This window comes from Alterinioella sp. B-7, from assembly GCF_056857775.1.
Window position 1 is genome coordinate 1 of sequence record NZ_JBSXNT010000016.1, and the last position, 56,197, is coordinate 56,197.

General features: G+C 62.5%; 57 protein-coding genes and 2 pseudogenes (1 of these 59 cut by a window edge). 29 read left to right on the plus strand and 30 right to left on the minus strand.

Annotation, left to right across the window (positions count from 1 at the left end; genetic code table 11):
• Nucleotides 1-113 precede the first annotated feature (113 nt).
• The 17 genes from AC13C7_RS01130 (at nt 114) to AC13C7_RS01210 (ending at nt 15,934) form a co-directional block, all read left to right on the plus strand.
• Nucleotides 114-1,055 (plus strand): restriction endonuclease subunit S, encoded by a 942-nt coding sequence (locus AC13C7_RS01130; protein WP_482866337.1) that lies wholly within the window; start codon nt 114-116, stop codon nt 1,053-1,055.
• A complete protein-coding gene (locus AC13C7_RS01135) occupies nt 1,052-1,981 on the plus strand; it encodes a DUF5655 domain-containing protein (protein ID WP_482866338.1) in 930 nt (309 codons plus the stop codon). The genes AC13C7_RS01130 and AC13C7_RS01135 overlap by 4 nt, the downstream gene beginning before the upstream one ends.
• A gap of 9 nt (nt 1,982-1,990) precedes the next feature.
• Nucleotides 1,991-2,506: a hypothetical protein gene (locus AC13C7_RS01140; protein WP_482866339.1), complete on the plus strand. Its 516-nt coding sequence runs from the start codon at nt 1,991-1,993 to the stop codon at nt 2,504-2,506.
• A complete protein-coding gene (locus tag AC13C7_RS01145) occupies nt 2,499-3,476 on the plus strand; it encodes a GIY-YIG nuclease family protein (protein WP_482866340.1) in 978 nt (325 codons plus the stop codon). Before AC13C7_RS01140 ends, AC13C7_RS01145 begins: the two co-directional genes overlap by 8 nt.
• A 14-nt stretch (nt 3,477-3,490) precedes the next feature.
• Nucleotides 3,491-5,182 (plus strand): AAA family ATPase, encoded by a 1,692-nt coding sequence (locus AC13C7_RS01150; RefSeq protein WP_482866341.1) that lies wholly within the window; start codon nt 3,491-3,493, stop codon nt 5,180-5,182.
• A complete protein-coding gene (locus tag AC13C7_RS01155) occupies nt 5,182-6,114 on the plus strand; it encodes a hypothetical protein (RefSeq protein WP_482866342.1) in 933 nt (310 codons plus the stop codon). Before AC13C7_RS01150 ends, AC13C7_RS01155 begins: the two co-directional genes overlap by 1 nt.
• A gap of 351 nt (nt 6,115-6,465) precedes the next feature.
• Nucleotides 6,466-7,401 carry a P-type conjugative transfer ATPase TrbB gene (gene trbB, locus AC13C7_RS01160; RefSeq protein ID WP_482866343.1) on the plus strand — a complete coding sequence of 312 codons (936 nt, stop codon included), beginning with the start codon at nt 6,466-6,468 and terminating at the stop codon, nt 7,399-7,401.
• Entirely contained in the window at nt 7,398-7,724 is a 327-nt protein-coding gene (locus tag AC13C7_RS01165) for a TrbC/VirB2 family type IV secretion system protein (protein WP_482866344.1), read from the plus strand. Before trbB ends, AC13C7_RS01165 begins: the two co-directional genes overlap by 4 nt.
• Nucleotides 7,724-7,993 (plus strand): VirB3 family type IV secretion system protein, encoded by a 270-nt coding sequence (locus AC13C7_RS01170; RefSeq protein ID WP_093741874.1) that lies wholly within the window; start codon nt 7,724-7,726, stop codon nt 7,991-7,993. The genes AC13C7_RS01165 and AC13C7_RS01170 overlap by 1 nt, the downstream gene beginning before the upstream one ends.
• A gap of 4 nt (nt 7,994-7,997) precedes the next feature.
• Nucleotides 7,998-10,478 carry a conjugal transfer protein TrbE gene (gene trbE / locus AC13C7_RS01175; protein WP_482866345.1) on the plus strand — a complete coding sequence of 827 codons (2,481 nt, stop codon included), beginning with the start codon at nt 7,998-8,000 and terminating at the stop codon, nt 10,476-10,478.
• Entirely contained in the window at nt 10,462-11,244 is a 783-nt protein-coding gene (gene trbJ, locus AC13C7_RS01180; protein WP_482866346.1) for a P-type conjugative transfer protein TrbJ, read from the plus strand. Before trbE ends, trbJ begins: the two co-directional genes overlap by 17 nt.
• A gap of 4 nt (nt 11,245-11,248) precedes the next feature.
• Nucleotides 11,249-11,518, plus strand: coding sequence for a putative entry exclusion protein TrbK-alt (gene trbK-alt, locus AC13C7_RS01185; protein WP_482866347.1), 270 nt, complete (start codon nt 11,249-11,251; stop codon nt 11,516-11,518).
• Between the two features lie 4 nt (nt 11,519-11,522).
• Nucleotides 11,523-12,809, plus strand: coding sequence for a P-type conjugative transfer protein TrbL (gene trbL / locus AC13C7_RS01190; RefSeq protein WP_482866348.1), 1,287 nt, complete (start codon nt 11,523-11,525; stop codon nt 12,807-12,809).
• Nucleotides 12,809-13,492 carry a conjugal transfer protein TrbF gene (gene trbF, locus AC13C7_RS01195; RefSeq protein WP_482866349.1) on the plus strand — a complete coding sequence of 228 codons (684 nt, stop codon included), beginning with the start codon at nt 12,809-12,811 and terminating at the stop codon, nt 13,490-13,492. The genes trbL and trbF overlap by 1 nt, the downstream gene beginning before the upstream one ends.
• Nucleotides 13,489-14,469, plus strand: a complete 981-nt coding sequence (gene trbG, locus AC13C7_RS01200) for a P-type conjugative transfer protein TrbG (protein ID WP_482866350.1) — start codon at nt 13,489-13,491, stop codon at nt 14,467-14,469. Before trbF ends, trbG begins: the two co-directional genes overlap by 4 nt.
• An 86-nt stretch (nt 14,470-14,555) precedes the next feature.
• Nucleotides 14,556-15,665 carry a TraB/TrbI/VirB10 family type IV secretion system protein gene (locus AC13C7_RS01205; protein ID WP_482866351.1) on the plus strand — a complete coding sequence of 370 codons (1,110 nt, stop codon included), beginning with the start codon at nt 14,556-14,558 and terminating at the stop codon, nt 15,663-15,665.
• Complete coding sequence (locus AC13C7_RS01210; protein WP_482866352.1) at nt 15,662-15,934, plus strand: DUF2274 domain-containing protein; 273 nt, start codon at nt 15,662-15,664, stop codon at nt 15,932-15,934. The genes AC13C7_RS01205 and AC13C7_RS01210 overlap by 4 nt, the downstream gene beginning before the upstream one ends.
• Before the next feature lie 73 nt (nt 15,935-16,007).
• On the opposite strand, the gene AC13C7_RS01215 is transcribed toward AC13C7_RS01210, so the two are convergent.
• The 5 genes and pseudogenes from AC13C7_RS01215 to AC13C7_RS01235 form a co-directional block, all read right to left on the minus strand.
• The gene (locus tag AC13C7_RS01215; RefSeq protein ID WP_482866353.1) at nt 16,008-16,925 is read right to left on the minus strand and encodes a transglutaminase family protein; all 918 of its coding nucleotides are present in this window, start codon (nt 16,923-16,925) and stop codon (nt 16,008-16,010) included.
• A 261-nt stretch (nt 16,926-17,186) separates the two neighbouring features.
• Nucleotides 17,187-17,720, minus strand: coding sequence for a hypothetical protein (locus tag AC13C7_RS01220; RefSeq protein ID WP_482866354.1), 534 nt, complete (start codon nt 17,718-17,720; stop codon nt 17,187-17,189).
• 76 nt (nt 17,721-17,796) lie between these two features.
• A complete protein-coding gene (locus tag AC13C7_RS01225; RefSeq protein ID WP_299793774.1) occupies nt 17,797-17,934 on the minus strand; it encodes a hypothetical protein in 138 nt (45 codons plus the stop codon).
• Nucleotides 17,935-18,066: 132 nt separating this feature from the next.
• A pseudogene (locus tag AC13C7_RS01230) lies at nt 18,067-18,873 on the minus strand (transglutaminase-like domain-containing protein).
• Between the two features lie 366 nt (nt 18,874-19,239).
• Nucleotides 19,240-19,443, minus strand: a complete 204-nt coding sequence (locus AC13C7_RS01235) for a hypothetical protein (RefSeq protein ID WP_426372189.1) — start codon at nt 19,441-19,443, stop codon at nt 19,240-19,242.
• 582 nt (nt 19,444-20,025) lie between these two features.
• Between AC13C7_RS01235 and AC13C7_RS01240 the strand changes: the two genes are divergently transcribed.
• From AC13C7_RS01240 to AC13C7_RS01250, 3 genes are all read left to right on the plus strand, one after another.
• Nucleotides 20,026-20,451 (plus strand): hypothetical protein, encoded by a 426-nt coding sequence (locus AC13C7_RS01240; protein ID WP_299793780.1) that lies wholly within the window; start codon nt 20,026-20,028, stop codon nt 20,449-20,451.
• Nucleotides 20,452-20,975: 524 nt separating this feature from the next.
• A complete protein-coding gene (locus tag AC13C7_RS01245; RefSeq protein WP_482866355.1) occupies nt 20,976-21,920 on the plus strand; it encodes an extracellular catalytic domain type 1 short-chain-length polyhydroxyalkanoate depolymerase in 945 nt (314 codons plus the stop codon).
• A 333-nt stretch (nt 21,921-22,253) separates the two neighbouring features.
• Nucleotides 22,254-23,615, plus strand: coding sequence for a DUF2254 domain-containing protein (locus AC13C7_RS01250; RefSeq protein WP_482866356.1), 1,362 nt, complete (start codon nt 22,254-22,256; stop codon nt 23,613-23,615).
• 11 nt (nt 23,616-23,626) lie between these two features.
• Here AC13C7_RS01250 and AC13C7_RS01255 read toward each other — a convergent pair whose 3' ends face one another.
• On the minus strand, nt 23,627-24,877 hold the full coding sequence (locus tag AC13C7_RS01255) for a sensor histidine kinase (protein WP_482866357.1): 1,251 nt from the start codon (nt 24,875-24,877) through the stop codon (nt 23,627-23,629).
• A 444-nt stretch (nt 24,878-25,321) separates the two neighbouring features.
• Between AC13C7_RS01255 and AC13C7_RS01260 the strand changes: the two genes are divergently transcribed.
• Nucleotides 25,322-25,516 carry a hypothetical protein gene (locus AC13C7_RS01260; protein WP_165198384.1) on the plus strand — a complete coding sequence of 65 codons (195 nt, stop codon included), beginning with the start codon at nt 25,322-25,324 and terminating at the stop codon, nt 25,514-25,516.
• A gap of 59 nt (nt 25,517-25,575) precedes the next feature.
• Here AC13C7_RS01260 and AC13C7_RS01265 read toward each other — a convergent pair whose 3' ends face one another.
• Complete coding sequence (locus AC13C7_RS01265) at nt 25,576-26,307, minus strand: Crp/Fnr family transcriptional regulator (RefSeq protein ID WP_482866384.1); 732 nt, start codon at nt 26,305-26,307, stop codon at nt 25,576-25,578.
• A 178-nt stretch (nt 26,308-26,485) separates the two neighbouring features.
• On the opposite strand from AC13C7_RS01265, the gene AC13C7_RS01270 reads away from it, so the two are divergent.
• From AC13C7_RS01270 to AC13C7_RS01285, 4 genes are all read left to right on the plus strand, one after another.
• A complete protein-coding gene (locus AC13C7_RS01270) occupies nt 26,486-26,740 on the plus strand; it encodes a hypothetical protein (protein ID WP_299793802.1) in 255 nt (84 codons plus the stop codon).
• A gap of 115 nt (nt 26,741-26,855) precedes the next feature.
• Nucleotides 26,856-27,095, plus strand: coding sequence for a hypothetical protein (locus AC13C7_RS01275; RefSeq protein WP_482866358.1), 240 nt, complete (start codon nt 26,856-26,858; stop codon nt 27,093-27,095).
• Nucleotides 27,096-27,169: 74 nt separating this feature from the next.
• On the plus strand, nt 27,170-28,165 hold the full coding sequence (locus tag AC13C7_RS01280) for a fatty acid desaturase (RefSeq protein ID WP_482866359.1): 996 nt from the start codon (nt 27,170-27,172) through the stop codon (nt 28,163-28,165).
• A 181-nt stretch (nt 28,166-28,346) separates the two neighbouring features.
• Entirely contained in the window at nt 28,347-29,486 is a 1,140-nt protein-coding gene (locus tag AC13C7_RS01285; protein WP_482866360.1) for an extracellular catalytic domain type 1 short-chain-length polyhydroxyalkanoate depolymerase, read from the plus strand.
• 86 nt (nt 29,487-29,572) lie between these two features.
• On the opposite strand, the gene AC13C7_RS01290 is transcribed toward AC13C7_RS01285, so the two are convergent.
• The gene (locus AC13C7_RS01290) at nt 29,573-29,902 is read right to left on the minus strand and encodes a hypothetical protein (RefSeq protein ID WP_299793814.1); all 330 of its coding nucleotides are present in this window, start codon (nt 29,900-29,902) and stop codon (nt 29,573-29,575) included.
• Nucleotides 29,880-30,485: a hypothetical protein gene (locus AC13C7_RS01295; RefSeq protein WP_482866361.1), complete on the minus strand. Its 606-nt coding sequence runs from the start codon at nt 30,483-30,485 to the stop codon at nt 29,880-29,882. The genes AC13C7_RS01290 and AC13C7_RS01295 overlap by 23 nt, the downstream gene beginning before the upstream one ends.
• A gap of 218 nt (nt 30,486-30,703) precedes the next feature.
• Here AC13C7_RS01295 and AC13C7_RS01300 point away from each other — a divergent pair.
• A pseudogene (locus AC13C7_RS01300) lies at nt 30,704-30,877 on the plus strand (IS3 family transposase); the annotation flags it as partial.
• Nucleotides 30,878-31,313: 436 nt separating this feature from the next.
• On the opposite strand, the gene AC13C7_RS01305 reads toward AC13C7_RS01300, so the two are convergent.
• The 11 genes from AC13C7_RS01305 to AC13C7_RS01355 form a co-directional block, all read right to left on the minus strand.
• Nucleotides 31,314-31,973: a ferric reductase-like transmembrane domain-containing protein gene (locus AC13C7_RS01305; RefSeq protein ID WP_474888446.1), complete on the minus strand. Its 660-nt coding sequence runs from the start codon at nt 31,971-31,973 to the stop codon at nt 31,314-31,316.
• A gap of 344 nt (nt 31,974-32,317) precedes the next feature.
• On the minus strand, nt 32,318-32,683 hold the full coding sequence (locus tag AC13C7_RS01310) for a hypothetical protein (protein ID WP_172319054.1): 366 nt from the start codon (nt 32,681-32,683) through the stop codon (nt 32,318-32,320).
• A gap of 117 nt (nt 32,684-32,800) precedes the next feature.
• Entirely contained in the window at nt 32,801-32,968 is a 168-nt protein-coding gene (locus AC13C7_RS01315) for a hypothetical protein (protein ID WP_446117556.1), read from the minus strand.
• Between the two features lie 97 nt (nt 32,969-33,065).
• Entirely contained in the window at nt 33,066-33,761 is a 696-nt protein-coding gene (locus AC13C7_RS01320) for a CBS domain-containing protein (RefSeq protein ID WP_482866362.1), read from the minus strand.
• 39 nt (nt 33,762-33,800) lie between these two features.
• A complete protein-coding gene (gene petA / locus AC13C7_RS01325) occupies nt 33,801-34,400 on the minus strand; it encodes a ubiquinol-cytochrome c reductase iron-sulfur subunit (protein WP_482866363.1) in 600 nt (199 codons plus the stop codon).
• A complete protein-coding gene (gene fabI, locus AC13C7_RS01330; protein ID WP_482866364.1) occupies nt 34,397-35,242 on the minus strand; it encodes an enoyl-ACP reductase FabI in 846 nt (281 codons plus the stop codon). The genes petA and fabI overlap by 4 nt, the downstream gene beginning before the upstream one ends.
• Nucleotides 35,235-35,414, minus strand: coding sequence for a hypothetical protein (locus tag AC13C7_RS01335; protein ID WP_482866365.1), 180 nt, complete (start codon nt 35,412-35,414; stop codon nt 35,235-35,237). Before AC13C7_RS01335 ends, fabI begins: the two co-directional genes overlap by 8 nt.
• Before the next feature lie 6 nt (nt 35,415-35,420).
• Nucleotides 35,421-37,187 (minus strand): DUF3141 domain-containing protein, encoded by a 1,767-nt coding sequence (locus AC13C7_RS01340; RefSeq protein WP_482866366.1) that lies wholly within the window; start codon nt 37,185-37,187, stop codon nt 35,421-35,423.
• A complete protein-coding gene (locus AC13C7_RS01345; protein ID WP_209006420.1) occupies nt 37,184-37,516 on the minus strand; it encodes a hypothetical protein in 333 nt (110 codons plus the stop codon). Before AC13C7_RS01345 ends, AC13C7_RS01340 begins: the two co-directional genes overlap by 4 nt.
• Before the next feature lie 92 nt (nt 37,517-37,608).
• The gene (locus tag AC13C7_RS01350; RefSeq protein WP_482866367.1) at nt 37,609-38,235 is read right to left on the minus strand and encodes an RNA polymerase sigma factor; all 627 of its coding nucleotides are present in this window, start codon (nt 38,233-38,235) and stop codon (nt 37,609-37,611) included.
• Nucleotides 38,236-38,476: 241 nt separating this feature from the next.
• The gene (locus tag AC13C7_RS01355; RefSeq protein ID WP_172319038.1) at nt 38,477-39,358 is read right to left on the minus strand and encodes a DMT family transporter; all 882 of its coding nucleotides are present in this window, start codon (nt 39,356-39,358) and stop codon (nt 38,477-38,479) included.
• A 417-nt stretch (nt 39,359-39,775) separates the two neighbouring features.
• On the opposite strand from AC13C7_RS01355, the gene AC13C7_RS01360 reads away from it, so the two are divergent.
• A complete protein-coding gene (locus tag AC13C7_RS01360; RefSeq protein WP_482866368.1) occupies nt 39,776-40,972 on the plus strand; it encodes a class I SAM-dependent methyltransferase in 1,197 nt (398 codons plus the stop codon).
• Entirely contained in the window at nt 40,969-42,012 is a 1,044-nt protein-coding gene (locus tag AC13C7_RS01365; protein WP_482866369.1) for a type II glyceraldehyde-3-phosphate dehydrogenase, read from the plus strand. The genes AC13C7_RS01360 and AC13C7_RS01365 overlap by 4 nt, the downstream gene beginning before the upstream one ends.
• A gap of 45 nt (nt 42,013-42,057) precedes the next feature.
• Here AC13C7_RS01365 and AC13C7_RS01370 read toward each other — a convergent pair whose 3' ends face one another.
• From AC13C7_RS01370 to AC13C7_RS01395, 6 genes are read right to left on the minus strand one after another with little or no spacing between them, the layout of a single operon-like run.
• The gene (locus AC13C7_RS01370) at nt 42,058-42,828 is read right to left on the minus strand and encodes an SDR family NAD(P)-dependent oxidoreductase (protein WP_482866370.1); all 771 of its coding nucleotides are present in this window, start codon (nt 42,826-42,828) and stop codon (nt 42,058-42,060) included.
• A 20-nt stretch (nt 42,829-42,848) separates the two neighbouring features.
• Nucleotides 42,849-43,760, minus strand: coding sequence for a carbamate kinase (gene arcC / locus AC13C7_RS01375; RefSeq protein ID WP_482866371.1), 912 nt, complete (start codon nt 43,758-43,760; stop codon nt 42,849-42,851).
• A 3-nt stretch (nt 43,761-43,763) separates the two neighbouring features.
• The gene (gene argF / locus AC13C7_RS01380; RefSeq protein WP_482866372.1) at nt 43,764-44,765 is read right to left on the minus strand and encodes an ornithine carbamoyltransferase; all 1,002 of its coding nucleotides are present in this window, start codon (nt 44,763-44,765) and stop codon (nt 43,764-43,766) included.
• 24 nt (nt 44,766-44,789) lie between these two features.
• A complete protein-coding gene (locus AC13C7_RS01385) occupies nt 44,790-46,019 on the minus strand; it encodes an arginine deiminase (RefSeq protein WP_482866373.1) in 1,230 nt (409 codons plus the stop codon).
• A 21-nt stretch (nt 46,020-46,040) separates the two neighbouring features.
• Nucleotides 46,041-47,486 carry a YfcC family protein gene (locus tag AC13C7_RS01390; RefSeq protein ID WP_482866374.1) on the minus strand — a complete coding sequence of 482 codons (1,446 nt, stop codon included), beginning with the start codon at nt 47,484-47,486 and terminating at the stop codon, nt 46,041-46,043.
• A 17-nt stretch (nt 47,487-47,503) separates the two neighbouring features.
• Nucleotides 47,504-49,861: a heavy metal translocating P-type ATPase gene (locus AC13C7_RS01395; RefSeq protein ID WP_482866375.1), complete on the minus strand. Its 2,358-nt coding sequence runs from the start codon at nt 49,859-49,861 to the stop codon at nt 47,504-47,506.
• 249 nt (nt 49,862-50,110) lie between these two features.
• Here AC13C7_RS01395 and AC13C7_RS01400 point away from each other — a divergent pair, with 249 nt between their 5' ends.
• Nucleotides 50,111-51,016 carry a patatin-like phospholipase family protein gene (locus tag AC13C7_RS01400; protein WP_172319018.1) on the plus strand — a complete coding sequence of 302 codons (906 nt, stop codon included), beginning with the start codon at nt 50,111-50,113 and terminating at the stop codon, nt 51,014-51,016.
• A gap of 224 nt (nt 51,017-51,240) precedes the next feature.
• Here the strand turns inward: AC13C7_RS01400 and AC13C7_RS01405 are convergent, their stop codons facing one another.
• From AC13C7_RS01405 to AC13C7_RS01420, 4 genes are all read right to left on the minus strand, one after another.
• Nucleotides 51,241-52,221: a DMT family transporter gene (locus AC13C7_RS01405; protein ID WP_482866376.1), complete on the minus strand. Its 981-nt coding sequence runs from the start codon at nt 52,219-52,221 to the stop codon at nt 51,241-51,243.
• 241 nt (nt 52,222-52,462) lie between these two features.
• Nucleotides 52,463-53,821: an NADH-quinone oxidoreductase subunit N gene (locus tag AC13C7_RS01410; protein WP_482866377.1), complete on the minus strand. Its 1,359-nt coding sequence runs from the start codon at nt 53,819-53,821 to the stop codon at nt 52,463-52,465.
• The gene (locus AC13C7_RS01415) at nt 53,821-55,281 is read right to left on the minus strand and encodes a complex I subunit 4 family protein (RefSeq protein WP_482866378.1); all 1,461 of its coding nucleotides are present in this window, start codon (nt 55,279-55,281) and stop codon (nt 53,821-53,823) included. The genes AC13C7_RS01410 and AC13C7_RS01415 overlap by 1 nt, the downstream gene beginning before the upstream one ends.
• 14 nt (nt 55,282-55,295) lie before the next feature.
• Nucleotides 55,296-56,197: the 3' portion of an NADH-quinone oxidoreductase subunit 5 family protein gene (locus AC13C7_RS01420; RefSeq protein ID WP_482866379.1), read on the minus strand. Its footprint extends 985 nt past the window's final position; 902 of the gene's 1,887 nt are visible here — the last part of the coding sequence; its start codon lies beyond the right edge, outside the window — the gene reads right to left on this strand; the stop codon is at nt 55,296-55,298.

The following is a 56,197-nucleotide window of genomic DNA, read 5'->3' on the forward strand; positions in this document are numbered from 1 at the left end:
CCGCCGCACACTGCTGCAGGATCCCGACAATCTGTTCTTCGGTGAAACGTGATTTGCGCATCGTCTGTTCTCCTCGTTGCTTCGAACGTTACGAGAACAAACTCTCCTTTTGAATGGCCCAGTTCTTTGGGGGCAGGTCACGGCGTCTGTCCGGCGCCAAACTGCCTTCAAGCCGAAGCCTCGGCGCAGCCGAAGGCGTTGATCAGACGTTCCTTTATTGGTGGCTGGTCGCGAACAAGCAACAAATTCAAGATTTGGGCAACGGAGCCACGTTCAAGGAGGTCTCGAAAGGCATCGTTTCGAATGTCAAGATTCCGCTACCGCCTGTCGACGAACAACGCCGAATTGCGGCGGTCCTCGACAAGGCCGACGCCATCCGCCGCAAACGTCAGCAGGCCCTCGCCCTCGCCGACGATTTTCTCAAGTCGGTGTTTCTGGAAATGTTTGGGGATCCAGTCAGGAACCCCTTTGAAATCGACCAGAAACTTCTTGGAAAGTGCGCTGATTTTGTTTCCGGCGGGACCCCAAGCAAGCGAAATCCCACTTTCTGGAATGGGGCTTTTCCTTGGGTTTCACCAAAAGACATGAAGGTGGAAACCATCCTTGATGCGCAAGACCATGTCTCAGCAAGTGTTTTCGAGGAAACGAGTTTGAAGCGCATTCCGGCAGGTACTCCGCTGATAGTCGTGCGGGGAATGATTCTTGCCCATACAGTTCCAATGGCAATGGCCGGTGTAGAAGTCGCCATCAACCAAGACATGAAAGGCATACTCTTTAACGAGGATATCAATCCTATAATCGGTCTTTGGTGCCTAAGAGTTCAGCACCAGCATATTCTCGATCAAGTGGACACTGCTGCCCATGGCACAAAGAGATTGGATATGGATAGGCTGAAGGCCATCCCCATCCATGTCCCTGGCGACAATCAGCAGCAGAAGTTCGTGGGCATCGTTGAGAAGTTTTCCGAAGTCAGAAAGTCCAAACAAACCGCACTGAATGAAGCCACCGATATGTTCTTGGCGCTCTCACAACGCGCTTTCCGGGGGGAGCTATGAGCGATCTGAAACTCTTCCGGATTGGCGGCACGGATGTCTGCGAGGTGCATGGCACGTCGCTGGCGCTGGAAAAATCCCTGCAGACGCTGATCGAGCAGAACCTCGAGACCTTTCTGGGTGTCCGCTTTCTGGCGTCGGAATTTTCCACCGGCCGCGACCATGGCGGGCGGATGGACACGCTCGGCATCGATGAAAATTCCTGCCCCGTGATCATTGAATACAAGCGTTCCTCCAACATGAACGTCATCAATCAGGGCTTGTTCTATCTTGACTGGCTGGTGACGCATCGCGGCGATTTCGAGATGCTGGTCTTGAAGAAGTTCGGCGAGAAGGCCGCCCAATCCGTCGAGTGGTCTTCACCGCGCCTGATCTGCATCGCGGGTGACTTCTCCCGCTATGACGAGCACGCGATCAAGCAGATGAACCGCAACATCGAGCTCATTCGCTATATGAAGTTCGATAATGACCTGCTGCTGCTGGAACAGGTCAACGCGGCCTCCGCTCCGCTGAACGGCGTGATCGCGACAGACAAGCCTGAGGGCGGAGCCGACAGCGGGCAAAAGCAGAAATACACCACCGTCTCGCAATATCTCGACAAGGCGGACGGTGAGCTGCGCACCCTCTTTGATACGGTGAAGGAGCACCTCGAAGGGTTGGGGGATGACGTGCAGTTCAAGGTGCTGCGCTTCTATTTCGCGTTCAAGCGGATCAAGAATTTCGCCTGCGTCGAGATCAAGACCCAGGAGCGCAAGCTGATTGTCCACGTCAAGGTCGACCCCGACACAATCACGCTGGAAGACGGCTTTACCCGCGACGTGCGCGCTATCGGCCATTTCGGCACCGGCGATCTGGAAATCACCATCCGCTCGACGGCGGACTTCGAGAAGGCCAAGCCGTTGTTCGAGCGCAGCTATGAGAATGCGTAGGGTCGGGTGATGGCGGAACTCCACACCCTCACCCTGCCCGGCCCGATGCTGCAACGCGGGTTCTGGCTCTATGTTTGGCGGATCGACACGCCGAAGGGCGAGCGCCTGTATGTCGGGCGAACCGGGGACAACAGCAGCCCTTATGCGACCGCGCCCTACACTCGGATGGGGCAACATCTGGGATTTCAGAAAGCATCCAACAGCCTTCGCCGCTTGCTTACCGAACAGGACATAAAACCGGAGCAATGCGCCCAATACGATCTGGTATCCTATGGGCCGATTTTTCCGGAGATCGGGAAGACCGCGGAGCAGGATCATGGCGAGCAGATGGAGCTGCACAAACCTGTTCGCGACCGGATGGCGGCACTGGAACGGGACCTGCGCGACGCATTAGCCGATGCTGGCTATTCGGTTCTCAACGTGGTGCGCAGCAAGGCTCAATCCGATCCGGTCACATGGCGGGACGTTCTGGCGGCGTTTTCGGCAAACTTCCCGAAGCTGATTGAAGGGCGTGCAGATGGGTGAGCTCCTCCCCGAAGACCGCCAGATCTGGGTGCGCGCATTCTACGGCTTCAACCCCGAGGAAGCCGGATACATCGGCTTCACCCATGAAGCGCAGCGCGAAGACATGCTGACCAAGATGAAGGACGGGGATATTGTCCTCATCTACGGTGCCGTAGACTCTCTCACTGAAGCCGATCTGAAGAGGCAGGCCCTTGGCTTCATGGAAGTCAAATTGGAGCGATGCCATGATCTGGACCGGCAGACTGACGAGTCGAGGAAGTGGAAGCTCGATCATGGTTTTCAGGACAGGTGGACCTACGGCCTGAAGGTTGCCCGAGCATGGCGCGTCACAAACCGGGTTCACATCAAGACCATCGCGCCGAAGGCCTATGACAGCAAGAAACGGTTCGAGAGAACGACCAAGGCCGTCCTGCTTGAGCCAGACAAAAAGCTTAGGGCGCTTAGCCATCATGTCCGGCAGGTGAGCGTCTTCGGTGAGCCGCCCATCGCGGCGGAAGATCTTGCCAGCGGCTATATGAATGACGTGCTCAAGCCGTCCAAGGGTATTCCTCCTAGCTTCGGGGACCGCACCTCAACGCATGAAGATGGAGAGAACCACCTCTACCTCATGAAGCTGTCAGCCAATGCGGAATCGTTGCTTGGGAAGACCGGCCCCCATGTCGGCCAGGCCTTGGTAAAGATCGGTAGATCGAATGACCCTGCTCGCCGGTTGAAAGAGGTGAATGGCGGGTTTCCCGAGCGTGCCGTTTGCCGATGGGAACTTGCGTACAGCCAGCCTTTTGAAAACGGCGAAACTGCACACAATCATGAGAGTGAGTTGAAAGAGCGACTCGCCAGAGAATTTACCTCTCAGGCGGGGGAATTCTACACAGGTGAATGGTCTGCGATGGAGCGCACTTTCCAAACCTTCTGTTTTTCCAAGATGCCCAAAATACTCGCCGCCGCTGGGAAGGCCAAAGGCGTGAACTAAGAAATGAGAGTGTCATGCGACTAAGCCGGATCGAAATCGAAAACTTCAAGGGTGTTGGTGCCAAGCAGGTCATTGAGCTACGGCCGATCACGCTGTTGTTCGGCCCGAATAGCGCGGGCAAAAGCACGATCCTTCAGGCGTTGCACTATGTTCGCGAAATCCTAGAGAGGAAGAACCCCGATCCGGATCAAACGATTGCGGGCGGCCTGATCGATCTCGGCGGTTTCAAGAAGCTGATCCATAACCATGATCTCTCGAATTCGATGACGATCAAGCTGGTCATCGATTTGTCCGGAGATCCGGGTAATGAACGGCTGCCAATCAATAACGGAAATTCGCTCGGTGATCCTGAGTTTGAAAGTCTGCGCATCCGCTACATCGTTGGCGAGAACACCGATCTGAAGGAGTACGCTGTTGTCCAAGAGATCGGTGTCTCCCTACAGGTTCAATGGAGTGACTTGATCAACGCGCCTTATGTTTCGGTCTTAATTGTCGAGATGGATGGCGAAAACATCGCCTCAATCAAGTCTCCACCGCAAGCTGGGCAGGCGCAGCTAACCGACTTCAACTTCCAGCATCCACTTTTGCAGGAGTATGTGGATGCGGACGACGAAGTGCCCGAAGGCCTTGCTGAAGGCGACCCACTCGGCACCAAATTGGGGATCGAGATTTGGGAACTATCAAGAGATATGGCGAGATCAGCTGACTTGAAAGGCATCAGCGAATTTCGCATCGCCTCTTCGTCCGTGATTGGCGCTCTGCCGGATATAAATAAGCCCTGGGCACTGGAACTGCGCGATCCGGAACCAAAGAAGCTGGAACTGGAAGGCAACACGCCGCGAGTGCGTGGCCTATCCTTATTGCTAGATGAATTACTTTTGGGACCTCTGCGCATTGCACGCGACTACCTTTCGGAGATGACCTACATCGGTCCGCTCCGGCACATCCCTCCAAGGGCTTTCCGACCCCAGGTTTCACCTGATGAGGGGCGTTGGGCACAGGGCCTCGCGGCCTGGGATCTTCTCTATTCAGACAAGCAGGGCAGATTGCTTAGCGAAGTGAATGCCTGGCTGAGTGGTAAGGACGGTCTGGGAACGAGTTACGAGATCGCGAAGTCGGAGTATCTGGAAATACCGGTCTCAAGCCGGATCGATCAGTTGTTCAAACGCGGCATCAGCGAAGACGACATCGGAGAACTGCAGGAAGAGTTCCAGAAGCTTGGATCGCGTACCGAGGTTGTTTTGCGTGACGTGGTGAAAGGCATTGATGTTGCCCCAAGCGATGTCGGCGTTGGCATCTCTCAGATGATCCCTGTCATCGTCGCTTGCCTTCGCGACAAGGATGGCATTCTGGCAATCGAGCAGCCCGAACTTCACATACATCCGGCAATTCAGGTCGGGGTCGGTGACCTTTTCATTCATGCTGTAGTGCCCGGCGAGCAATCGTTCGGTTCAGGCAAAACCCTCCTTGTCGAAACCCATAGCGAACACATTATGCTGCGGCTCCTACGCAGGGTGCGGGAGACCACCGAAGGAGAACTCCCGCCAAGAAAAAATGCACTAAAGCCCGATGATCTCTCCGTCATATACGTCGAAAATACCGAAAATGAAGTGCATTTTCGCCGCCTTCGCGTTGATAGAGACGGTGATTTCTCTGACCGGTGGCCAGATGGGTTCTTCGAAGAACGGGCGGAGGAACTGTTCTGATGCTGTCAGAATACGCGGTAGAGCCTGCTGCCATTGGCGCGGACTGGCGAACTTTTAAAGACCTGATCGACCGCTTCGGCGCGGATAAAGGTCGACTGATTTCACGATTTCCAACAAAATGGGAGAGGAAAGTCATCCAAGCAGCAAAAGAGGCTGGCGTGCCGGATATTCGTATGTCCAGCATCACAGAACGTTTGCGCAACTCGAAGCATAAGGTCGTCGATTTCAATCGTGTCTATGACTACGAGGAAAACTGGATAAACAACACCCTATGCGAACACGCCGCCCGGCCGTTCAAAGCAATCATATGCGACGCTGGAAATACAGCCTGCGCAGAGTCAATGCATCCGGACGATTGCTCCGATGGACATGCGCTCTTTAGCGCAGCAACAAGCTGCAACGTGACAAGGACGGAAGACAAAATTGCCGACACCCTCAATACCTTTGCTGCGGTGTCGAGGGAGGTCGATATCATTGATCCTTATTTCGATCTTCGACCAACCGAGGGCAATTATCTCGCCCCACTTGTAGCGCTGCTTGATCGACTCGGACGTGGGCCTTGGCCGCCAAAAGTCATCAAGATCCATTTCCGAGAACATGGTTCGCGCCCCCCGCCTGAGCTCGTTGCTCGAGACGGTGCCGCCCAGATCAAAGGACGACTCCCATTAGGCTACAGCTTGGAGCTTTACGCGTGGTCGGAAAAAAAGGGCGGCGAAGACTTCCACGATCGCTTCGTTTTGACAGACTTGGGCGGGATCATGATTGGTGCGGGCTTATCTGCAGATGGACCGGCTGAGTCCGCTGCATTCACACTCTTGGACTTCGAACACGCTCAGAGCCTTCGTAACAGATTTGCAGACGGATCAACAGCCTACGCGCGCGCGGGATATGCTGTCCGATTCCATGACGACGGTAGCACCGAGTTATTTTGACGGTGAGAGTTCGATTATCTTCCATCTCGCGCAGCCGCACAGGGAGAACGCTTTCGCCAGGGCAAGTGGCGGAGGAAAGCGGATTCGAAATGAGTGGTTGTTCAACCAAGACCAAAAGGCATCAAACGACGGTGGCACGCTCCGAGAACCAAATCCTATGGCCCAATTGCACTTTGACTGGCTGGTGATCTCAGCAATGCCCCTGCCTTTACGCGCCATGCCCCTACTACGCCTTCACAGCTGTTGCCCCTAGGCCAATAGCGGTCTTCTTGATCGGTCTCGTGATCCATCGCGAGGCCAACCATGACCGTTACGTCTTTCAAAACCGAGACGTCTTCCCGCGGCGCACGCATGTTGCGCACGGCACTTGGGCCGGGCATCGCCGCCTGGCTCGAGGATGCTGGCATCGTCGAGGTGATGCTGAACCCTGACGGGCGGCTCTGGGTTGACCGGCTGGCCGATGGGCTGAGCGACACAGGCGCGGTGCTGTCTCCCGCCGATGGCGAGCGCATCATCCGTCTTGTCGCGCATCACGTCGGGGCGGAGGTCCATCCCGCGGCCCCGCGTGTTTCGGCTGAATTGCCGGACACGGGCGCGCGCTTCGAGGGTTTGCTGCCCCCAGTGGTTTCTGCACCCACATTTGCCATTCGCAAGCCCGCCGTCGCGGTGTTCACCCTCGAGGACTATGTGGCAATGGGCACTCTCTCCTCAGATGCGGCTGCGCAGTTGCGCGACGCGGTCACCAGCCGGGCCAATATTCTTGTCGCGGGCGGGACCTCCACCGGCAAGACGACCCTCACCAATGCGCTGTTGGCGGAGATCGCCAAGACCTCGCACCGCGTGGTCCTGATCGAGGACACGCGCGAGCTGCAATGCCTGACCCCCAACCTAGTGGCCCTGCGCACGAAAGACGGGGTCGCGACCTTGTCCGATCTCGTGCGCGCGTCGCTGCGGCTGAGGCCTGATCGCATCCCCATCGGCGAGGTGCGCGGGCCGGAAGCGCTGGACCTGCTCAAGGCCTGGGGCACCGGCCATCCGGGCGGGATTGGCACGATCCACGCCGGGTCCGCCATCGGCGCACTGCGGCGGCTCGAACAGCTGATCCAAGAGGCGGTGGTGACAGTTCCGCGCGCGCTGATCGCAGAAACCATCGACCTGATCGCCGTTCTGTCCGGACGGGGGGCCGAGCGTCGCCTCTCCGAGTTGGCGCGTGTCACCGGCCTGACCGCCTCGGGCGATTACGCCCTCACCCCCCTTTTCCCACCAACACAAGGAAGCCATCCATGACACTTCTGCCATCATTTCGCACAGCCCTTGGCGCAACCGCGATCGGCCTCGTCGCCTTCGCCCTGCCTGAGCCGGCGCTCGCCGCCGGGTCCGGCATGCCGTGGGAAGCCCCCTTGCAAACCATCCTCGAGTCGATCGAAGGCCCAGTCGCCAAGATCGTCGCGGTGATCATCATCATTGTCACGGGCCTGACGTTGGCCTTCGGCGACAGTTCGGGCGGGTTCCGGCGGCTGGTGCAGATCGTCTTCGGGCTCTCCATCGCCTTCGCGGCCTCAAGCTTCTTTCTGTCCTTCTTCTCCTTTGGCGGCGGGGCGCTGATCTGATGGAGAACCCCACCGACATTCCCGGCTATTTCGCGCCGGTGCACCGCGCCCTGATCGATCCGATCCTGCTGGCCGGTGCGCCACGCACCATCGCCATCGCCAATGGCACCCTGGCGGCCGCCATCGGGCTGGGCCTGCGGCTCTGGCTCGTAGGCCTCGCATTCTGGCTGGTCGGCCACCTCCTCGCAGTATGGACCGCGAAGCGGGACGCACAGATCGCCGAAGTGGCGCGGCGGCATCTCCGTTACCCGTCCTGGTTCGGGGTCTGAGCCGATGATGCGTCTGGCCGAATACCGCTCCAAATCCGCCCTACTGGCCGATTTTCTGCCCTGGGCTGCATTGATCGCGCCCGGCGTCATCCTGAACAAGGACGGCAGCCTGCAACGCACGGCGCGGTTTCGGGGGCCGGACCTGGACTCCGCCACGCCCGCCGAATTGGTCGCCACATCGGCCCGGCTGAACAGCGCGCTCCGGCGGCTTGGCTCCGGCTGGACTGTCTTCGTGGAAGCGCAGCGGATCCCGGCACTGGATTACCCCGCCTCCGAGTTTCCCGATCCGGTTTCGGCCCTTGTCGATGCCGAACGGTGCGCGCAATTCGAAGAAGCGGGTGCACATTTCGAGAGCGCGTATTTCCTGACGCTGGTCTGGATGCCGCCCGCCGACGACGCGAGCCGCGCCGAAGGCTGGCTGCTCGAAAACGCCCCGGATCGCAGCACCAAGCCTCAGGACGTGGTCTCCGCTTTTGTCGGCCGCGCCGACCGGCTGACCGATCTGCTCGACGGGTTCATGCCGGAAATCGCCTGGCTTTCCGATGCCGAGACCTTGACCTATCTGCATTCGACCGTCTCAACCCGGCGCCAACGCGTCCGCGTGCCGGAGGTGCCAACGCATCTGGACGCGGTGCTGGCCGATGATCCATTGGTGGGTGGGCTTACACCCCGGCTCGGAGCCGCGCATCTCAAGACCCTGACCATCATCGGACTGCCAAGCGCCACCTGGCCGGGTTTGCTCGACGAATTGAACGCGCAGGGATTCGAGTATCGCTGGTGCACGCGGGCGATCTGCCTCGACAAGACGGACGCCTCCCGGGTGTTCACCCGCATTCGCCGACAGTGGTTCGCCAAGCGCAAGTCGGTGGCCGCGATCCTCAAGGAGGTGATGACCAACGAAGCCTCGACCTTGCTCGACAGCGACGCGGCCAACAAGGCGGCAGATGCCGACGAGGCGCTGCAGGAACTCGGCGCCGATGTGGCGGGCGCCGCCTATGTCACCGCCACGATCACCGTCTGGGACGAGGATCCCCGCACGGCAGAGGCCAACCTCAAGGCCGCCGAGAAGATCGTGCAGGGGCGCGATTTCACCTGCATCCCGGAAACATTGAACGCGCTCGAGGCCTGGCTCGGCTCCCTGCCCGGCCATCTTTATGCCAATGTCCGTCAGCCACCCATCTCGACGTTGAACCTCGCCCATATGATCCCGATCTCAGCAGTCTGGGCGGGGCCGGACCGGAACGACCATCTGGACGGCCCGCCACTGTTCCACGCCGAAACCGACGGCACGACCCCGTTTCGCTTCTCCACACATGTGGGCGATGTCGGCCATACCTTGATCGTCGGCCCGACCGGGGCGGGCAAATCAGTCCTGCTAGCGTTGATGGCGCTGCAATTCCGGCGCTATGCCAGTGCGCAGGTCTTCGCCTTCGATTTCGGCGGCTCGATCCGCTGCGCCACGCTCGCCATGGGCGGGGACTGGGAGAACCTGGGCGATGCACTGGCCGACGAGGAACCAGCGGTGCAGTTGCAGCCACTGGCGCGGATCCATGAGGCGTCGGAACGCGCCTGGGCGCAGGACTGGCTCGCGGGAATCCTCGGACGGGAAGGCGCGACGATCGACCCAAGCGCGCGTGACCATCTCTGGTCGGCGCTGACCTCGCTCGCGTCGGCCCCGCGCGAGGAACGCACACTGACCGGCCTCTCGGTCCTGCTGCAATCAACAGAACTCAAACGCGCTCTGAAACCCTTCTGCCTCGGCGGGCCTTTCGGACGGCTTCTCGATGCTGAGGCCGAAGACCTGGGCAGCGCGGACGTGCTCGCGTTTGAAACGGAGGGGCTGATCGGTTCCCCCGCCGCACCCGCCGTGCTCGCCTATCTCTTCCACCGGATCGAAGCGCGGCTCGACGGACGTCCCACCATGATCCTGATCGACGAGGGCTGGCTTGCGCTCGATGACGCCAATTTCGGCGGGCAGCTGCGCGAATGGCTGAAGACGCTGAGAAAGAAGAACGCCTGCGTTGTTTTCGCCACCCAATCGCTGGCCGATATCGACGGGTCTCTCATCGCACCCGCCATCGTCGAGAGCTGCCCCACGCGGATCTTCCTGCCCAATGAGCGCGCCTTCGAGCCGCAGATCGCCCGGATCTACCAGAACTTCGGGCTGAACGACCGCCAGATCGACATTGTCGGCCGCGCGACGCCGAAGCGCGACTACTACTGCCAGTCGCGGCGGGGCAACCGGCTCTTCTCGCTGGGCCTCGGCGAGGTGGCGCTGGCCTTCACCGCCTCCTCCTCCAAGGCCGATCAGGCCGCAATCAGCAATCTTATCGCCACCCATGACCGGGACGCCTTTGCCGCCGGCTGGCTGCGCCATCGCGGTCTTGATTGGGCCATCGACCTGCTCGGGCCCGACATCGCACCAGCCGATCCGACACCCCCTCACCCTGACCAAAAGGAGACAGAACATGACCCACAATCCTGAGCGCCCTGCCCGGCCCCGCAAACTCGCCGCCGCATTTATAGCGAGCGCCCTCGTCCTGACACCGGTCCTGACGACACCGGCCCAAGCCTTCTTCTTCGGGGGCGGTGGCCGGATCGTCTACGACCCGCGGAACCACGCCGAAAACATCCTCTCGGCCGCCCGCGCACTGGAGCAGATCAACAACCAGATCGCGCAGATCCAGAACCAGGCGCAGATGCTGATGAACGACGCGCTGAACCTTGCAAACCTGCCGCATTCCTCGCTGGCGCAACTGCAGGACGCCATCGGTGAAACCCAGCGACTCCTGGCCGATGCCCAGAGCCTCGCCTTCGACGTAGCCACCATCGAACAGGCCTTCGCGCAGGACTACGGTGCTGCCGCAGCGCAAGGTGATTTCGACGCGATGATCGTCGGTGCGCGCGAACGGTGGGAGACCTCCGTCGCGGGCTTCGAGGACGCGTTGCGCGTGCAGGCCGGGGTCGTCGGCAATATCGACGGAGCCCGCAGCCAGATGGACGCACTCATCCGCGAAAGCCAAGGAGCCGTTGGGGCCCTGCAGGTCGCGCAGGCTGGCAACCAACTGCTCGCATTGCAATCGACACAGATCGCCGATCTGACCGCCGCCATTGCAGCGCAGAACCGCGCCGAAGCGCTGGAAGCCGCCCGCATCGCCTCTGCCGAGGCGCAGGGCCGCGAGAACCTCGCGCGGTTCCTCGATTACGGCGGCGGCTACTCCCCCGGCACAGTACGGCTGTTCGGAGAGTAAGCGCATGGCTCTCGACACCCCGCGAACTCTGCGCCTTGTCGCCTTCGGTATCGGAGGCCTCGCCGCCCTCGCCGCCGCTGTGGAGCTTACCCGGACGGTCCTGCCCACCGACACCGGGCATGTGGTCAGGGATGACGCCTTGCGCGGCACCCTCTCGCGTTGCCGGGACCTGACCCCCGAAGACTACGCCACAGACACCGAATGCCGCGCCGCTTGGGAGGCGGCCCGGCAGCGCTTCTTCGATCTGGCGCCAGAGCCGGCCGGGACGGAGTAGGGCAATGGGCGGCGTCAGTGTCATTGACCGGTTTCTCGAGGTCTTCGCCTCCTACATCGATTCCGGCTTCGGCCTTCTCGGCGGCGACGTCGCCTTTCTCGCCACCACGCTGATCGTCATCGACATCACGCTGGCCGCGCTGTTCTGGGCTTGGGGTACGGATGACGACATCATTGCCCGGCTGGTGAAAAAGACCCTCTTCGTCGGGGTCTTCGCCTATATCATCGGCAACTGGAACACGCTGGCCCGGATCGTATTCGACAGTTTCGCGGGCCTTGGCCTGGTCGCCACCGGCGGCACCATTTCCGCCAGCGAATTGCTGCAGCCCGGGCGCATCGCGCAGGTCGGACTTGAGGCCGGGCAGCCGATCCTCGCCTCCATCGCCGAGCTCTCCGGGTTCGTCGCCGTCTTCGAGAACTTCATCCAGATCGGGATCCTGTTTTTCGCCTGGCTGGTGGTTCTGCTGTCGTTCTTCATCCTCGCGATCCAGCTCTTCGTCACCCTGATCGAATTCAAGCTGGCCACGCTGGCAGGCTTCATCCTCGTGCCCTTCGGCCTCTTCAACAAGACGGCCTTCATGGCCGAGCGCGTGCTGGGTCTCGTCATTTCCTCCGGCGTCAAGGTGCTGGTCTTAGCCGTGATCGTCGGCATCGGGTCGACCATCTTCAGCGAGTTTACCGCCGGATTCGCGGGCGAACCCACGATCAACGACGCCATGTCGGTGGTCCTTGGCGCACTGGCGCTCCTCGCCCTCGGTATCTTCGGACCGGGCATCGCCAATGGCATCGTCTCGGGCGGGCCGCAACTTGGCGCAGGCGCCGCGGTCGGCACCGGTATCGCCGTAGGCGGGGCCGCGGTCGCCGGTGTGGCCGGGACCCGGATGGCCCTTGGCACCGGTGGCGCGGCCTTGCGTGGTGCCAGTGCGGTTGGCAGCGGAACCGCCACTGCATACCAGCTTGGTGCCGCGTCCCGCAGTACAGCTCTGGGCAAGTCCGTCGGTGGCGTGGCCGCTATCGGCAAAACCGGTGCCGTCGCCGCGTTCAGCCCGCTCCGACGCGCGATCTCGGAAGGCGCGCAGTCCGGTGCCCGCGCAGCCTATGCCGCAACCGGGGGACGGATGGCGGGTGGCGCCCTGCCCTCCCGAGCCAATGACGGCCCACCCGACTGGGCGCGCCGGATGAAGCGCCAGCAATCCCTTCAACACGGCCTCTCGACCGCCGCTCATGTCATCCGCTCCGGAGACCATGGCGGCGGCGGCACGGTCGTCAGCCTCTCCGAAAGGTCCTCCTGATGTTCCGACGCCCCAGTGTCCGCTACGGCACCACGCCCGAGCCCGTCACCCCCTACCAGAAGGCCGCCCAGGTCTGGGACGAGCGCATCGGCTCGGCCCGCGTCCAGGCCCGCAACTGGCGCCTCATGGCAATGGGCTGCCTTGCCCTGTCCGCCGGGCTCAGCGCGGCGCTCACCTGGCAATCGACGCGCAGCAGCGTCGTCCCCTACGTGGTCGAGGTCGACAATCTCGGTGCGGCGCAGGCCGTCGCCCCGGCGCTCGCCGAGTATCGCCCGACCGATCCGCAGATCGCCTGGCATCTCGCCCGCTTCGTCGAGCATGTTCGGCAGGTCCCGGCCGACCCGATCGTGCTGCGCCAGAACTGGCTGCGCGCCTATGATTTCGCCACGGATCGCGGCGCCGTCGCGCTGAATGACCATGCCCGGGTGAACGATCCCTTCGCGCAGGTCGGCGACACGCAGATTTCCATCGAGGTCTCGAGTGTCATCCGTGCATCAGAGTCGAGCTTCCGCGTCGCCTGGATCGAGCGGCGCTACGAAAACGGTCAGCTCGCCACAACCGAACGCTGGACCGCCATCCTGACCGTCGTGATCCAGCCGCCGCGCGATGCGGAGCGCCTGCGGGCAAACCCGCTCGGCGTCTATGTCCATGCCATCAACTGGTCGAGGGAGAATGCCCAATGAGACGACTTCGCTCCATCCCCGTTCTTCTTCTCGCGGCCACGGCGCTGACCGCCTGCACGGGGCAGCGCCCACCCGAAATCGCCTATGACGACCAGGTTCCGGCCCTCGCTCCGCCGCCGGCACCTCCCCCGGCCGAGGGGCCGCCCCGCCCGGTTCACACGCCGCCAGCGTGGACGCCCTCCCGTGGCGGCGATCCGGAAGCGGATACGCCGGAAGCCCGCATCATCGCCGCCAATGCCGCGGCCCGCGTCGAGCCCCGCCAGCAGGGCTATTACAATGCCATGCAGGTCTTCCCGTGGAGCGAAGGCGCGCTCTACCAGATCTACGCCGCCCCCGGGCAGATCACGAATATCGCGCTCGAACCTGGCGAAGGCTTGACCGGTCCTGGCCCGATCGCGGCCGGCGACACCACGCGCTGGATCATCGGCGACACCACCAGCGGCTCGGGCCGCAGCGAGCGCGTCCATATCCTCGTCAAGCCCACGCGCCCCGACATCGCCACCAACCTCGTCGTCAACACCGACCGGCGCACCTATCACATCGAATTGCACGCCGACGAGGAAACCTGGATGCCCAGTGTAGCATGGGCCTATCCGGAGGTGCGATCCACGCCCCGCACGCCGACCGTCCGGCGTCCGGCGATCCCGCCCGAGGGCGAGCGGCACTATCGCTATGGCCTGCAGGGCGATGCCCCACCCTGGCGGCCGGTCTCGGTCTTCGACGACGGGCGCCGTGTCTATGTCGTGTTTCCACCCGGCATCGCCCAGGGCGAAATGCCCCCGCTCTTCGTGATCGGCGCGGATGGGCGTGGCCAGATCGTGAACACCCGCGTGCTTGGCAACGTGCTGATCGTGGACCGCCTGTTCGGGGCCGCGGAACTGCGTCTCGGCGAAAGACAACAGCAGGTTGTGCGGATCATACGGACGGATGGCGACCAGCAACCGCCGCGCGCGCCCCAGCCAGAGGCGGAGCAATGACACAAGCCCCTGATATGCAACCGCCGCCACGGACCGAGGAAGACATCGCCCAGGAGCTTCGCCTCAGGCCCGATCCGCCCCGTGTCATGCGCCTGTCCCGCCGGGCCATCGCCCTTGCCACCGCAATCGGCGGCCTTGGCCTTGGCGCGATCCTGATCGTGGCCCTGCAGAACAACCGGCAGGAGGGCACCCAGACCGAGCTCTTTTCCACCGAACGCATTCAGGCAGCCGAAGGGCTGTCCACACTGCCTCGGGATTACGCCGATGTCCCGCGTCTCGGCCCACCCTTGCCCGGTGAGTTGGGCCGCGCCATCCTTGGGGCGCAAGATCGTGGCCAGCCGGTCCCGGCACCGCCCCTTTCCGGTCCATTGGCACCCACAGTCGATCCGGAGGAACAACGCCGCCTTCAGGAACTCGACGCCGCCCGGCTGAGCGCCCTTTTCGCCGAGGCGCAAACCGTGCCGCGCGGCGGGGCACAGGCCACACCGACAACCCCCGCAACCGGCGCGCTCTTCCCCTCCACATTGGGCAGCCCGACGGCAAACGATCCGGTCTCAAACCGGGAAACGTTCCTCACCCGTCCCGGAGACACGGACACCGTCAGTGCGCAGCGCATGGTTCCGCCGCCCAGCCCCTACATCCTGCAGGCCGGAACCGTGATCCCGGCCGCCCTGATCACCGGCCTGCGCTCCGACCTACCTGGCCAGATCTCGGCCCAGGTGACTTCGAATGTCTATGACAGCCCTTCAGGACGATACCTGCTGATCCCGCAAGGCGCTCGGCTTCTGGGAGAATATGACAGCCGCATCGCATCCGGGCAAAGCCGCCTGCTCCTCGTCTGGACCCGCCTCATCCTTCCGGATGGTCGCTCCATTGTGCTGGGACGCGCGCCCGGCACTGACGGAACAGGCGCGTCCGGCCTGCAGGACCGGGTCAACTACCATTGGGGTCGCGTCTTCCTCGCCGCTGGCCTCGCCACGATCCTGAACCTCGGCCTGGAAAGCGGGGCCGACAGCGAGGATGACGTCGCCCGCGCCATCCGCGAGGCCGCGCAAGACACGATTGGACGGACCGGGGACGAGATCGTCCGCCAGCAGCTCGCCGTCCCGCCGACACTGACCATCCGCCCGGGCTTCCCCGTCCGCGTCATGGTCACTCGCGACCTGATCCTCGAGCCCTTGGGAGAAGTCCGATGACGAAGCTGAAGCTTGGTCCGATCCATGACGACAAACCGGTCAAGCTGACCGTGGAGCTTCCCGCCGACGTGCACCGTGACCTTTGCGACTACGCGGCTGTCCTCGGCCAACAGACCGGACAGGACCTTGAGCCCGCCCGCCTCGTCGCACCCATGCTCGACCGCTTCATGTCGACTGACCGCGGGTTCGCCGCAGCGCGCAAGGCGGGGTCGCGAGCCAGCCGCAAGAAACCAGACCCATCAAAGCCACTGGATACTGATCAGGGCTAAGCATCTGTGAAATCGTAAGTTTCTTGACAGATCGCGTTGCACACGGATCGCACATCGGTCCGACCTACCCGCCTCAGGTTGCTAGGGAGTCGGTCCGATCCTCCATCGGCAAAGTGTTTTGCCTTGTTCTGCTGCGAACGGAGACCTGAACTGAAAAGTCAAAAAGGGCGTTGGAACCTCCCGAAAAACTCCCCGAGACAGGTACGACCTGGTGGATGCCGCGACCGACTGCGACCGGTATCAAGTTCTGCGACCCGACGCTCCGGTTGGTGGGGTCGAAGGCGATCCACCCTGCGCCGGGCAGGTATGTTTCGACCCAGGCATGGGTGGACCCGGTACCTGCGGAGCCGATAAGGCTGTCTTCTGGATCGGACAGATAGCCCGAAACGATACGGGCTCCCAGGCCAAGACAGCGAGCTGCCTCTGTGAGCAGGACCGCGAAATCGCGGCACGAGCCCCATTTCCGGTCGAGCGTCTCGATCGGCGTCTGGGTGCCTTCCGTCTCACGTACCTGATAAGAAATCTGCGAAACCACACCGTTGCTGATGTCCTTCAGCAGAGACAGCGTGTCTGTTCGGTGCCCCATGACGAAGCCCTCGACCCATCGGGCAAATCGGCCGTCGGGGTCGGCGTATTGCGGAGCCGTCAGCGCGCCCAGATCCGTCCATTCGTCGGCTGAATAGAGGAACGGGTACTCGATGGCAGAAGCGGAGATGGCAAAGACCGGCCAAGCTAGCGCGGTCAGTTCCACGGTGGCGCGACTTTCGATCACCAGATGGTCTGTCGGACCGTCAAAGATTGCGGTGGCGATCGCGTTGCCGGCCACATCATGCGCCCAGGATACGGTGGCCGTCGGGGTTATGGAGATCTCGTGGGAGAAAAGACGCAATTCCCGCGTTTCGCGGGGACGCAGCATCAATCTGTGCGGTCCTAGAGAGACCGCATGACGGTATCGGTAGGTTGTGGTGTGAAGGATGTCGAGGCAGGCCAAAATTTGGGGGTCCAGTGTGGTTCGAGGAAGACTGCACGCACGTCGATGTGGATCAGCGACGGCGTGATGCGCCGGGGCTGACAGGCAAGGCGTTTCGCCAGGCGTTCAACCCCTTGCAGCGTCTACAAATCCGCTCTCCGAAACCTTTGCTCCAGAACCCAGTTTCGCAGCTCAGGCATTGGCGTTCCTGCGGAACGTCGCCCGAGACCCTTGCGATCAAGATGTCTGGCGTGGCACCTTCGGCCATGGTCTTGTTCGCCATCAAGTCTGTCCCGCTAAGTGGCGGGTGCGCGAGGGCGACGGTAATTCCGGTCTTGAAGGCATGCCTTCGTTTTCGGCGTCCCGGATTGACGCATCTTCTTGCGTTCTTTGGGTGGTCGTTGCCGACCCCAGCACATTCAGTTCGGGATCAGGCGTCCCACGTTCAGAATAGAGATGTCGCAAATGCGCCTCTGAGACTCCGTCAGCCTTCATCACAAGACGCACCATCGGATCAGATAACATTTCCTCGAGAAAAAGGTCGGACAAAGCCTTGCCCGTCAGCTTGTCCCTGGCGCGTGCTTGGTCGAGGTCGATAAGGGAAACTGTCAGGGCGCGCGCAAGCCCGGGATGCGATATCCGGGGATGAAGCTTCACCAGAACGGAGGCCTTCCAGGCTGCGGGATCCTTTCGATCCGGGGGTGAAACCAACTCCGTTTCGATCTCGTACTCTCCCGCCGGGAGCGTCTCGTTGAAGCCGGGTACAGTGAACGGTCGGGCGAACACCGCGACGGTCTTGCTCATCAGATCTTCCATCGGCGTGATCCTCTCCCTTGATGCTGCGGGTGGTCCGCGCCCCATTTGAGGATGGGGCACGTGGCCTCTGCAGGTCTCAAGATGTCTTGGATTTCGTTGGGGCTTCCTTGCCGGCGGCCTTGGGTTCGTTCGCTTTGGCAGGAGTCCTCGCGGTCTCCGCAGGCTTCGGCTTCATTGCGGCCGCAGCCCTGGCAGTCAGGTCCTTGAAGGACATGTCATCGATCCTTTGATTGGCCGGCGCAAACTCGTCGTCCTTGGTGGACTGGGAGGCTTGGCATCGGTTCTACATATATGGGGACCAGCCACTCAATTTACGACGGCGCACTTCGAAGAAAACCAAAGTCAGTTAGGCCAATTCATCGGTCCAGACCTTGAATTCCGTCAAAGTGTTTTCCCCGAATGTCTGGGTCAGCGGCACATCGGCGGCATCGCGGCCGCGCGCAATCAGAATTCTCGCAAACCTCGGTTTGTTGTTGCGCGGGTCGAACATGTGCCATTCACCAGCGAGAAAGACCTCCATCCATGCGGCGAAGTCTCCAGGCGGATGCGGGAGAGGTTCACCAATGTCGCTCAGATATCCGGTGCAGTAACGTGCCGGAATATTCATGCAGCGACACAAGGCGATAGCGAGATGGGCAAAATCGCGGCAGACGCCCTGCCGCTCAGCTATCGTCTGCGATGCGGTGCGCGTCGCTTTCGCCTGCATGTAGTCGAAGCGGACATGTTCGTGCACGAAATCGCAGATTGCCTGGACACGGGACCAACCGGGTTCCGTGGTCTCGAAAAGTCGCCAGGCTTCCTCCGAGAGGAGATCGGTATCGCAATACCGGGTCCCCTACAGGAACACGAGTGTCTCGAACGGCAGATCCTGAACCGCGTGCTGCTGCGCATCAGGAAAGACGGGATCGGGCTGGCCGGTATCGCGGAAGATGCCGTCTGTCGACAGGGTAAAGTCGCCCTCCGGGGCCAGCATGCGGGTACACCAGTTGCCGAAGCCATCCCGGTAGCTTTCGAGCTGCACGCTGGGGGAGGTCACGAGATAGTCCGCGCGCTCTAGGTCGCCGAAGCGCGAATAGTGAACGTTCAGCAGCGCGATCAGCGGCGTCGGTTGCGGGAAGCCGTATCGCAGACGGCACCCGATGCTGACCCGCATGCCGGACACACGGCCGCGCCTGGTCATGTCATGATCATCTTGCAAGGATGAGCGTCCTAGGCATCGGGTCAGTGCCATCCTCCGCACGGACGGGGAAGGCGAAGGACGCGATCAGACCCGCTATAACTGCCGTCCTCGCGATCAGCCTCGCCAGCGGATGTCTCATCGCCGCTTTCTCCTTGACGGACCAGAGTCCGCCGGTTGCCCCACGCGTGTTCGATGGCCCAAGCGTGAGCGTTCCGGTCAGCCGTCGAGTTGGCGCGGGCGGTGGCGGGGATCCCTTGGAATTCGGTCTCGTCGGCATGCCTTCGTTCTCGGCCACCTGGATCGCGAAGTCCTGCGGGACTGTCAGTTGAGAGCTACCGGTCATCGGGGCGACAGCCTGTGCAGGGCCGCAGCGGCAAGAGCATGTTCCTTCTGGTGGTAGTCGCAGCGGAGCTTGCCATTGACCTGCACTTCCCAGATGCCGCTTCTTTCGCGCACCTGGACCCCACCGCGCCGCGCTGGTCGGTTCATGGAAGAATCCTTTGCTCCTCTACTTTTCAGCGACACGGGTTGCTTGACGGTCATTTCTGGCTCCTTCGCGTGGGGCGCGCGCGCATCTCCGAGAAGCATCACGGCGCGAGTGAATTCTGCCGCATAATCATTGGTTTCGCGGTGGCCGTGTTAGCGCTGGGTCAATCTCATCGGCTCTACGAACCGTTCTCGCAGGTGGTCGACGAACCACGGCCCGGTACAAGCCATGTCGGCGATCAGGGCCAGCAGGCACCGTTTTCGAAACCTTGCCCGCGGAGAAGTTCCTCCTGAATCAGGACTTCGTAGTCCCTAGCCGGAGGTTCGTCCGGAAAATTGGCCAGGCAGAAAAGGTGCAGGAAAGTCACCCTCAAGCCTACACGATCTTGGCAGATCTTCGTTCGCCACGGTTCATGCCCTATTGGATTCCGAGCTTTCCCAGTCGAACGACTTCTTCTGTTGTAATTCAGGAGCATCCGACTGGCACTGACACAAGTTAGTCCCGAGCACCGAACCAAGTGCGGCCTCCCTGGGCCAGTCGCCCGCACTGACCTGTGTAAGGGCGACGAGACCGACCTGCGCGTATCCTTTGGGAAACAGGGGCGATCTGCGTTCCTGCAACCAATGAATGGAATGACAATGGCTGATCGCAATGTTCTCGACCCGCACCCGCCGGAGTTTGCCCGGTTCCTCTACGCGTCCGTCGGCGAGGATCGAAACGGCTATGCCGTGACTGTCCTTTCCACACTGGCGCGGCTCGGCCTCGATCCATGGAAAGAAACTGCTGGACTGGTCGGGCTGGGACGCGAAGCCGCGCGAGCGCGATTGGGGGTACTGCTTGCCCGATTTCGGGACGTTCCTGCGCTCGCCAGCGACCACGGCAGAGTCGCACGAGACCTGAGCCAGCTGCTTCCCGAAGCCCAGACGTCAGGTGTCTTGCAGAGCGCTGCCTCGACGGTGGCCGACGGTAGGCCGGGAATAAGCGGCGCGATCTGGACAGTGCTTGCGATTTTCTTCGTCCTGTTTCAGATGGTCATGGTTGTCGGGTCGGGGTCAGGCGAATGACCGCCTCAAGCGAGACCGCGAGAAGACCGGCACATGCAGCGCACAAATCCAGCACGCTTTCTCCACATGAACAGGGCGTTCTCTGGGACATGGAGGAACACTTCTGGACCAGTGGCGCCGACGACGCGCAGGCAACGACAGCAAGCAACGCCATAGTGGTTTTCCCCTTATCCTCTCGGCATCCTGCAGGGCGACCATATCTGGACCCATCTTCGAGACAGGACCGGCTGGCGCTGTGTTGTCATGGCCGAACGGCGCGTCACGCGGCCGTCAGGCAAAACACCTTCTTTTATTCGTGCGCGGACTAACCCACGTCAGTGCATGCGGAGTGGTAAACCAGCAAGGTGTAACATGATCACCGGGACACTTGGCGTATGCCTCTGATGGAATTCACCTAACGCGGGCGACAAAGGTCTCTTCGTGTCCGCCTCGAACCGTGGACAATCAAATCGCCTCCGGCCCGAAAAACTTTGGGCTCGGGGGTTTTCTTACGTGGCCAGTATCGGTCATGCACAGGAGTTCTTATGTCAACATCTTTAATTTCCAGCGATCGTCTCTCCGCCATGCAAAATTTCGGGACCGACCCCGGGTCGCTGAGCGCGGACATTTATATTCCGGAAAACTTCCCGAAGAACGGCCCGCTTGTCGTCGTGCTCCATGGCAGCACCCAGTCGGCGGAAAGCTATAATCTCGGATCGGGGTGGTCTACTCTCGCCGACGAATGTGGGATGGCGCTCCTGTTTCCGGGGCAAAGACTGACCAATAATCTCCTTGGCAGCTTCAACTGGTTTGAGACCGGCGACAGCGAGCGCGGTCGCGGCGAGCCTCTGTCTATTCGTCAGATGATCAAGCAGGTCGTTGATGATCACTCGATAGACCCGTCGCGCGTCTTTATCACGGGGATGTCTTCTGGCGGTGCCATGACGTCTGTAATGCTGGCGACCTACCCCGAAGTGTTTGCGGGAGGCGCGATCATTGCAGGGTTGCCATACCGCAGCGCGAACAACATGATGGAAGCCATCATTCGCATGAATGGATTTGGCAGCCCATCGGCCAGCGCACTTGATGCGTCTGTCCGTGAAGCCTCGGAATCCAAGGGCCCCTGGCCGACAATTTCTGTCTGGCATGGCGGTAGCGATACGACCGTCGACAGTTCCAACGCCGGTGATATCGTCGGACAGTGGCAGAAGATCCACAACGTTGAAGGACCGCCGACGCGTGTGGAGACCGTCGACAGTATTCCCCGGAAAGTCTGGTGCGACGCAAACGGGCGCGTGGTGATCGAGGAGTATATTATCGAGGCCATGGGCCACGGCACGCCGATCAGTGCCGGGGGAGACGAGGGTCTTGGCGAAGAAGGTGATTATATGCTGGAAGTCGGCATTTCTTCGACGCGTCACATTGCGGATTTCTGGGGTTTGACGGAGTCCGGTGCCGCGACTCTGGCGAAAACGAAAACCGCAGCATAGTTTGGGCGGGAAAGTTGAGACAATGCACCGCCCCTCGCTGGATCATTCCCTGCGGACGAGCGGGCGAACTTTTAGCGGCGTCCTGTTGTCAACAGTTGGCTGGTGAGGCTTCCGGCGCGGCGTCCGGAATTCTTAGATTTAGATCGATCTGCATGCCACCGCCCGTCAGCGGCATGCTGGTCTCGCCAATTGCCTGCGCAAGGCTGTCGCCGCGATCTTGGGAAATGAAGAGGCGTTTTGCTGATCCGAATCCGGTTTATCGCTGAGTAAGCATGTCTACGCAGTCAGGGCGAACAATTTCCCCGGACTGCACGTGACTAAAAGGAGCGACATTTGGCAAAGTCATTTTCCATCACACGTGTCTCCGCATTCTGGGGACGCCTGAACTCGAGCTTCTGGTTCGTTCCCGCCATGATGTGCGTGGTTGCCGTCGGACTATCGTTCCTGTTGATCGCGGTGGATACCCGGCTTGGTGTCGGCACTGTGAGCGATTTCGGCTTGCTCTATACCTTCGGGCCGGAAGGTGCCCGGGCAATCCTGTCGGTCATCGCGAGTTCGATGATCACTGTCGCCAGCCTGATCTTCTCAATCACCATGCTGTCGCTGCAACTCGCCTCCTCGCAATTCGGGCCGCGGGTTCTAGAAAACTTCATGCGGGACCGCAGCAATCAGGTTGTGCTTGGGACTTTTGTGGCGACATTTCTCTATTGTCTAATCGTTCTGCGTGCGGTGCGGGGTCCGGGGGACTCCAGTTTCGTTCCGCACCTGACCGTTGCATTCGCGGTCGGTCTCGCTGCTGTCGGTGTCGCGGTTCTTATCTATTTCATCCATCATATCGCCACGTCGATCCGCATCGAAACGCTGCTCGCGCAACTGGCCGCCGACGGGCGCGCCGCCGTCGATAGGCTCTTTCCGGAACGCCTCGTCCATGGCCCCTTGCAGTGCGAAGACGAGCCCGGTGCGGATCGACTCGCAGACGACTTCGAGGACGGCTCCGAACGGATCAGTGCCGATGTGAGCGGATACGTGCAGAAAGTCGGTATGGAGGCGCTCATGCGGATTGCTGCAGAGCATAATCTTGTCTTGCGGATCGAGACCCCGCCCGGTCGTTTTGTGACCGCAGGTGAATGCATGATTGCGGCATATCCGCGTGATCGGGTGTCGGAAGAAATTGTCGACAGCCTGCGTGGCGCAATCGTCATCGGGCGGAATCGGACGATCAACCAAGACCTCGAGTTCTCGATCCGGCGTATCGTTGAGCTGGCCCAGCGGTCCTTGTCGCCTGGCATAAACGACCCCACCACCGCGCTTTACTGCATTGACCGCCTTGGACAGGTGTTCGGTCGATTGTCTGGCCGGGATATCCCGTCACCGACCCTCAACGACGAGTCCGGACAGTTGCGTATCCTGACTGAAGTCATCCTCATTGAGGAACTGGCATGCAAAGCCTTTTCAGCGATAGCCCGCTACGGGATTTCCGACGCCGATGTGGTCACGCGTCTGGTAAACACAATGGGCAAGTTGAGCCGCTCGCTCTCACCCTCAGCGCGTGAATCCATCAAGGCGCTGAGTGAACAGGTGCTCATTGCCAGCGAGCACGCTGCTTCTCTGGATTTTGATCGGGAAGCACTTAGCAACCTCAAGAACAGCGATTTGACAGGACAGGTCCCCTCACGGCCGCCGAGATCACTATGACGTCGCAGCGATCAGGGCGTGATCGGCGCTCCTTCTCTCTCATTGACGCGAAGCCGATACGAGCAGCCGTCCTTCCTGAATTCCCGCGTCGCTTTTCCATTGAGCTGGCTGGGCAGGATCTGGGTCAGGATCATCGTGCCGAAACCTGACTTTACCGGCTCGGTGACGCCGATCAGGCCGGTTTCTTTCCACTCGAACTGGAAACCATCTCCAACCTTGCCCCAACTGATTGCCAGTCGCCCGCCCTCCTTGGCCAACGCGCCATACTTTGCGGCGTTGGTTGCGAGTTCATGCAACGCCATCGAGATTGACTGTGCTTCAACTGCTGTGACGTGCAAATTCGGCCCCTCGACAAAGATCGTTTTGTTCAGCTCGTCGGCATAAATATCGAGTTGTTGGTGGATCAACCGATCCATCGTCATGCCGTCCCGATTCCCCCCGGTCAGCAGAGAATGAGTCTTGGCAAGCGACTGGATGCGCGATTCAAATTCAGGCAGGAATTGATCGAATGATGCATGTCCACGAACGGTCTGCCGCGCGACGATTGTGACCATCGCCAGGAGGTTTCCGATGCGGTGCTGCATCTCCCCTGCAATTGCATCCTTCATCTCACGGGCCTTTACCTGCTCCGTGATGTCCCTGACCCGCAAGAGAACATGCGTCACCCTGCCGTGCCTGTCGGTCAGCGGCGTAAAATATGCATTCCACCATACCCTGCGCATGCCGCCTTCCGCCGCGCTGTCCGGTATCGCGTAGAGAATTTCCTTGAGAGACGCCTGCTTGCCCGTCAGAGCCGTGTCGAACGCGCCCGTCAGCAATACCTGATGTTCCGCGATTTCGGGAAACACGTCGAGAACTCTCTTGCCCAAAAGGTGTTCTCGGGTTGCCTTCAATGCGGAAGCGTAATCATCGTTCATTTCGACGAACCGGAAATCACGGTCAAGGATCGCGCAGGCCGCCGATAACGAATGAAAAACCTGTTCGTAATCAAGCCTTTCGTTCGTCGCTGACGGGCCGATCGCATCCACGCCGTTCGTTTTATTGGGCTTGCGGTCCATTGATTGCCTCACATCGACGCCCTCCCTTTTTGTAAAGAACATCGCAACTTTCGGATCGGCCATATTCTCGACCGAAACATCGGCATCTGTCGGAACTCTCCGGAAGATCGGTTCTGAGGTTCGAAACTGATTCGTGTCGGGACGACAGTGAGTGTTTCTCACTGGAGCCGTCTCGATTGTCTCACCTTCAATCTTCCGGTTCATGGCTACGCTCCAACAGTTAACAGGGAAATTGGCGGCACCCGAATACAGAACTCGTCAAGAAACAAACGCAGGTGCCGCCGGATGGAATGACTTTTCAAAGAATCGCGACGTGCAGTGACGGTTTTTTATCTGCTGTCAGAGGACGGCGCGCTAACAGGCATTAGTCTTGCAAGACCGGAAGCCAAGTGCAGCGATACCTGCGCCAGCGGCTGAAAACCGCTGATCCAGCAAGTTTCCGGAGCCGGAACACCTTCAGCAGGAACCGACGCAAACCTGCGTCAGTATCAGGCTGTCAGAATCCGGGTAGCGTGAATGAAGATCCCCGAATGATCGGCGATCGAACCTCGAACAGAGCGTCAGCTGACGATCCTGCACACCCCCGACAACAGATGTTCGGGACGGCGGGCACCCGTTTGACGGCTCCTACCCGGAAGGAACACTCCAATGGACAACAAGCAATCCGACCAGATGCAACAGAAGCTGAAATCGACCAAGGAGGCCATCGACAAGGCCGAAGACGGTCAGAAGAAGCAGTCCGCCCAGAAGCATTACCAGTCTGCGCAACAGGCCCAATCCGCCAACAAGAACGATGAGTGCGTGAAGGAATGCGATGCGGCGATGAGCCAGTTGAACGCTTAAGATCGTCTATCGGTTGGCGTCACCCAACGGGGGTGGCGTCAACTTCTGCCCCGGCTGCATTACTTCAACATCGGCCCCTCGTAATCCAGATAAGCCTTGTCGAAACCGGCGAATTCTACCAGCTTGTCCAGGTTGTCGAACGTCACGGTGCCATCGCGAAACGTCAGCAGCCCTTCTTCGCGCAACTGCCGCAGAACACGGTTGATGTGAATGGCGCTCAGGCCCAGTGCATCGGCCAGAAGATACTGGGACAACGGGCATTCGTAGCTGTTCCCCGTCGCCAGCCCGACCAGCTTGAGCCGAGCCCCGAGTTCCAGCAGCAGATGTGCAACACGTTCGGCAGCGTCGCGCCGCCCCAGACTGACAAGGCGCTCGACGACGATTGCCTCATCGGTCGACGCGGACCAGAGTACGGCCGTGGCAAGGCGCGGGCTCGTCTCGAAAGCACCCAGAAGATCCTTGATCTTTACTTCCGATGCTTCGACGTTCCTGATCGGCTCGATGCTGTGGTCGGACGTCCTGAACAGAACGCTGCGCAGGCCGATGAAATCACCCGGTATCTGGAAATCGACAATCTGGCGGCCACCGCTCCGCAACAGTTTGTAGGAGCATACCCATCCTTTCGCCAGAATGTAGGCAGACGGGTCAGATTGTCCCTCGTAAACCATATCTTTCTTGTCAGAAAAGCTCAGACGTTTCGCGTGGAAGGTTTCCAGAATTGCAAGCTCGGGATCGGACAATGCAACATAGGCACCGAGTTTGCGCACGAGGGGGCTGCTCTGAATGCTCATAAAACGATTGTCCTTTCCCACGCCAAGGAATCTGGCGGCGAATGCCCCGGATGCGTCATTCTGGCCGAAAAAGAACCGCAACATACTGCTCGGGGTTAGCTAATCTTACATCGTTTCTGTCATGCTGTCATAGGTAACTGGTGCTGCGCCTACGGTCGCAACGGCACTGAGGTTACTCTTGAAAGGAACCTATCGCGTGTACCAGCCAAACGACGTCTCGGGCACGGCCGCCCTCGCCATCTGCGAGTCGCTGCTGCTGGCGCTGAACGACAGAGGCGTGTTGCCTGAGCATGAGATCGTAGGCGTCCTGCGGGATGCGGTGAATGCCCATCAAGACGTACCGGGGGATGACGAGAAGACAGCGCTTCATGCGGCCGTTGCGAAGTTGATAAACGGGATCATCGATGGCGGGAACTCTGTGCGCCGTCCGTGACCTACGTAGCTACCTGATACCTGCCGGGTTTCCGAATGCCTCGGGCATGTGCCCCTCGGGAGCCTGCCTCTCTGAAGTGCGCGCCCTACGACAAACACATCAGAAAGATTGATTAATGACCAAGCTGACAAGGACGACACTCTTCACAACACCCGCCCCCCGAACGGAAACGCCGATGGACCGGACCACACGCGCCGTGACGGAAATCATCGACGCGCAGACGGAAAAGCGCGAGATCAAGACAGCGCGTCTTCGCAAGGCACGTCTGGAAAGGGAGGCCGATACGCCGGTCAAGGCGGTCGCGCCCAAATCCAAACGGGTATCCGCAAAGTCACCGGCCAAAGGCATCAAATAAGGTCTCCAGGTGGCTCAGGCGTAACACGGCCATTGTCTGCTGCACTTCTGACATTCCAAAGGAAAGGACTCGAATTGCATACCTCCGATTGGGCACGGATTCTGATCAGATATCGCGAACCGATCCTCTCCCGCAGCATTTTTGAGCTGACCGTGACCCTTGTCCCTTTCGTGGCGCTTTGGGCGCTGGCCTGGTGGTCGCTGACAATCAGCGCCTGGCTGGCGTTGGCCATTGCCTTCGGAAATGCCGCCTTCCTCGTCCGCCTTTTCATCATCCAGCACGATTGCGGCCATGGAGCGTTCTTTGCGAACCGTCGGCTAAGCGACTGGCTTGGTCGGTTCATAGGAGTCTTGACGCTGACGCCCTATGACGTCTGGCGGAAAACCCACTCGATCCACCACGCGACGACCGGCAATCTCGACGACAGAGGTGTCGGCGACATACCCACTTTGACAATCCGGGAATATCGGGAAAGGAAGTGGATAGGCAGGGCCGCGTATCGTCTGATCCGCAATCCGGTTTTCCTGTTCGGTGTCGTTCCGTTCTACATCTTCTTTCTGCGCCAGCGGCTTCCGTTTGATCTGATGCGATCAGGCTGGCGCTACTGGATCAGTGCCCTGGCAACCAACGTCGCCATTGGCGCCACACTCGGATCGATCGCTTGGCAGGGTGGTTGGGACGTCTTGCTGTTCGTGTTCCTGCCGACCATGTTCCTGGCCGCAAGTGTCGGTATGTGGCTGTTCTACGTCCAGCATCAGTTTGAAGACACCGTCTGGGATCACGAGGCGAGCTGGGACTTGCGCGATGCGGCCTTCAACGGAAGTTCACACTATGACCTGCCTGTCGTTCTGCGTTGGATCACTGCAAATATCGGCGTCCATCATGTGCATCACCTTGCCAGTCGCATTCCCTTCTACCGCCTGAGCGAGGTGATCCGGGATCACGATATCCTGGCGCAGTCCCAGCGTCTTACGCTTTTGGACAGCTTCCGCTGTGCCCGACTTCACCTCTGGGATGAACAGAGTCGCACGCTGCTGTCGTTCTCGGACGCGCGGACAATTGCCGCGTGATACTTTGCGCAGGATAGTTGGAAAAAATGATCTATGAGAGCCTGCGAAACCAGGACTGCATAAACCTTGGCAAGGTGCGACAAGCCTATCCAAGGCCAGAAAAGATAGGCTTCCGTTTTTCTCGCGGCTTGGGTCTCGACGAGGGACTTCCGTCTCTATTCCCCATCAGATTTGAGGTCAAATGTTCGATCCGTTCAGGCGTACCCGCGCAAAGGCGACAAGAAAGCTCCGGCGCGCAACCGTTTCAGCGGTGACCGATGTATGGGGCGCAATGCTTGCCCCTACGAAACCTGCGAAACGCAAGGGCACAAAAAAAGCAAAACCTGCCGCCAAGGCCACGAAACCGTCCGCCGTCACGCGGAAAACCGCAGGCAAAAGGGGCTCAACCCGCGCCAACGCCAAATCGAGTGCTCCTGCTACATCCCGGTTAAAGACAACTGATCCACATGGTGCGGCGTTCCCAAGTGGGACGTATGAGAGCGCATTTGGCACCCGCTCCTACAAGCTCTACATACCTGCCGTCGCCAAATCGGCACCGGGGCCACTTCCACTGATCGTGATGCTGCACGGGTGCGGGCAATCTTCGGTGGATTTTGCTCGCGGCACCGGCATGAACACCCTGGCAGAGGAGTTCGGTTTCTTGGTCCTTTATCCGGCTCAGGCACGCGATGCCCATCACTATCGATGCTGGAATTGGTATAGGCAAGACGATCAGGCACGGGGCGCGGGAGAACCGGCCCTGATCGCAGGTTTGGCGCGCCATATCATTGCCGTCCAGAATGTCGATCCGGCCAAGGTCTATGTTGCGGGCCTGTCGGCGGGTGCGGCTGCGGCGCTGATTGTTGCAACGGCCTATCCCGACATTTTTGCAGCGGTTGGTATTCATTCCGGTCTGGCCGTAGGCGCGGCGCATGATTCAGCCTCTGCGCCAATGGCGATGCAGAGCGGCAACCCCGGCCGACGTCACGAGGTTCAGATGCCAACCATTATTTTTCACGGTGATTCAGACAAGGTCGTCAACCCACGCAACAGTCGCTTCATCGCCATCCGGGCGCTGGAGCCTTATGCCCATCTTGATCGGGCGGTGAAAACGGGTCGCGTAAGCGGTGGCCGTGAATTTACCCGCACGGTACATCGTGTAGGCAAGGGACGTCCCTGCACCGAGCAGTGGGTCGTTCATGGGGCCGGACACGCCTGGTCAGGTGGTCATGCGGCGGGGAGTTATACCGACCCCAAAGGCCCCGATGCCTCGCGGCAGATGGTCCGGTTCTTTCTGCGGCACCGCACCACCAAGAAGTGCCGTGCTACGCAACCCGTCTGAAACCGGTGCGTACAAAATCAAAGCCCGCAGGTCATCAAACCGAAAATTTTACTCCGCTGGGTTCGAGAGACCAGGATCATTCGCGATCAAATGACCAGCACCCCAGAGGGCCGGACAAACCTCCACGTCGACATGACTGTTGCGCAACCTGCGACAGACACCAACCGGTGAACCCCCTCCATGATAACACGGCTGACTTCGACGGAGAGAAGATCGGGCCAATCGAAAACGGCCCGGTCCTCGCGCATCAGCTGGTTCTTCAGTTCAATCTGATTGTTTCCCGATTGCGCCCGGAACAACAGCACAAACGCGCCCCGCCAGTCCGTGATTTCGACAAGCGTTCCGAAGGCGTCGAAGCACACCGTCTCGATCCCGTCAAAGACGGGCGGCAGATCAGTGACTGAAGCCGGGGTCACGGTCGATCTCCCTGTCGATTTCGCGCTCGTTCTCGACCCCTCGGTCCTTTTCCTGGTCGCGCTCGTCCTCAATCTCCAGCTTTTCACGCGGCTTGTTCAGCACGTCCTTCAGCCGCTCGTTCACGGACGGCTTGCGCTCCTCGCGCCCGGTCTCCTCGCCAAGCTCGGGATCACTGTGACCGTCCAGCTTGTGAACCGCCGCCTGGCCATCGCGGCCCGCATCTTTCTCCATGTTTTCTTTCAGACGCTCGCGCGCATAGTTGCGGCTTTCCGGCTTCGGCGTGTCGTCCCAGTCCTCTGATCGTCCGACAACCCGCGCCAGCCGCTCGCGCACATCCTCCGGCCCGGCCTGCGCGCCGCGCTCGGTGACCGCTACATATTCCCGGCCCTGTCGCTCGGCCATCGCCTTTGCCCGCCGTTCCATGGAGTTTGCCGCCGGTCCCAGCTTCAGCTCGGGGTCGCGATCCAGTTCCTCGGCAGAGAGTTGATCCTCCCGGTCCAGCGCCGCCTCGTGCTGTGCCTCAAGCCACCGGTGATCGACGCGCTCCACCTCCCCTGCCCGCTCCAGCGCCCGGTTCTGCAACTCGGCCCAGACACCACGTATTTACTCGATCTCGACACCACCCGTCTTGGCAGAATCGAGCACGCGGGTCTTGGCGGTGAAGCCCTCGGGTTCAACCGCATGACGTCGATGCCGCCTGAAGCCCATGTCAGAAAAGCACGAAAGCCCTCCTGGATTGCTCCCACTGAAGTCGTCCTCCAACTGGCGTAGCTTTGCCCCGCAGATTGGAGGACCAGGAGATGGCTAGCAAGCGAGAGAAGCCGGAAGACATCGTTATGAAGCTGCGACAGGTTGAAGTGCTGCAGGGTCAGGTCCTGAGCGTCGCGGAGGCAGTGCGCCAGGTATGCATGACGCAGCAGACGTACTATTGGTGGCGTCGGCAGTACGGCGGGATGAGCCGGGATCAGCTGAAGCGGTCGGCCGAACGCAGCGCGATACATTGCGAAATTCTGCGATCACAACATGAACATGTGCTGCACACGCCACTCGTTAATCGACTGAAAATACAGCAGAATCGCTTCCATCCATCATCGGGGCGACGGACAATCTGGCGTGTTGATTTATTTGCATTGTTTGTGTCTTCAAACTGCCGGCTCTTCAGGAGCCTGCGCCTCCACGCATGTCCGTTTCCCGCCTCCAGACCCCCGGCGGCCCCGCATGCCACCCTATAGCCGATATGTGCGCGGCAGGGAAACCACTCCGGCGCGGTCCGGGCAAGGGCCGGATCGGCAAGCTCGATCAGACCAGGGCCGCTCGGCGACGGCAAGATGCGCGCCGGGCGGTCCCGTGACCCAGGGAGGCGCGATACACGTGGGCGCGCGGAACAGGCTGTGCCCCGCGTCCCCCCCCTCAGGAGGAATTGGACGCGCGCTGCACCGGTCCGCGAACCTTGCGCCAGGTCTGGGTCGATGCCGCCAGTTGAAGCATCACGACCGTCCCGACCAGGACCACGAAAGGCCACTGTGCCCAGTTCGGGTCCGGCGTCCGGCGATGGAAGTCCAGAAAGTGCACGAACAGAAAATAGGCCGTATGCAGCACCGACAGCCACCAGAGAATATATGTCCCCTGCTGGACGAATTTCCAAACGCTATTGCCGAGCCAGCGCATGCTGGCATCATTCGACGTGATGGCCAGAACGAACCCGTAGAGGAGCGCCACAATGCCGATCAGATTGGCCAGCGCGAAGCCGTGATTGACCATGACATATTGCTGAAGCTGGGGGTGAAATTCGAAGCCGAACAGGCGCATCAGGTCCAGGGATACCCAGCCGAACAAGATGATGACGGCATGGACCAGCGCCAGCAGGATCGCGTAGATGCCAAGCTCTCTGCGGTAGGGTGTGAGGCGCGCGACCCTGCGCGAGAGCCGCGACAGGGGGCCGATCGCCATTGCCATCGCGACCAGGACAAGCGAGACGTCGCCAACGGCCCGGTTCCAGCGGTGCATCGCCGACCATTCGGCGCGGCTGTAAAGAACAAGGGCGGTGGCGGCCGCGGAAAGGACGATCACGATCAGATGACGCTGCCACCACGACCTCTGAGCCAAAATTCCAATCACCGTGCTTCTCTCCTCTAGCCCTGACCTTGTCGTTCATTGTCCCGAAGGGCCGTGTCATCCATCGACACCGCCGGGCGCATTCAAGCGCCAAACGTCAAAGATGGCAACTGGCGCGGATTTTACAATAGCGTTATCGCCTTGCGGTTTGACCAAGTTGATGGTGGGGCGTGAGGCGGTCGCAACCGCCTGGGGCCGCAACTGGCCCTGGATGGCCCCGGTTCGGCCATCGGACGGGCCCGATCGCGGCTGCGCCCCCGCGGCATCGAGGAGGCGCAATCCGGGACGGGCGGTCGGGGTCAGGCCCCGGCCCCCCTGCCCGCGAAGGCGTTGAAAAGGCCGCCGAAGATCAGCGCGGCATACCAGCCGTAGAGAAAGCTCTCGACCAGGCCGATGGTGAAGCCCAACGGCGTCAGCCAGTCGAAACCGGGCAGCAGGCCGGACCAGATCTCGTACATCGCGTAGCCGGGAAAGATCAGATCGAAGGCGATGCACACAAGGTAGGTCAGCACCAGGAACAGGCTCAAGGCCCACCCCAGGGGCACCACGGGCAGATAGGCGCGCCCCGTCCCGTCATTCGTCCCCATGACGCAGGCCCCGCACGTCATGCGCAGGGCCAGGAACAGGATCGCCGCGACGGCGGTGAAATAGAGGATAGGTATCATGGCTTGCTCCAGTCTTGTTCGTGAACGATCCGGGGCGCGGGCGCGCGCACGCCCCGGATGGCACCGGTTCAGGATGGGCGCGACATCTGCAAGACGCCCATCCCGCGAGGCCCGGCCTCAGCTATGGCCGCAGCAGCAGCCGGATTTGACCGGTTCTGCCTTTGCGGCCTCCGCGCGTTTCGGTTCGACATTCGTATCAGGCTGCGCGTGGGACTTGCCCCCGCAGCATCCGCCCTGTTCCTGCAGCGCGGTGTCTTGGGTCTGGGAAGGGGAACGGTCGTCCATCTGGACCTCCTTTTGTTTGGCTTCGTTCCAAAGACGCGGCCCGAGGAAAAACATTACAAGGATTGGCGATCCGCCAAGCCGCCCGGAATAACGCGGATCAGATCCCGTAGGCCCAGGCCGGCAGCCGGCCCATGTTGACATCGACCTTGCGGACACCGGACAGGTTTTCGACGGCGACGCGAATTGCGTTCTCCTGGAAATCGCTGTCGGCGACGCCCCAGACGGTGACAGTCCCGTCTTCCACCGTGTAGTTGATCAGGTTGACGGTTGCGCCCGGCACCTCCTTGAGGGCCTTTTCAACCTTCACACGAAGCAGGCGGTCATCCTCGGACGGCTCCGGCAGCACCCTGTCGCGCAGCGCCGACAAGGCATGCAGCAGGTTCGCCCGGCTGACAATGCCGACGACCTGACCGGATCGCAGCACCGGCACCCGCTTGATCCGGTGCTTTTCCAGAAGGCGCGCGATCCGGGCGACAGTCGTGTCCTCCTCGACCGAAACGACATCGCGCGTCATCACATCCTCGACGCGGTTGCTTTTGAGTTTCACGAAATCCCTGGCGGTATTGCTCGTGCCGCCGAATATTTCGAGCCACCACGACCGGCGCGGGCTTTCGGTGTCGCGCACGCGCCGCATCAGGTCCCCCTCGCTGAGAAGTCCCTTGAGGCGGCCCTGGTCGTCGAGGACGGGCAGCGCGCTGATATGGTGGTCCAGCATCAGGCGCACCGCGTCCTCCACCGTTCCGTCCTGCGGAACCGAGATCACCGATGTTGTCATGATATCCTTGGCTTGCATGTCATGGTCTCCTTCTTGGACTATCGGATGATACGCCGGTCAGACGCCGATGACGAGTTGCAGGTCATCGCCGAGCGTGTAGGGCGGGATGTCGAGGTTGCGCGGCGCCGGTCCCCTACGGATCCGGCCCGATGTGTCGTAATGCGATCCGTGGCACGGGCAGAACCAGCCGCCGAACTCGCCCACCCCGGTCCCGTTCTGGCCCAGGGGAATACAGCCCAGATGGGTGCAGACCCCGATGACGATCAGCCATTCACCAGCCACGTCCGCGGTGCGGTTTTCATCCAGTGCAGGCGCTTCGCCGCTTGCGTTCGGATTCTCGCGCTGGAAGTCGATGGGATCGGGAAGGTCGTCGAGCTCGACCGCTCGCGCGGCCTCGATGGCGTCCGGCGACCTGCGCCAGACGAAGACCGGGCGCCCCTGCCAGTTCACGGTGATCCTCTGGCCCGGTTCGACACCGGAAAGATCGAGCCTGACCGTCCCGGCGGCGGCGACGTCGGCCGTGGGGTTCATCGTATCTATCAACGGCCAGACCGCCGCGCCCACCGCAACCGCGCCGGTCCCGGCTGTTGCATAATACAGGAAATCGCGGCGCCCGGTCGGGGGCAATTGATTGGTCTCGTTGCTGGTCTGGCTCATCCTGACTCCTCCGTTTTGGCCTTTGTCCGGGCTGAAATGACCGGGCTTTCGACATGAACGCCCGCATCGACATGAAGCACCTCGCCCGTGATGGCGCTGGTATAATCGCTGGCGAACAGCAAGGCGGCGCGGCCCACCTCGTCGGCCTCGATGTTGCGGCGCAGGGGGGCGGCGCGCGCGGTCGCGTCCAGCAGCCCCGAAAAGCCGGTCAATCCAGATGCCGCGCGGGTCATGACGGGCCCCGCCGATATGGCATTGACGCGAATGTTGGCGGGGCCCAGTTCATGCGCCAGATAGCGCACCGTGGCTTCCAGCGCGGCCTTGACCGGCCCCATCACGTTGTAGTTTTCCACCACGCGTTCGCCGCCGAGATAGCTTAGCGTGATCAGGCTACCGCCGCCTTTCATCAGGGGCTCGGCCAGATGCGCCATGCGGATCAGCGAGTGAACCGATACGGTCATGGCGTCGGAAAACCCCTCGACCGAGCAATCGGTCAGGCGGCCATGCAGGTCGGCGGGCGGCACGCTGCCCACGGCATGAAGGATGAAGTCGAGCTGTCCCCAGCGTCGGGCGATGGCGTCGAAAACGGCGTCGAGCTCGTGCGGCTCCTTCACGTTGCAGGGCAGCAGGATCGGGGCCTCCAGCCGTTCGGCCAGTGGCGCGACAAAGGGTTTGGTGCGCTCGTCGACATAGGTGATCGCCAGATCCGCCCCCGCCTGCCGGAAATGCAGGGCGGCGGGCCAGGCCAGGCTGCGATCATTGGCGATGCCGACCACCAGGCCCTTGCGGCCGGACAGGTCGAGCAGTTCGGCCGGATCGCAACATTCGGCGAAATCAGGCATCTTCGGACGCCGCGTCGGAACCGGCGGGCCTGTCCGTCTTCTCTTCAACCGCGGCTTGACGCCTGGCCCTCTTGCCATGTTTGTGCCCGCCATGACCGAGCCCGAAAAGGTGCATCGCGGCCATTCCGCCGAAGAGGAGAACCAATACCCAGTTCTCGGAAAGCCATTCCATGATCGTTCACTCCTTCTGTGATGCGGCGTCCGGATGGTCCGCCTGTGCAGGTGCCGGGATGACGGGGAAAGGGGCGAACATCGCGCCGAAGACATGGCCGATCCAGGCATCGCGCCCCTTGCGCCATGCGCCCAGAACCTCGCCGGTGCGCGCCGACAGCGCGCGTTCGGTGACAATCGCAAGGTGGTCTTCCGGCAAGGGGTCGCGCGTCTCGCGCAGCGTCTCGGCGGTGGATTTGACCAGCGCCATCCACGGGTTCACCCGTTCGGAAAACATCGTCCGCGTCCAGCGCATCGGATGCAGGGCGCGCAGGGCCTCGGCGCTGGCCGGGCTGGTCGCGGCCCGCAGCCAGGGGCTGACGAAGGCCGAATAGGCCGCCTCGTTGATCCGCGAGACCTGCGCCACCTGCGCCAGTGCCGCATCGTCCGACGCGATGCGCAGATCATGAACCTCGCGTGGCACGAAGCGCACGGTGAAGTCGCCGGTCTCGCAATCCGGGTCGCCCGCGGGGGTGTCGATCACCATCTCGTAGAGCCCCGGCGCCAGTGCCTCGACCTTGTCCAGGCTTTCCAGGATCGCCCGATGCTGGAGCCGCGCGACCGAGCCCGAGACGAAGATGCCGAGGTGGCCGACATGGCCATGGGTCATGTAGACGATGCGCTGCCCCGCCGCCTTCAGCGCGTCGGTGTCGGGATAGAGTTTCGCGATCCAGCCCATCGCCTGTTCGGGCGGCGTGATGTTGTCGCCCTCGGAGGCGAAGATGATAATCGGGTTTTCGATCCGCCTCAGGTCGATGGTGCAATGATCGTCCAGCTGCATCTCGCCCTGTTCCAGCTTGTTGCCGATGAACAGGTTCTGCGTGATGGCGAGGATCTCCTCGCGGCTGAGCGTGTAGTAGCCGTTCCACCAGCGTTCAAACTCCAGGAACCTTTCGCGCTCGGTGTCGGCATGGGCAAAGAGGGTCGCGTATTTGTCCCAGATCGCCTTTTCCGGTTGCAGGCTCTCGAAGTTCTGCGCCAGCCACGCGCCGTCAAAGCGCCCGTCGCCCAGATCCGAGATCATATGCGCGGCCCAGGCCCCGCCGGTCAGCGCGCCCATCATCCGCATCGGGCTGCTCTCCGCCTCGCCCGACCAGTAGCTGAGCGGTGAGCCGTTCAGCACGATCGGCCCCGTGAGCCCCTCGCAATCGGCGGCCAGCAGCGTGGCGGCCCAACCGGCCTGGCAGTTGCCGTAAAGCACGGGCGCCGTGTCCGGGTGGCGGCGTGCGACCTCGGAGACGAAATCGCGCAGGGCATAATGCACATCCGCCAGGGTCTGGCCGGGCACCGGCTCGGGAAAGAAGATCACGAAATAGACCGGGTGGCCCTCGTGCATCGCCATGCCGACCTCGCTGTCGCGCTTGAACCCGCCGATGCCCGGCCCGTGCCCGGCGCGCGGGTCGATCACGATCACCGGCGGCTTGGCCTCGTCCACGCAATCGTCCCAGCAATCCTCTCCCACCCGCGTGATCCTGAGCAGCGCGTAGTTGGCGGGCCGCTCGAAACTGCGGGCGTCAAGCAAAAGCTCGTAGTCGAAATCCAGCAGCGGCGGCATGCCCTGCCGCTCATGCGCGATCATGTTGTCGGCGCGTTCGCGCAGCGTGTCGAGGAACAGGATCCAGCGTTCAAAGGCGTCCTGGGCATAGGGCGTCTGCGCGCCCGTGCCCACATCGTCAGCGACAGGTGCAGAGGCGCGTTCGGGCGTCTCCATCGCAAGGCGCAGGCTCTTGTTCATGTTCGGTTTCCTCTTGACTGGGGGTCTGTGCCGGAAGGTCTTCCAGCGAGCATCACAAGCACGAGATCCTCCGCGACATCCTCGCGCAGACCGGTCAGCAGATAGGACGCATCGCCGGGCTCGATGCCCAAAGCGCGCGCCGCGAGTGACGGGGGCTGGTTCATCATTTCGACCCGGTTGAACAACGCCCGCGCCATCGGGGCGTCGGCATGCCCGCAGGTCTCGGCACAGGCACAGGTCATTTGCGAGAACAAGATCCGAAGATCATCGTCGTCGGATGATGAGTGACGGGTTCCCCCTGATTTCCGATCCATCGTCTTGCGTGGCATGGCTAGGCGACTCCTGTGGTTGAGCCTTCGGGCTTGGTCACAGAAGAAGACGCCGGAAGAAGGAAATCGTTACAGACCCGTCGGCAGGGCGATCAGTGTTCCTGTCCCACGTCTTCGCAATCGGTTTCGTGTACGACGTTCGCGCAGCCTCTGGGCGGACAGGAACAATCCTCGCGATCCTCCCGGCAGCATGAGCCGCAATGCGCCGTCAGCGCCTCGCGCAAAGCGCTGCGCGCCCTGTGAAGCCGGACACCGAGGGCGTTGCGCGTCAGTCCGAGATCGGCCGCCACGGTCTCTCGATCCTCCTCGCCGAAATCTATGCGCCGGATCAGTTCGGACTCCGCCGGGCGCAGTTCGGAAATCAGCCCCTCATGGCAGGTGCATAGCCGCGCCATCTGACTGGGCGCATCGGCGATCCAGTCTTCAGGTTCGCGCGCCGCCGCTGCCGCCAGACGGCTGCGCCGGGTTCCCTTGCGGTAGTGGTCGTTCAACGTGGAGCGCAGGATCGTGTAGAGCCACGCATCCATCCGGTCGACATCGCGGAGCTGATCCTTGCGCGTCAGCACCCGGATGCAGAACTCCTGCAACACATCCTCGGCATCGGCGCGGTTGCCGAGCCGTTTGACCAGGAACCCCATGAACGCGCCGCGCCCGTCCAACAGCGCGCGTTCCGGCGAAGTGCCGGACACCTCCCGCTTGCGACTGTCTTGCGATGCCATGATGTCCCTGCCCTTTCCGCGCATCTTGCGCTGTCATGCAACGATGGTCTGACTGTTGCATTTTGCAGTTTCAATGCGGGCGGGCGTTGACATGGATCAAACGCGTCGCAGCCTGTCGCGCCGCACTGAACGACATGGGGTTTCTGTCAGTCTACGGCAAGGTGGCTTTCGGCGGTGACGGGATGGGCAGGATGTCGCACTGCATCCTTCCGGCGTCAGGTTTCCCTTCGGCGCGGCACGACTATCCTTGTGGCCTGCCCTTGAGATTGACGAACACGATCCCCAGAACGACCAGCGCAATACCGGAAAACTGAATGCCGGACAGACGTTCCCCGAAGAACAGCGCGCCGATTGTAAGACCGAAGATCGGGACCAGAAAGCTGAACACGATCGCCCGGTTCAGCTCGACCTCCTCCAAGACCGAGAACCAGACCCAATACACCAGCGCCGAGCCGAACAGGGCCAGCCCCAGCAAGGATAGCGTGAAGACCGCGTTCCACTGAACCGCGGTCGGATCTTCCAGCGCGAAGGCCGCGATGGCCAATGGCACGCTGCCGATAAGCAGTTGCACCCCCATTCCGAAAAGCCCGTCCACCTTGTCCGCGATGGACTTGATCGCCACGTTGCTGATGGTCACGCCGACCGCCGCCAGAACGATATAGGCAAAGCCGATGGCCGAGCCGTCCTGCCCCCCGTCCAGCAGTTGCGGCAGGGCGATCACGATGATCCCCGCGAAGCCGACCGACAGGCCGATCCAGCCGATCCTCGGCAGGCGCTCGCCAAGCCATGCGACGCCAAGCATCGCCGCAAGCAGGGGTTGCGTGTTGGCGATGACGGTGGCGAGGCCCGGAGACACGAACTCGGCCGCATGAAACATGCCCAGAAACCCGAGGCTGGTCGCCCCAAGGCCGACGACAGCCAGCGTCACCCAGATGCGCCCGCCGCGCGGAAATGGCCGACGCAAGATCATGGCCAACCCCACCAGAGCCGCGCCGGCCAGACCTGCCCGCATCGTCGCAAAGGTCAGGTGCGGCGCGTATTGCAGCCCCGCCGTGATCAGCGGAAAGCACGCCGCCCACAGGAACATGGCCAGAACGATCTTGGATATGACGGTTGGCGACATCGAGTTTCCTTGTCTGGATCAGAAATGGCAGGAATTGCGGAAATCTTCCGATGTGCCAACTTGGGGGCGAATTGGGAAGACGCTGCGCTCGCCGGACCCTTACGCATGTCCCCGGCATGGGCCCGCTGGCCCCCGGGGTCAACCGCCCTGCTCGTCTTGACCGGGCGCGGCGGGCTGTCGCTTTGTAATGAACATTCCCGTCCTTCGTCTGTTCTACCAGACAGCGGCTGTTGATGCCGCCTTTGGAAGAATAGCGGGATGGAGCAAGCAATCATGTCCAATGGCGAAACCTCTCACGATCAGCGTTATGAACATCAGGGGGGCCGAACCGGACGCGGGCGCCTCGCGCCGGCGCGGGCGGGCATGTGGTTGCTTGCCAGATCGCTTGGCCACCTCGTGCGAACCGGTCGTCTCACCGTGTTCGATCCCCTTGGCGAGACCTGGCGTTTCGGCCCCGGCGGCGGCCCTTCCGTGTCGATCCGTCTGACCGACAGGGCGCTGCCTGCGCGGCTGCTTGCAAATCCCAGCCTGGCACTGGGCGAGGCCTATATGGACGGGACGCTGCGCATCGAGGCGGGCACATTGCGCGACCTGCTGTCGATCTGCATGACGCAGATGGATGCCGTCGACGCATTGCCCGGCAGGCGGTTGACCCGCTGGCTGGATGGGTTTCGGACCCGCAGCCTGCATCACAATCCGATCCGCCGGTCGCACGCCAATGTGGCGCATCACTATGACATCTCGACCGACCTCTATGATCTCTTTCTCGACGCGGACCGGCAATATTCCTGCGCCTATTTCCCCACCGGCGGCGAAACGCTGGAGGAGGCCCAGGCGCTCAAGAAACGGCATATCGCGGCAAAGCTGCTGCTGCGGCCCGGACTGGAGGTTCTGGATATCGGCTCGGGCTGGGGCGGGCTGGGGATGGAGCTTGCACGGCAACATGGCGCCCGCGTCACCGGCCTGAGCCTGTCGGCCGAACAGATTGCCGCCGCCCGCGACCGCGCGGCGCAATCGGGCCTGTCCGATCAGGTCGCGTTCGAGCAGCGCGATTACCGCGAAGAGCGCGGACAATATGACCGCGTCGTGTCGGTGGGCATGTTCGAACATGTGGGCCGCAGCGGGTTCGACGCGTTCTTTGCCACCCTGCAAAGGGTTCTGCGGCCCGATGGGGTCGCCCTTGTCCATGCGATCGGCACGAAGGCGCCCAGAGGCGGCAGCGATCCGTGGATCCGCAAATACATCTTTCCCGGCGGCTATCTGCCCAGCCTGTCCGAAACCATCGCGGCGGCAGAGCGGTCGGGGATGTGGGTCACGGATGTCGAGGTTCTGCGCCTGCATTACGCCGAGACCCTGCGGCACTGGTCCGAGCGGTTCGCCCAGGAACGCGAGACCGCGCGCAAGCTCTATGATGAACGGTTCTGCCGCATGTGGGAGTTCTACCTGGCCGCCTGCGAAATGGCGTTCCGGAATGGCCGCTTGATGGTCTTCCAGATCCAGCTTGCCAAACGCCGCGACAGCGTTCCACTGACCCGCGACTATATCGCCGAGACCGAGGCGGGGCAGATTGCGGATAACATGTCGTCCGATACAGACACGAGGAGAGCGTCATGACAGATGAAAAACGGATCAGGGTCGCCGTGAACGGCTACGGCGTGATCGGCAAACGGGTGGCGGACGCGGTCGCCGTCCAGAATGACATGGAGATGGCCGGCGTGGCCGATGTCACCGCCGATTGGCGGGCCCGGATGGCGCGCGCGAAGGGCTTCGCGCTTTATGCGGCCGATCCGGATCGCGCCCCGGCCATGCGCGCGGCCGGTCTCGACGTGGCAGGCGGTCTCGACGACCTGCTTGGCTCCGCCGATATCGTGGTGGACTGCACACCGAAGAAAGTCGCCGCGCGCAATGTCGAGACCTACCGCGAAACGGGAATCCGGTTCATCCTTCATGGCGGCGAGAAGCACGAGGTGACAGGCCACTCCTTCGTCGCCGAAGCGAATTACGCCAGCGCCATCGGGCGCGACAGCACCCGCGTCGTCTCCTGCAACACGACCTCGATCGTGCGTACGCTGGGGGCGCTCAAGCGGGCCAAGCTGCTCGGCGCGGCGCGCGGAACCCTGCTGCGCCGCGCCACCGACCCATGGGAAAGCCATCTGGGCGGGATCATGAACACGCTTGTCCCCGAGCCCGAGATCCCCAGCCATCAGGGCCCGGACGCGCAAAGCGTCGATCCCGATCTCGACGTGATCACCATGGCCGTGAAAGTGCCGCAGACCCTTGCGCATCTGCATTACTGGTCGGTCAGGATGCCGCGCAGGGCCTCCAGGGACGAGGTGCTGGACGCGTTCCGCGCCTCCTCGCGCATCGCGTTGATCAAGATGTCGGAGGGCTTGGGTGCGCTCAACGCGGTCAAGGAGATGATGGCCGATCTCGGACGCCCCAATGACAGCCTCTACGAGGTGGCGCTGTGGGAGGACATGCTCACGGTCGAGGGCGACGAATTGTTCTATGCCTATATGGTCGACAACCAGGCCATCGTGATCCCCGAAACCATCGACGCGATCCGTGCGCTGACCGAGGCCGAGCGCGACGCATCGACGTCGATTGCGCGCACGAACGCCGCACTTGGGGTCGGAACGCTCACGGCGACCTGACGGCCCCCGGCGGCGGGTTCCGACCCCCTATGGGCAGAGATCCGATCAGCCCGCCGCCATGCCCCCGTCGACGGGATATTGCGCCCCGGTGATGAAGGCGGATTCGTCCGAGGCAAGGAACAGGACCAGATTGGCGATATCGAGGCTTTCGCCGTATCGACCCAGCGGGATCGTGCCGGCAAGCTGTTGCTTCACCTCCTCGCCGTGGCCGGGGTTGAACCCCTCCTCCAGCGACCGCATCATCCGCGTGTTGACCGGCGAGGGATGCACCGAGTTGACGCGCACGTTGTGGCCCGCGGCCTCTATCGCGGCAGCGCGGGTCAAGCCGACGACGGCATGTTTCGAGGTGATGTAGGGCGCGACATTCGGGCTGCCCTTGAGGCCCGCGATGGACGACATGTTGATCACGCTGCCGGATTTCTGCCCGATCATCACCGGCAGGACATGCTGAAGCCCGAGGAACGCGCCGCGCACATTGACCGCCAGTACACGGTCGAAATCCTCGATCTTCTGATCGACCAGCGGCGCGACCTTGCCCTCGATCCCGGCGTTGTTGAAGAACACGTCGATGCGCCCGAACGCCTCGACGGTCTGCGCGACATATCTCTTGCTGTCTTCGACCGAGGAGACATCGGCCGCGATGGTCAGCAGGTCGTCCGGGTTGCCCAGATCCCGCGCGGCATCCGACAGGTCGTCATCGTCGAGGTCCACAAGCGCGACCCTGGCCCCTTCGCCCAGGAAGAGGCGCGCGGTTTCCAGACCGATACCCGCCGCACCCCCGGTGATCAGGGCGACCTTGTCTTTCAGACGTTTCATGGATAATCCTCCTTTGGTTTTCAGGTGTTTGCGATCATCGTGCCCGCGCGGCCTTCCAGCATGGCAAGCGCGTCTTCCAGGCGGCCCACGCAGGCGTAGCGGTCGCGCCCCGAGACGAAGGATGCGGCGGCGGCCACCTTGGGCGCCATCGACCCCTCGGGCAGGTCGAGGCGCACCGCGTCCTCGGGCGATACCCGCCGTATCGCGGTCTGCGCCTCGGTGCCGAAACCGCGGAACACCGCCTCGACATCGGTCAGCAGCAACAGCGCATCGGCCTTCAGCTTGTGGGCCAGAAGCGCCGTCGCGTGATCCTTGTCGATCACCGCCTCGATCCCGATCAGCGATCCGTCGGCGCGCCGGACAACCGGAATGCCGCCGCCGCCCGCACAGATCAGCGTGACGTCCTGTTCGAGCAGCAGTTCCAGCACCTTCAGGTCGGGAATGTCACTGGGCATCGGCGAGGCGACCACGCGGCGCCAATGCTGGCCATCGGCCGCAATGCTCCACCCCCGCGCCTCGGCCAGCCGTTCGGCCTCGGCCTTGTCATAGACCGGGCCGATGAACTTGGTGGGCCTGGCAAAAGCCGGATCCTTGGGATCGACCTCGATCTGGGTCAGCAGGGTTGCGACCGGGCGGTCATGGCCCAGGGCGTTCTCAAGCGCCTGTTCGATCATGTAGCCGATCATGCCGTCGGTTTCCGCGCCAAGCACATCCAGCGGGAACACCTCATCGGGTTTGTAGGCGGCCCCCTGCAGGGCAAGCAGGCCGATCTGCGGCCCGTTGCCATGGGTCACGACCAGCCGGTGACCGGCCTTGATGATCCGCGCCAACGATACGGCCGCGGTGGCGACATTCGCGCGCTGGATTTGCGCGGTCAGGGGGTCTCCGCGCTGCAACAGCGCATTTCCCCCAAGGGCTGCAACGACCAGCATCGGCTAGCTCCCCAGCGTGGCGACGAGCACGGCCTTGATGGTGTGCAGCCGGTTTTCGGCCTGGTCGAAGACGATGGAGGCCGCGCTTTCGAACACCTCTTCGGTGACTTCCATCGCCGTGATGCCGAATGACTTTTCGATCTCGGCGCCGACCTCGGTCTCGGCATTGTGGAAGGCGGGCAGGCAGTGCATGAACCTGGTGCGCGGATTGCCGGTCTTCGCCATCACGTCGGCATTGACCTGATAGGGCGTCAGCAGCTCGATCCGTTCCGCCCATTTTTCCTTCGGCTCGCCCATCGACACCCAGACATCGGTGTAGATGAAATCGGCGCCTGCCACGGCGGCGTCAACATCCTCGGTCAGCGTGATCCGCGCGCCGGTTTCGGCGGCAATGGCATCGGCCTCGTCACGGATCGCGGGATCGGGCCAGAGGCTCTCGGGTGCACAGAGCCGCACATCCATGCCCATCTTCGCCCCGCCGATCAGCAGGCTGTCACCCATGTTGTTGCCCGCGTCGCCCAGGAAGCAATAGGCGATCTCGCGCAGCGGCTTGTCGGAATGTTCCTGCATGGTCAGGAAATCGGCGAGGATTTGCGTCGGGTGAAACTCGTCCGTCAGCCCGTTATAGACCGGTACGCCCGCGTATTTCGCCAATGTCTCGACGATGGGCTGGCCGAAACCGCGATATTCGATCGCGTCATAGACACGGCCCAACACACGGGCGGTGTCCTTGACGGTCTCCTTCTTGCCCAGATGCGACCCCGAGGGGCCAAGATAGGTCACATGCGCGCCCTGATCATGGGCCGCCACCTCGAAGCCGACACGGGTGCGGGTGCTGTCCTTCTCGAAGATCAGCGCGATTTCCTTGCCGGTCAGGCGCGGCACCTCGGTGCCGGCGTATTTCGCCGTCTTCAGGTCGGCGGAAAGCTTCAGCAAAAAGCCGATTTCCTGGGGCGTGAAGTCGCGCAGGGTCAGGAAATGGCGGTTTCGCAGGTTGTAGGACATGGGGTTTCCTTGTCGTCGGATGGTTCAGATTGCGTCGCGGATGGTCGGGCAGCTCATGCAATGGCTGCCGCCCCTGCCCCGGCCCAGTTCGGCGCCGGGGATGGCCAGCACCTCGATCCCGGCCTCCCTCAAGGCGGCATTGGTGTCGTCGTTGCGGTCATAGCCGATGACGACGCCGGGGCGCAGCGCCAGCACGTTGTTGCCGTCATTCCACTGTTCGCGCGATTGCTCGGCCGCATCGGACCCGCCCGTGGGCACCAGATGCAGCTTCTTGTGGCCCAGAACCTCGGCGGTGATCTCGAACAGGTGGCGGGCATCGCGGCGGATATCGAGCGGCGCATTCCCCGCGCCGGGGCGCAGGTCGTAGCAGGTGATGGCATCCGCCACCTCCTTGAAGGTGGTCACGACATCGCCGCCGCAATGGGTAAAGACGGTATCCAGGTGCATCGCCGCACGCGAGGCGGGCATCTGGCAGGCGATCAGACGGTGCACTTCGCCGCCCTCGAACAGCGCCTCGGCCAGTTGGCCCACCGCCTGCGGCGTGGATCGTTCGCCCATGCCGACCATGACGACACCGTGCCCGATGGGCATGATGTCGCCGCCCTCCAGCGTGGCGGTGCCGAATTCGCGCGTCGGATCGCCGAACCAGACGCGCGCCTGACCGGCAAATTTCGGATGAAATCGATAGACGGCGGCCATCAGCAGGGTTTCGGGCCGACGCGCCGCGAAATGCATCGGGTTCATGCTGACGCCGCCATAGACCCAGGCCGAATTGTCGCGGGTAAAGATGAAATTCGGCAGCGGCGGCAGAACGAAGCCGTTGGGGCCGAGGTAACTGCCGAACATGCCCGAGGGCGTGAAGGGCAGATCGTCCACCGTGATGCCGCCGACCAGAAACCGCGCAAGCTCGGCTCCGGGCAAGGCTTCCATCCAGGCCCGCAGATCGTCCCGCATCCCGACGCCCACGTCGTTGCGGGTGATGCGGTGGTCGAGAACCCATTTGCGCGCCTCCGGCATCTCCAGCACGTCCGCCAGCAGCGCCATGGCGTCCAGCACCTCGACCCCCTCGCCGCGCATGATGTCGGAAAAGACGGCATGATCCTTGATCGCCTGCTTGACCCAGAACACATCGTCGAACAGCAGATCCTCGCGGTTGTCCGGCGTCAGGCGACGGTGCGCCAGGCCCGGGGGCGATACGATCACCTGCCGCAATCTGCCCACTTCCGAATGAACGCCCAGTTTCGGTTCAGACATCTCGGATGCCTCCTTTGCTAATCAGAGAATGGCGGCCAGGCTGATCCCGGCCGAGATGAAGACGACGAGGATCAGCAGCAGGGGCCAGATGAAGACGATCCAGCGGTCGAACGACACGCGCCCGATGGCCAGACCGCCGATCACCACCGCAGATGTCGGCGTGATCAGGTTCACCAGCCCGCTGGCCGATTGATAGGCCGTGACGACCAGATCGCGCCCGACGCCCGCGAAATCCCCCAGGGGCGCGAGGATCGGCATCGACAGGACGGCAAGGCCGGAGGAGGACGGCACCAGAAAGCTCATCCCGATCTCGATCCAGAGCATTAGGTTGATGAAGGCGATCTGGGGCAGGCCGCCAAGCGTGTCGGCGGCACTGTTCAGGATCGTGTCGGCGATCAGGCCCTGCTCCATGATGACCACGATGCCGCGCGCCAGCCCGATCACCAGGGCCACCCCCAGCAGATCCCTGGCGCCATCCACGAAGGACGCGGTCAGCGTCTTTTCGCCCATCCGCGCGACCAGCCCGACCACGATGGCCATGCCGAAGAACAGCGCGCCCATCCGGGCCATCCACCAGCCCTGGCTCGACACGCCCCAGATCATCACGGCGAAAGTGGCGAAGAACAGGACCAGGACCAGTTTCTGGGTGCCGGTCAGTTTGGGTTCGCTGACCTCGGCATCTGTCTCGTTCAGGAAAAACTGCCGGTCGCTGTCGCGTTGCGCGGCCACGACCGAGCGTTTCGGGTCGGCCTTGACCTTCGCGGCATAGCGCATGACGTAGGCCACGCAGATCGCGAGGCCGCCCAGCAGAAGGACCAGCCGCAGCGCGATACCGTCGGTGAAGGGGATGCCCGCCGCGTTGGACGCGATCACCGTGGCGAAGGGGTTGATGGTCGAACCCAGCGTGCCGATCCCCGCGCCGATCAGGATGATCGCCACGCCGGTCACGGAATCGTAGCCCGCCGCGATCACCACGGGGATCAGAAGCGCGTAGAAGGCCAGCGTTTCCTCGGCCATGCCATAGGTGGTGCCGCCGAGCGCAAAGAGCGACATGAGGATCGGGATCATCCAGATCTCGTGCCCCTTCAGGCGCAGCATCGCGGTCTGGATGCCGGTGTCGATGGCCTTGGTGGCGTTGACCACGCCCAGAAAGCCGCCCAGCAGCAGCACGAACAGCGCCACGTCGATGGCATTGGCCGCATAGCTGTCGGGATTGTAGAACCCGGCGACCGGTGCCAGCATCACATCGACGAAGCCCTGCGGGTTGGGATCGACCTCCTGGTAGGTGCCGGGCACGGCGATCTCGCGGCCCACCTCCTCGTTCATGGCGCGGTCATACTGGCCCGCCGGGATGATCCAGGTCAGCGCCGCGACGACGATGATCAGACCGAACAGGATCGTGTAGGCGGTCGGAAACCGCGCCGCCATGCCCTGCCCGTCCGGTGTTTTGGTCGATGTGTCAGACATATCGGGTCCCCCCTCTTTCAATGTGATTTCTGCGGATGCGATGCGTGCTGCGGGCCTTGGCCCGTCTGCGCGGCATTGGCGGCGGCCTTGCCCGCGCCAATGCCTTCCAGCCGGGTGCGTTTCAGCAGCAGCGCGTTGACGGCCACCAGGGCCGAGCTGCCCGACATTGCAATCGCCGCAACGGCGGGGCTGATGATCAGCGGGTAGAACACGCCTGCTGCCATCGGGAAGGCGATCACGTTATAGGCCACCGCCCAGAACAGGTTCTGGTGCATCTTGCGCAGGGTGGCGCGCGACAGCTCGATGGCCCCCACGACATCGTAGGGATCGCTCTTCATCAGCACGACATCGGCGCTTTCCATCGCCACGTCGGTGCCCGCGCCGATGGCAAAGCCGACATCGGCCTGGGTCAGCGCGGGCGCGTCGTTGACGCCGTCACCGACCATGCCGACCTTTTTGCCCTGGGCCTGAAGCTCCTTCACCTTCTCGGCCTTCTGGCCCGGCAGCACGTCGGCCAGCACAATGTCGATGCCCAGCTCGCCCGCGATCCGCCGTGCGGTACCTTCGTTGTCGCCGGTCAGCATCGCCACCTCGACGCCACGTTCGCGCAGCTTGGCGACGGCGGCCATGGCGCTTGGTCGGGCTGCGTCGGCAATGGCGATCAGGCCCAGCATCCGGCCCGCCTGCGCCACATGCACGACGGTGCGGCCCTCGCCCTTGAGGCGCTCGGCCTCGGCGGTCAGGGAACCAATGTCGATGCCTTCCTCGTCCATCAGCCGCCGGTTCCCGACCAGCACGGTTTCGCCTCCGATCTCGGCGCGCGCGCCCCGGCCTTCGAGGTTGAGGAACCCGGCCATCTGCGGCACGTCGAGATCCGCGGCGCGCTCGACAATGGCCAATGCAAGCGGGTGGTCCGATCCGCGATCGACCGCCGCCGCGGCCCGCAGCGCGTCATCTTCGGTGCCGCCTTCGCCGGCCACCACCTCGACCACGCGCGGCTGGCCCATGGTCAGGGTGCCGGTCTTGTCAAAGACGATCACATCGAGCTTGGTCGCGTCTTCCAGCGCGCCCGCGTTCTTGAACAGGATGCCGTGCTGCGCCCCCAGCCCGGTGCCGACCATCACCGCCATCGGCGTGGCCAGCCCCAGCGCATCGGGACAGGCGATGACGAAGACGGTAATCGTCAGCGTCAGCGCGAAGAGCAGCGGCGAGCCGATCCACCAGAACCAGACCGCGAAGGTCGCAAGCCCGATCACGATGGCGATCAGCACCAGCCATTGCGAGGCGCGGTCGGCCAGAAGCTGCGCGGGCGCCTTGGAGTTCTGCGCCTCCTGCACCAGCTTGACGATCTGCGCCAGCGCGGTATCGGCACCGACCTTGGTGGCGCGGTAGCGGAAACTGCCGCTCTTGTTGATCGTGGCGCCGATCACGGTGTCGCCCACGGCCTTGTTCACCGGCATGGATTCGCCCGTCAGCATGGATTCGTCCACCAGCGACGTGCCTTCGATAACCTCGCCATCGACGGGGATCTTGTTGCCGGGCCGGATCAGGACGACCTCGCCCTCCAGCACGTCCGAGGTCGGCACCTCGACCTCCTGCCCGTCGCGGATGACGGTCGCCATCGGCGGCGCAAGATCGAGAAGCGCCCGGATCGCCGCCGAGGCCCCTGCCCGCGCGCGCATCTCCAGCCAGTGCCCCAGCAGGATGAAGACCAGAAGCACCGCCACGGCCTCGTAGAACTGCACGCCGGGAAAGAAGAAGGTCGAGCCGACGCTGAACACATAGCCCGTGCCGACCGACAGCACGACCAGCACCGCCATGTTCAGGATGCCGTTGCGCAAGGCCCGCCAGGCGGCGACGAAGAACGGCCAGCTAGGCCAGATGATCGCGGCACTGCCCAGGAAGAACAGCCACAGGTCCAGCCGCAGACCGAAAGGCGGCGCGGGCGGCGTGAACATGCCCCCCATCGGCGAATAGATGAAGATCGGGATGGTGAAGAGCAGCGCCACCCAGAAGCGGTTGCGCATGTCGCGGACCATCCCGGCCATGTCCATGCCGCCGCCATGGCCCATCTCATGCGCCATCGCGTCATGGCCGGCAGGGGCCTTTCCGCCATGCGCCGAATGGCCGTCATGGCCCGAGTGGTCCATCTTGCAGACATGGTTCGGAACCCGTTCGCCCGTGCAGTGGAAGCCACAGGATTCGATCGCCTCGCGCAGCGCGTCCTCGCCCAGCACCGTCTCGTCATAGTGGACTGTCACGCTGGCCGAGGCCGGGTTCGCTTCGGCGCGGTGCACGCCGCCCAGGGCCGACAAATGGCGTTCGACCGCGAGGTGATCGAGTTCCTCGAACAGCCCGCGGACCTCAAGGGTCAATGTTCTCAATTTCGGCTCCAGTCCATTTTCATTGCGGTCGGGACCGACCGTTTGGATGTTTGGGTAATAGACGCGTCCCGGCTTCGGGCATTACACCGGCAGATGGGCGGAAATGGCCGGACGCTTTCCGCCTGGCGTCTCCACCGCCTCGGATCGGCACCCATGTGGCCGGTCCGGTTGCGTAACGATCTGCCGCGTTCAGCGTCAGTCCTGAAGACTTGAGAGAGGCATTGAAATGGAGGCTGGACAGTGACGGGACCGGCAAGGCTGCGCGGCAAGGCCCACAAATCCTTTGCCCTTGTTTTCAGTGGCGGCGGGGCAAGGGGCCTGTCGCATGCCGGCGTGCTGCGCGCGCTTGCCTCCCGAGGCTATGTTCCCAGCGCCATTGTGGGCGTATCCATGGGGGCGGTCGTGGGGGCCACCTATGCCCTGAACGACGATTGGTACGACGCATTGGTGGAAATGGACACCAGCGGGTTTCCCGCGACCCCGGATTTTCGCCTGCCGGGTCTGACCGCCCGGATGCGGGGGCTCTGGATGGCTCTGCTTGCCGCGCGGGACATGTATTTCGGCTGGGGCGTTGGCGCGCGCACCGAAACATGGGGCCGCCGTGTCCTGTCCGGCCTGACGCGGGGCGGGAATCTTGAGGATGGCCGCATCCCGATCCATGTCTGCGCGACGGATATGCTGACCGGGACACGCGTGGTGTTCGGCAAGGGCCGCGCCACGGATTACGTCTATGCCAGTGCCGCACTTGCGGGAATATTGCCGCCCCTGGTCGATGGGCCGCATGTGCTGATGGACGGGGCCTATGCCGACATCGCGCCGATCGACGTGGCAAGAGCCACCGGCGCGCAGGTGGTGATCGCGGTGGACCCGAGCCAGCCCGAGAACGCCGCAGGTCCGAAAAACGGGATGCAGGCGATGCTCCGGTCGATAGAGGTTTGCCAGTATGAACACGCAAACCTGCGCTTCGCCCAGGCCGATCTGGTGATCCGCCCCGATTTCGGGCAGTCGATCGGGACGCTCGAGTTCGGACACAAGCGCCACTGCATCGCCGCGGGGGCCGTGGCCACCCGCCGCGCATATGCCGAAATCGGCGCGCTGCTCGATCCCGGAAAGGCGGAGCGGATGGCGGACTCAATCACAGCATAAAAAGCCCGATCAGAGCTTTGGCGCAAACCGCGCGACATCCTTGATAATGACACGAGCTTCGCGGCTTGCACGGCTTTCGGCAGTTGCGCCGTCACCGCTTCGCTTCCTGGACATGTTTCGCGGTCGGGAAGTTGGACCCTACATCGACGCGGACCAGCCAAAAAACGGACTCATCCGAACCTTTTGCGCCAGGCTTGCGGACGAACAGTGTCGCATGATTCCAGTCAGCATGGATATGTGCTGTATCCGCTGAATTCCTTTCCCTTTTCCTTGGCTCTCTTCTCGCCGACTTGATGCGCCCAAGCCACCATAAGGATACCGCCGAGAACGAAGGCGAAGCCCACCACGTGAATCCAGTAGAATGGATCGCCAAGCCAGACGTAAGAAACAACCAGACCGCTTGCCGGCATGACGCCCATGAAACCGGAGGCGATGCTGGCCCGCACGCGCGCCAATCCCGCGAACCACAGCATGGTCCCGATACCGAAAGGGCCGATCCCCCACCATAGAAGCGCGATCCAGTGTTCGAGCGTCGGCTGTGAAAAGTCGAAGTTGGCCGCCTGATAAAGACCTGGAATCGCGAAAAGCAGTGTCGCAATCCACGCCGCCAAAGGTATGAGCAGGACCGGCCTCACCTGTTTTGTCGCCTTCTTGGCAAAGAGAGAATAGGCCGTGGCACTGCAGACGGCACCGAAAACGAGCAGGCTTCCCAGAACCATCGTCGAAAGGCTTTGCGCCTGCAACGACTCGCCCGAGAGATTGATGATCACAACGCCAGAGACAGACAACGCAACCGCGATCAGCTTGCGGGGGCCCAGTCGGTCGCCAAGGAAAACGGCGGCACCGACCGCAACAGCGGCTGGACTGAGGCTCATCACCATCGCGCCAATGACCCCGCTCACCATTTTCATTCCGGTCATCAGAAAGAGGCTGAAAGCGACCAGTCCGATCGACCCGATACCTGCGATGAGCAGCCAGTTGCTCTTGCTGATTTCATGGAGTTCCTTCCGATAGGCGATCAGCAGTGGAGTGGTCAGTATCGCTGCCGTCAGCAGTCGCAGAAACGGCGCCAGGAACAAGGGGAACTCGGCGGTGACGATCTTCGCAGTCGGCGTTCCACTTCCGAAGAACGCCATGCCAAGGAAGAGCGTCGCAAAAACGCCCAACCGGGTCATCCAACCGGAATCTTCAAGCAAATCTCGCATCGTTGACTCCTTTCGTCACGGGCTTCAGCAGTCCCTCCGTGGGTACTTGGCTTGCTCTTCTGCCATTCATGGCCACTATTGTCACGGGTCGCTGGCCCGGGCCTGACATTGGTGCGGGGGCCGCGAAAGCCCAGTTTGTCTCGCACCCTTGCCGTTTGGGGCGAACGTGGCAATCGCGGTTGCATCCGCTGCGGTCGCTCTCAAGACGTGACACTCCTGGCGTCACAATCGCCCGGTTGATTCAGCCGGGAAAGACCCTCGCGAACAGCCCCATCAGCGCCGTGACCAGCGCGGTCGCCCCGAGCATGACCAATAGCGGCAGCGCGACCTCCGCCCGAACCGCTTCGCTTTCGCCCGCCTGATACATCGGCACCACGATGCGCAGATAGACCGCCAGCGCCAGCACGCTGTTGAGGATGCCGATCACTGCCAGCCACAGATAGCCGGCCTCGATCGCGGCGCCGAACAGCAGCACCTTGCCGACAAAGCCGAAGAGCGGCGGAATACCGGTGAGCGACAGCAGAAACACGACCATGGCCACGCCGATCACCGGGCGCGCGCGGCCGAACCCCTTGAAATCGTCCAGATCGCGCCCCGCGACCATGATGACGGCAAAGGCCCCGAGGTTCATCGCCACATAGGCCGCGCCGAACACGATCACCGATGGCAGGGCCAGCGGGCTGGTGCCAAGCGCTACGATCCCAAGCATGAAATAGCCCGCCTGCGCCACCGAGGAATAGGCCAGCAGCCGCACCACATTGCTCTGCACCAGGGCCGCCAGGTAGCCGAATGTCATCGTCACCGCCGCGATCAGCGCGACGACGACGGGCCAGCCGGTGGCGACCGGCAGGTCGCGCAGCACCTGCGCAAAGGCGAAGATCGCCGCCACCTTGGTGATGACCGACAGAAACGCCGCGACCGAGACCGGGGCGCCGTCATAGGCGTCGGGTGCCCAGAACTGGAACGGCACCAGCGCCGCCTTGTAGCCCAGCCCGATCAGCACCGCGACCAGCCCCGCCAGCGCAATCAGCGGCTTGCCATCGAGCGCCCCGAGCTCGGAAAAAAGCGTCGATCCGGCCCCGCCAAACCAGAAGGTCAGCCCGTAGATCATCACCGATCCGGTGACGGCGCCGAAGACCAGGTATTTCATCGCCGCCTCGGTCGCGGCATCGTCGCGCGGCCAGGCAACCATTGCGAAGGATCCCAGCCCCGTCAGCACCACACCAAGGACCAGCAGCATCATGTCGCCGCCGCCCGCCAGCATCAGCGCCCCCAGCGTCACCAGGCACAGCAGCACATAAACGCTGCCCTCGCGGTCCTTCCCGGCGATCTCGGCCCGCGTCATCAAAAGCGCCAGCGCGGTCCCCGGCAGCAGGATCAGCTTGGCCCAGCCCGACAGCAGATCGACGCGGTAGGTGCCGCCGAAGACGCTCGTATCGGCCTCCAGCAGCGGAAGGGTCAGCGCGGTGGACAGACCCAGCCCGATCAGACCCAATATCAACGCCAGACGCGGCGCGCGCAGCATCTCGGCCACCAGCATCAGCACCACCGTGGAGGCCAGCAGCAGCTCGGGAAACAGAAATGACAGGTCACGCGCCATCAGAATTGCAGTGCCCGCATCGTCGCGTCGATCATGTTCAGCAACCACGATGGCGCGACCCCGATCACGATGATGAGGACAAGCAGCGGCACGATGGCCAGCATCTCGCCCCGGTCGAGATCGGGCATCGCCGCCCATTTCTCGTTCCGCTCGCCCAGAAACACCGCCGCGATGGCGCGCAGATACAGACCCGCCGTCACCACGATGGCAATGATCGCGACGATGGCCCAGGGCTGCGCGTTCAGCGTGGCCAGGAAAATCTGGAACTCGGCCGGGAAATGCGCCAATCCGGGCAGCCCCAACGAGGCGAAGGCCGATAGGATAAATGCCCAGCCGAGCCACGGCACCTGCCCCAGCAACCCCCCGAAATCCGCCATCTCGCGGCTATGGGCGCGCGACTGCAACATGCCGACAAGGAAGAACAGCGCCCCGGTGACGATGCCGTGGCTGACCATCTGCAAGGTGGCCCCATTGAGCGCAACCGCCCGCAGATCGGGGTCCAGCGTCAGCGCCGCCACCGACACGCCGATCACCACGTAACCCATGTGGTTGACCGAGGTGTAGGCGATCATCTTCTTCAGATCCGACTGCGCCAGCGCGACGAAAGCCCCATAAAGCGCGCTGAACACGCCGAAAGCCAGCACCACCAGACCGGCCCGCGCAAAGGCGTCAGGCGTCATCTGCAATGCGAAGCGCACGAGGCCATAGGTGCCGAATTTCAACATTACGCCCGCCAGGATGACGCTGCCGACGGTCGGGGCCTGCACATGGGCCGCCGGCAGCCAGGTATGCACCGGAAAGGACGGGATCTTGACCGCGAAGGTGAACAGCATCGCGATCAGCGCCAGCATCGCCGCGAGGCCCGTCAGCGGCGGGGTCTCGATCCACAGACGCATGTCGAAACTGCCGGTGGCCAGATAGAGCCCGATGATCGCCAGCAGAAGCGGCAGCGAGCCCAGAAGCGTGTAGATGAAGAACATCAACCCGGCGCGCTGGCGCTCTTCATAGCCCCAGCCGACGATCATGAAATACATGCCCACCAACGACACCTCGAAGAAGACGTAGAACAGCAGCGCGTCCAAAGCCGCGAAGGTGCCGATCGAGGCGGTTTCCAGCATCAGCATCAGCGCGACAAAGACCGCCGGGCGGTCGGTGATCCGCGCGGCATAGATCGCCGACAGGAAAAACAGCAGCGAGGTCAGCACGATCAGCGGCAGGCTCAGCCCGTCGATGCCCAGCCGGTAGGCCGCGCCGATGGCCGGGATCCATGCAATTTCCTCGACCTGCGCGAAACCGCCCGGAAGCGTGCCCCGCGCCCAGATGGCCAGCGTGACTAGGAAGGTCAGCCCGGCGGTGGCGATGGAAACGCCATGGGCGACACGGGCCGACCCGTTCGGCAGCGCCATCAGCAGCAATCCACCCAGGAGCGGCAGAAAGACGGAGATCGAGAGAAGGGGCATGAATTGGTCTTTCTTCAGTAAATCGGCATGATCAGCAGCACCGCCGCGATGACGGCAATGCCCATGACAGTCAGGGCGAGTTCGCGGTGGATCAGCCCGCTTTGCAGCAGGCGCAGGCGGCGACCGGCGGCGATTGTCCGGTCGACAAGGCCGAAGATCAGGGCGTCGATGCCTTTTGTGTCCGTTGTCTCGGCGCTGTCACCCAGGTGCAGGTTCAACCGGCCCAGATCGAGGGTCGCGGCATATAGGCGATTTTCGGCTGCGTCGGTGCGGGATGCGGTGCCAAGACCCAGGATGCGCACAAGGCCAAGCTGCGCGACCAGCAGGTGCCGTTCAAACCGCTCGCAGGCGGCGGCGATGGCGAGTGTCGGGCGCAGCACCAGCCCGTCCATCCCGCCCGCAACGGCAAAGCCGCGCTGCGCCCAGGGCAGAACCGGCCCCATCAGGCGGGCGGGTGTCACGAACCAGCCCAGCACGAGGCCGCTCAGCGCCGCCACAAGCCCGAGGATCATGGCGGCTCCTTCCGGCGGCAGTTCAGCGCCCAGCAGGTGCTCCAGCGGCACGAAGGCGAACCCAATCCCCGCCGCCAGCGCCGTCAGCACCGCCATGCCCGCCCCCATCCAGCCCATGCCCTTGCCGGAAACCGGTTGTGCTTCGCCGCCCCACAGCACCCGCAGCGCCCGCGCCATATAGGCCCCGGTCAGCACCGTGCCCGCCAGCGCCAGTGGTGCCAGCCACGCAGCACCGGGGGCGGCCAGCGCGGCGGCAAGGATCGCGTCCTTGGAAAAGAACCCGGCCAGCGGCGGGATGCCCGCCAACGCCAGCGCGGCAAGACCGAAACCCGTCAGGATCAGAGGTCTTGACCGGCCCGCGCCCGCGACCGCCTCCATGTCGGTGCTGTCGCGGTCATGCTGGA

Excerpts from the sequence above, each read along its gene's own strand:
- AC13C7_RS01345 (WP_209006420.1), bottom strand. The coding sequence starts at position 37,516 with ATGCCACGCAAGACGATGGATCGGAAATCAGGGGGAACCCGTCACTCA.
- AC13C7_RS01170 (WP_093741874.1), top strand. The coding sequence starts at position 7,724 with ATGGAGAACCCCACCGACATTCCCGGCTATTTCGCGCCGGTGCACCGC.
- trbG (WP_482866350.1), top strand. The coding sequence starts at position 13,489 with ATGAGACGACTTCGCTCCATCCCCGTTCTTCTTCTCGCGGCCACGGCG.
- fabI (WP_482866364.1), bottom strand. The coding sequence starts at position 35,242 with ATGCCTGATTTCGCCGAATGTTGCGATCCGGCCGAACTGCTCGACCTG.
- AC13C7_RS01335 (WP_482866365.1), bottom strand. The coding sequence starts at position 35,414 with ATGGAATGGCTTTCCGAGAACTGGGTATTGGTTCTCCTCTTCGGCGGA.
- AC13C7_RS01405 (WP_482866376.1), bottom strand. The coding sequence starts at position 52,221 with ATGCGAGATTTGCTTGAAGATTCCGGTTGGATGACCCGGTTGGGCGTT.
- arcC (WP_482866371.1), bottom strand. The coding sequence starts at position 43,760 with ATGCTGGTCGTTGCAGCCCTTGGGGGAAATGCGCTGTTGCAGCGCGGA.
- AC13C7_RS01150 (WP_482866341.1), top strand. The coding sequence starts at position 3,491 with ATGCGACTAAGCCGGATCGAAATCGAAAACTTCAAGGGTGTTGGTGCC.
- AC13C7_RS01165 (WP_482866344.1), top strand. The coding sequence starts at position 7,398 with ATGACACTTCTGCCATCATTTCGCACAGCCCTTGGCGCAACCGCGATC.
- AC13C7_RS01240 (WP_299793780.1), top strand. The coding sequence starts at position 20,026 with ATGGCTGATCGCAATGTTCTCGACCCGCACCCGCCGGAGTTTGCCCGG.
- petA (WP_482866363.1), bottom strand. The coding sequence starts at position 34,400 with ATGAGCCAGACCAGCAACGAGACCAATCAATTGCCCCCGACCGGGCGC.
- AC13C7_RS01255 (WP_482866357.1), bottom strand. The coding sequence starts at position 24,877 with ATGAACCGGAAGATTGAAGGTGAGACAATCGAGACGGCTCCAGTGAGA.
- AC13C7_RS01385 (WP_482866373.1), bottom strand. The coding sequence starts at position 46,019 with ATGTCTGAACCGAAACTGGGCGTTCATTCGGAAGTGGGCAGATTGCGG.
- AC13C7_RS01235 (WP_426372189.1), bottom strand. The coding sequence starts at position 19,443 with ATGACCGTCAAGCAACCCGTGTCGCTGAAAAGTAGAGGAGCAAAGGAT.
- AC13C7_RS01320 (WP_482866362.1), bottom strand. The coding sequence starts at position 33,761 with ATGCAAGCCAAGGATATCATGACAACATCGGTGATCTCGGTTCCGCAG.
- trbF (WP_482866349.1), top strand. The coding sequence starts at position 12,809 with ATGTTCCGACGCCCCAGTGTCCGCTACGGCACCACGCCCGAGCCCGTC.
- AC13C7_RS01365 (WP_482866369.1), top strand. The coding sequence starts at position 40,969 with ATGACAGATGAAAAACGGATCAGGGTCGCCGTGAACGGCTACGGCGTG.
- AC13C7_RS01415 (WP_482866378.1), bottom strand. The coding sequence starts at position 55,281 with ATGCCCCTTCTCTCGATCTCCGTCTTTCTGCCGCTCCTGGGTGGATTG.
- AC13C7_RS01390 (WP_482866374.1), bottom strand. The coding sequence starts at position 47,486 with ATGTCTGACACATCGACCAAAACACCGGACGGGCAGGGCATGGCGGCG.
- trbJ (WP_482866346.1), top strand. The coding sequence starts at position 10,462 with ATGACCCACAATCCTGAGCGCCCTGCCCGGCCCCGCAAACTCGCCGCC.
- trbL (WP_482866348.1), top strand. The coding sequence starts at position 11,523 with ATGGGCGGCGTCAGTGTCATTGACCGGTTTCTCGAGGTCTTCGCCTCC.
- AC13C7_RS01155 (WP_482866342.1), top strand. The coding sequence starts at position 5,182 with ATGCTGTCAGAATACGCGGTAGAGCCTGCTGCCATTGGCGCGGACTGG.
- AC13C7_RS01260 (WP_165198384.1), top strand. The coding sequence starts at position 25,322 with ATGGACAACAAGCAATCCGACCAGATGCAACAGAAGCTGAAATCGACC.
- AC13C7_RS01355 (WP_172319038.1), bottom strand. The coding sequence starts at position 39,358 with ATGTCGCCAACCGTCATATCCAAGATCGTTCTGGCCATGTTCCTGTGG.
- AC13C7_RS01145 (WP_482866340.1), top strand. The coding sequence starts at position 2,499 with ATGGGTGAGCTCCTCCCCGAAGACCGCCAGATCTGGGTGCGCGCATTC.
- AC13C7_RS01370 (WP_482866370.1), bottom strand. The coding sequence starts at position 42,828 with ATGAAACGTCTGAAAGACAAGGTCGCCCTGATCACCGGGGGTGCGGCG.
- AC13C7_RS01225 (WP_299793774.1), bottom strand. The coding sequence starts at position 17,934 with ATGTCCTTCAAGGACCTGACTGCCAGGGCTGCGGCCGCAATGAAGCCG.
- AC13C7_RS01130 (WP_482866337.1), top strand. The coding sequence starts at position 114 with ATGGCCCAGTTCTTTGGGGGCAGGTCACGGCGTCTGTCCGGCGCCAAA.
- trbK-alt (WP_482866347.1), top strand. The coding sequence starts at position 11,249 with ATGGCTCTCGACACCCCGCGAACTCTGCGCCTTGTCGCCTTCGGTATC.
- trbB (WP_482866343.1), top strand. The coding sequence starts at position 6,466 with ATGTTGCGCACGGCACTTGGGCCGGGCATCGCCGCCTGGCTCGAGGAT.
- AC13C7_RS01310 (WP_172319054.1), bottom strand. The coding sequence starts at position 32,683 with ATGATACCTATCCTCTATTTCACCGCCGTCGCGGCGATCCTGTTCCTG.
- argF (WP_482866372.1), bottom strand. The coding sequence starts at position 44,765 with ATGTCCTACAACCTGCGAAACCGCCATTTCCTGACCCTGCGCGACTTC.
- AC13C7_RS01220 (WP_482866354.1), bottom strand. The coding sequence starts at position 17,720 with ATGGAAGATCTGATGAGCAAGACCGTCGCGGTGTTCGCCCGACCGTTC.
- AC13C7_RS01275 (WP_482866358.1), top strand. The coding sequence starts at position 26,856 with ATGACCAAGCTGACAAGGACGACACTCTTCACAACACCCGCCCCCCGA.
- AC13C7_RS01140 (WP_482866339.1), top strand. The coding sequence starts at position 1,991 with ATGGCGGAACTCCACACCCTCACCCTGCCCGGCCCGATGCTGCAACGC.
- trbE (WP_482866345.1), top strand. The coding sequence starts at position 7,998 with ATGATGCGTCTGGCCGAATACCGCTCCAAATCCGCCCTACTGGCCGAT.
- AC13C7_RS01315 (WP_446117556.1), bottom strand. The coding sequence starts at position 32,968 with ATGGACGACCGTTCCCCTTCCCAGACCCAAGACACCGCGCTGCAGGAA.
- AC13C7_RS01265 (WP_482866384.1), bottom strand. The coding sequence starts at position 26,307 with ATGAGCATTCAGAGCAGCCCCCTCGTGCGCAAACTCGGTGCCTATGTT.
- AC13C7_RS01340 (WP_482866366.1), bottom strand. The coding sequence starts at position 37,187 with ATGAACAAGAGCCTGCGCCTTGCGATGGAGACGCCCGAACGCGCCTCT.
- AC13C7_RS01210 (WP_482866352.1), top strand. The coding sequence starts at position 15,662 with ATGACGAAGCTGAAGCTTGGTCCGATCCATGACGACAAACCGGTCAAG.
- AC13C7_RS01205 (WP_482866351.1), top strand. The coding sequence starts at position 14,556 with ATGCGCCTGTCCCGCCGGGCCATCGCCCTTGCCACCGCAATCGGCGGC.
- AC13C7_RS01245 (WP_482866355.1), top strand. The coding sequence starts at position 20,976 with ATGTCAACATCTTTAATTTCCAGCGATCGTCTCTCCGCCATGCAAAAT.
- AC13C7_RS01410 (WP_482866377.1), bottom strand. The coding sequence starts at position 53,821 with ATGGCGCGTGACCTGTCATTTCTGTTTCCCGAGCTGCTGCTGGCCTCC.
- AC13C7_RS01135 (WP_482866338.1), top strand. The coding sequence starts at position 1,052 with ATGAGCGATCTGAAACTCTTCCGGATTGGCGGCACGGATGTCTGCGAG.
- AC13C7_RS01285 (WP_482866360.1), top strand. The coding sequence starts at position 28,347 with ATGTTCGATCCGTTCAGGCGTACCCGCGCAAAGGCGACAAGAAAGCTC.
- AC13C7_RS01350 (WP_482866367.1), bottom strand. The coding sequence starts at position 38,235 with ATGGCATCGCAAGACAGTCGCAAGCGGGAGGTGTCCGGCACTTCGCCG.